Here is a 57,671-nt window from a genome sequence, read left to right as displayed (position 1 = left end):
GATTAAATTAAATACGCTATTTGTTGTTAAAATGCTCACATCATTCTGTAGGGCTTGTGCTGAATTTACCTAGATGTTATTAGTGATTACATTGCAATGAATAGGTGTTTATTCTAGCAATAGTAAAAATGTTAACTTTATGTTTCTTATCGCTGTTTTTAAACATAATTTCTGATGTGAAGTCAAAGACGTTATTATATATAAACAATAAATTCAAAGTGTTATGTCATTTTTTGAATGCTTATACAATGAGTTACCATCGTTAGTACTCGATTGAAAAAGAGAATTGCTTAACATTTCTGTAAAAATTATTGGCTTCAGATTTCGGCTTCTGTTAGCTTTCGGACAACTCCGTAACGAGAGATTTCTTGTTTTTTCAATGAAACTGACGCGCAATTTTTATTTTGGAATAGTTATTGCTAGTCGTTGTTGGCGGCAGATTGACGCAAAACCTTGAGAAAAACATCACAAGTCTCATAAAAAGGCGGTTAGAAATGCAAATAAAGTTTAAACAGCGACCACTGGCAATAATTGGCACTATTTTGAGTTTATCTTTTTCAGCTGGATCAATGGCAGTAGCGGTTCCTCCGGGCGTAGAATTAGCGCAAGATCAGAGTATTACTATTAATAATGGCTCCGAAGTTGCGTCTTTAGATCCACATAAGGTCGAGGGAAATCCTGAAACCAATATTATTATGAATCTACTGGAAGGGCTGGTGAGTAATGATGCGAATGGTCATATCATTCCGGCCGTCGCAAGTCGTTGGGATAATGAAGGCTATAAAGTCTGGACTTTCTATTTACGTGATGACGCGGTGTGGAATGATGGCACACCAGTCACAGCACGGGACTTTGTTTATAGTTGGCAGCGTTTGGCAAATCCTAAAATAGGCTCTCCGTACGCCAGTTATTTACAGTATGCCCAAATTGAGAATGTTGATGCGGTGCTAAAAGGTGTCAAAAAGCCAGATGAATTAGGGGTAAAAGCATTAGATAGCAAAACGTTGCAAGTTACGTTATCCGAACCTGTTCCTTACTTTATTAGCATGTTGTCACACACATCAATGAAGCCGGTTAAGCGTGATGTTGTTGAGAAATATGGCGATAAATGGACGCTGCCACAAAATTTTGTCGGTAATGGAGCCTATAAATTAAAAGACTGGGTGGTGAATGAGCGTATTGTGCTCGAACGCAGTCCGAATTATTGGAATAATAAAGAAACTGTCATCAATAAAGCGACTTTCTTACCGATCAGTTCTGAAGTGAGTGATATCAATCGCTACCGTAGCGGTGAAATTGATATTACCAATAGCGCCATTCCTCCCAATCTGTTTGCCAAAATGAAAAAAGACCTGCCAGCACAGGTTCATGTGAGCCCGTATCTTTGTACTTTTTATTACGAAATTAATAACGAAAAAGCGCCGTTCACTGATGCGAGGGTCAGAACAGCAATTAAGTTGACGCTGGATCGCGATATTATTGCCACCAAAATTATGGGGCAAGGGCAGATTCCTGCTTATGGCTTTACCCCAACTTTTACAGAGGGCGCAAATTTTGTTTTACCTGAATGGGCTAGTTGGCCGCAGGAAAAACGTAATACCGAGGCGAAGAAGTTACTTGCTGAAGCCGGTTTTAATGCTGAAAACCCATTAAGATTTAATTTGCTCTACAACACCTCAGATCAAAATAAACAACAGGCTATTGCTGCAGCATCCATGTGGCAAAAAAATCTCGGTGCTACTGTTACCTTACAGAATCAGGAATGGAAAACATCGTTAGAAAGTCGCCATCAAGGCCAGTTTGATGTCGCCAGAGCAACCTGGTGTGGCGATTACAACGAACCAACAGCATTCCTCAATATGCTGTTATCAGACAGCAGTAATAATACCTTCTTCTATAAAAACCCAGAGTTTGATGCGTTATTAGCCAAAACGTTGGCGGCGCCTGATGTTAAAGCCCGTACCGCTTTGTACCAGCAAGCAGAGAATTTGTTAGATAAAGATTCGGCGATGGTACCGGTATATTACCGTGTCAGTGTGCGGCTTATTAGGCCAACCGTGGGTGGATATAGTGGTAAAGATCCACAAGATTTAATTGATTTAAAAAATCTTTATATCCGTAAGATACAGTAGTCAGAAATAGAGTTTCTAGTAAGAAGTCGTGTCATAAAGTATTTAGGAAAACAAATAGGGTATTAGGGATGTATAACACAGTACGAATTTTGGTCTGGTGTTAATACATATAGGGTATTACATGGCCGGATTCGTTCCCCGCGCGATGTAATTGATAAATGCCTTTTAAAGGTGAAGCTCGCCTGACTATAGGGCGATGCAATAATAAAAACTGGAGTGAATATAAGCATGACCAACATCACGAAAAAAAATCTCCTGGCCGCAGGCATTGTAGCTGCCTTGGGTATGACGGTTGTAGGAAATACATTTGCAGCCAATGTACCTGCAGGTGTGCAACTGGCGGAGAAGCAAGTTTTAGTTCGCAATAACGGTTCCGAGCCTCAATCATTAGACCCACATAAAATCGAAGGTGTACCTGAATCAAACATCTCTCGTGATCTGTTAGAAGGGTTGGTTATTAATGATCCTAACGGCAAGATCCTGCCTGGTGTAGCTGAAAGCTGGGACAATAAAGACTTTAAAGTGTGGACATTCCATCTGCGTAAAGATGCTAAATGGTCAAATGGTGACCCTGTAACGGCACAAGACTTTGTTTATAGCTGGCAGCGCTTGTCTGATCCTAAAACTGTTTCTCCTTATGCAAGCTATGTGCAATATGCGCATATCGCTAATATCGACGATATTATCACCGGTAAAAAATCACCTGACACCTTGGGCGTGAAAGCGCTGGATGGCCATACTTTAGAAGTGACGCTGAGTGAGCCAGTTCCTTATTTGGAAAAATTGTTAGCTCATCCTTCTATGTCTCCGGTGAACAAAACAGTTATTGAGAAGTTTGGCGAGAAGTGGACGCAGCCACAAAACTTTGTCGGTAACGGTGCCTATAAACTTAAGGATTGGATTGTTAACGAGCGTATCGTGTTAGAGCGCAGCCCAACATATTGGGATAATGCGAAGACCGTTATTAACCAGGTTACTTACCTGCCAATCTCCTCTGAAGTGACTGACGTTAACCGCTATCGTAGCGGCGAAATCGACATGACTTACAACAACATGCCGATTGAATTATTCCAGAAACTGAAAAAAGAGATCCCGCAAGAAGTGCATGTCGACCCATACCTGTGCACCTATTACTACGAAATTAACAACCAAAAAGCACCATTCACCGATGCCCGTGTCCGTGAAGCCCTGAAGCTGGGTATGGATCGCGATATCATTGTCAACAAAGTGAAAAACCAAGGTGATTTACCGGCTTATGGTTTCACCCCACCATATACCAGTGGTGCCGAGTTGACACCGCCAGAATGGTTTAGTTGGACACAAGAAAAACGTAATGAAGTGGCTAAAAAGTTGCTGGCTGAAGCTGGTTACACTAAAGATAAACCACTGACATTCAACCTGTTATACAACACTTCTGATCTGCATAAGAAACTGGCCATCGCGGCGGCATCTATCTGGAAGAAAAACTTGGGTGTCGACGTGAAGTTAGAGAATCAAGAGTGGAAAACCTTCCTTGATAGCCGCCATCAAGGGACTTTCGATGTCGCTCGTGCCGGCTGGTGCGCTGACTATAACGAACCTTCTTCATTCCTGAACATGATGTTATCTGACAGCAGCAACAACACTGTCCATTATAAGAGCCCGGCGTTTGATAAGCTGATTGGTGATACGCTGAAAGTTCAAACCGAGAAAGAACGTGCCGGTTTGTACCAACAAGCTGAAGTCCTGCTGGATAAAGACTCTGCAATTGTACCGTTGTTCTATTACGTGAATGCCCGTTTAGTGAAACCTTATGTCGGCGGTTATACCGGCAAAGATCCACTGGATAATATGCACGTTAAAGATCTTTATATTATCAAGCACTAATATTATAAGGGCAGCCGGTAGGTAATAGGCTGCCCTTTTTGCTTTGAAATATAAAGTCGCAGTAAGAGGCTAAAGGTACAGGCAATGTTAAAATTTATTCTACGCCGCTGTCTGGAAGCGATTCCGACACTTTTTATTTTGATTACCATCTCATTCTTCATGATGCGTCTCGCTCCCGGCAGCCCATTCACTGGCGAACGTAATCTTCCACCCGAAGTGATGGCGAATATTGAGGCGAAATATCACCTCAATGACCCAATTTATAAACAGTATTTCAATTATTTGGGTCAACTGGCGCAAGGTGATCTTGGGCCTTCATTCAAATACAAAGACTACACAGTCAATGAGTTGGTCTCGGCTTCGTTTCCAGTTTCAGCAAAACTTGGGCTTGCGGCATTCCTACTGGCGGTAATATTAGGTGTCAGTGCCGGAGTTATTGCTGCGCTGAACCAAAATACCAAGTGGGATTATACCGTCATGGGGTTTGCCATGACCGGAGTGGTTATCCCGAGTTTCGTTGTTGCCCCTCTGTTAGTACTGGTCTTTGCCATTATATTAAAATGGTTACCCGGTGGTGGTTGGAACGGCGGTGCACCGAAATTTATTATTTTGCCGATGGTGGCGCTGTCATTGGCTTATATCGCCAGTATCGCGCGTATTACCCGTGGCTCAATGATTGAAGTTCTGCATTCTAACTTTATTCGTACTGCACGGGCTAAGGGTTTGCCACTGCGAACGATTGTATTACGTCATGCATTAAAGCCTGCATTGTTACCTGTCTTATCCTATATGGGGCCGGCATTTGTTGGCATTATCACCGGCTCAATGGTTATTGAAACCATTTTTGGTTTGCCGGGTATTGGTCAGTTGTTTGTCAACGGAGCGTTAAACCGCGATTACTCACTGGTCCTTAGTCTGACCATCTTGGTAGGCGCATTAACCATTTTATTCAATGCGATTGTTGACGTGTTATATGCCGTTATCGATCCGAAAATCCGTTACTAACACTGGAGCACGCCAATTATGTTGAGCAAGAAAAATAGCGAAGCTCTGGAAGTTTTCAGTGAAAAACTGGAAGTTGAGGGGCGTAGCCTTTGGCAGGATGCCCGCCGTCGCTTTGTTCATAACCGCGCGGCGATCACCAGTTTGGTGATCCTGATGTTAATTACTTTATTTGTGATTTTTGCCCCGATGTTAGCTCAGTTTTCCTATGCCGATACTGACTGGGGCATGATGTCAGCGGCACCCGATATTGAATCCGGACACTACTTTGGTACGGATTCATCTGGTCGCGACTTATTGGTGCGCGTGGCGATTGGTGGACGTATCTCATTGATGGTGGGGGTTGCTGCGGCCTTGGTTGCCGTGGTGGTTGGCACGTTGTATGGTTCGTTATCAGGCTATCTGGGTGGAAAAGTCGACTCACTGATGATGCGTTTCCTGGAAATTCTTAACTCATTTCCCTTCATGTTCTTCGTCATTTTGCTGGTGACTTTTTTTGGTCAGAATATTTTACTGATATTTGTCGCGATCGGTATGGTGTCCTGGCTAGATATGGCACGTATTGTGCGCGGGCAGACATTAAGTCTGAAACGTAAAGAGTTCATCGAAGCTGCGTTGGTGGGCGGTGTTTCCACGCGTAATATTGTGTTGCGCCATATCGTACCAAACGTGTTGGGCGTGGTTGTGGTATACGCCTCGTTACTGGTTCCTAGCATGATTTTGTTTGAATCATTCCTGAGCTTCTTAGGGTTAGGGACGCAAGAGCCGTTGAGCAGTTGGGGCGCATTACTCAGTGATGGTGCCAACTCGATGGAAGTTTCTCCTTGGTTATTGATGTTTCCTGCCGGTTTCTTGGTAGTCACACTGTTTTGTTTCAACTTTATCGGCGATGGCTTACGTGATGCCCTCGACCCGAAAGATCGCTGAGGAGTAGCACTATGACGACTATTGATAATCAGTCTGCTGTTCAGCAAAACCTGCTGTTGGATGTCAAAGACTTGACCGTTACATTTGGCACACCCGACGGTGATGTTACCGCGGTAAACGCGCTTAATTTTGACCTACGTGCTGGTGAAACGCTTGGTATTGTGGGCGAGTCAGGGTCCGGTAAATCCCAAACAGCATTTGCATTGATGGGTCTGCTGGCCAGTAATGGCCGGATAGGGGGATCGGCGAAGTTTAATGGCCGTGAGATCCTGAATTTACCCGAAAAGCAGTTGAACCGTTTACGGACAGAAGAGATCTCGATGATCTTCCAAGACCCAATGACCTCACTGAATCCTTATATGCGCGTGGGTGAGCAGCTCATGGAAGTGCTGCAATTGCATAAAAAGATGAGTAAGAGTGAGGCCTTTGAAGAGTCAATTCGTATGCTTGATGCGGTAAAAATGCCCGAAGCGCGTAAGCGTATGCGTATGTATCCACATGAATTTTCAGGAGGAATGCGTCAGCGCGTGATGATAGCTATGGCGTTACTGTGCCGTCCTAGACTCTTGATTGCGGATGAACCGACAACAGCACTGGATGTGACTGTTCAGGCTCAAATCATGACGTTGTTGAATGAACTTAAGAATGAGTTTAATACGGCGATTATTATGATTACCCATGACCTTGGGGTGGTTGCCGGTATTTGTAATAAAGTCCTGGTGATGTATGCGGGTCGAACTATGGAATATGGGCAGGCTCGGGATGTGTTTTATCACCCAAGTCACCCTTATTCTATTGGTCTACTGAATGCAGTACCTCGCCTTGATGCTGAAGGCGAATCTCTCATGACTATTCCGGGTAATCCACCCAACTTACTGCGTTTGCCGAAAGGGTGCCCATTCCAGCCTCGTTGCCAGTATGCAATGGAACGCTGTAGCACCGCTCCAGCATTAGAGCATTTTGGTGATGGCCGTTTACGTGCCTGCTACAAGCCAGTAGGGGAATTAGTATGAATGCCATGACAGAGAAAAAAGTATTGCTAGAAGTGGCTGACCTGAAAGTCCATTTTGATATTCAGGATGGTAAACAGTGGTTCTGGCAGCCGTCAAAAACCCTCAAAGCTGTTGATGGTGTCACCTTGCGTTTGTACGAAGGTGAAACCTTAGGTGTGGTGGGCGAGTCTGGTTGCGGTAAATCAACTTTTGCCCGCGCTATTATTGGTTTGGTGAAAGCGACTAGCGGCAGTGTGGCATGGTTAGGTAAAGATTTACTTAACATGAGTGATGCGCAGTGGCGTGAGACGCGTAGCGATATTCAGATGATATTCCAGGACCCACTGGCATCATTAAATCCGCGAATGACTATCGGTGAAATCATTGCTGAACCACTGCGGACTTATCATCCCAAAATGCCGCGTCAGGAAGTTAAAGATAAAGTCAAAGCCATGATGCTGAAGGTGGGTTTACTGCCTAACTTAATTAACCGTTATCCTCATGAATTCTCGGGTGGTCAGTGCCAACGTATTGGTATTGCTCGCGCATTGATTCTAGAACCGAAACTGGTTATTTGCGATGAGCCAGTATCAGCACTTGATGTGTCAATTCAGGCGCAAGTGGTCAACCTGTTGCAGCAATTACAACGTGAAATGGGGCTGTCACTGATTTTTATTGCACATGATCTGGCGGTGGTAAAACATATTTCTGATCGAGTATTAGTGATGTATCTGGGGCATGCGGTAGAGCTTGGTACTTATGATGAGGTTTACCATAATCCTCAGCATCCCTATACCAAAGCATTGATGTCGGCCGTGCCTATCCCAGACCCAGATAAAGAAAGGGCGAAAGTGATTCAGTTACTGGAGGGGGAATTACCGTCACCAATTAATCCGCCATCTGGCTGTGTTTTTCGTACTCGCTGCCCAATAGCTGGGCCAGAGTGTGCAAAAACCCGCCCATTATTGGAAGGGAGCTTTCGCCATGCGGTTTCTTGTCTGAAGGTCGACCCGCTTTGATGCCCTTATTCAGATATTAATAGTCTGATAGCAAAAATCCCCGCCAGATAAATCAGCGGGGATTTTTTATTGGATATAATACATAAGCGACAAATATCAGTTTGATCAAGCTGCTGTCTAAGCTAAGCAGGTGATGGGGCGCTTGTTACTCTTTCCACAAGATATGGCAAAGTTTATGATCTTTTTCACGGCACAGTAGAACACGAGCAAACACATCGTTTATCTCTTCACCATCGCTATCAGCCAGGCCAATGACAACTTCGGCGAAAAAGTCCGGATTTAAATCAAAATCGACATGTTCTTGCCAATCTTCGGCTGGATCAAATAACTCAGCACCACCGCGCTCTTCAAACTGAAGGTTAAACAGTAAAATATCTGCTGGATCGAGGTTATCACCTGCCAGTTCCAGAAAAATATCGTAAGCCTGTTCCAGTGTTTCATCTTCAGTCAGGCGATTATTAAGGTCCATTTGCAGATTCCCATTTGTCATTTACAGATTGCGCTCATTAAAACACTCTCTATGCTGCTTTTACAATTATTATGCTATTGAAAGCGAATAACTCAGAGAATCTACAATTAGACACTTGTTAGCTTTCCCACTGATCACAGGAATGGGCTGAAAAAGTAGAATAATCTTTCAGTTACGCGATGCCAGAGTGGACGCTTATTCCACTGTTCGCCGTCTAATAATACGGAGCGAGCAATATAATCATCCTGAACTTGCGCCAAATCTGCGCCAAAACCGTCATCATCAATCACCAGCGTGATTTCAAAATTCAACCATAAGCTGCGCATATCCAGGTTGACTGTTCCCACCAAACTTAATTGGCCATCGACCAGAACACTCTTGCTGTGCAGCAAACCGCCTTCAAACTGATAAATTTTAACTCCGGCATCAAGTAGCTCAGAGAAGAAGGCTCGGCTGGCCCAACGCACCATCATTGAGTCATTATCGCGTGGAACGATAATGCTGACGTCAACACCTCGTTGCGCTGCTGTACAAATAGCATGCAGCAAATCATCACTTGGCACGAGGTATGGCGTAGTCATGACCAACTGCTTACGAGCGGCATATACGGCAGTTAATAACGCCTGGTGGATCATCTCTTCAGGGAAACCCGGGCCAGATGCAATCACCTGAATAGTATGGCCGCTCTCTTCCTCGAACGGCATGATATGGGTATCTGGCGGCGGCGGCAGAATACGTTTGCCGGTCTCAATCTCCCAGTCACAGGCATAGACGATACCGATAGTTGTCGCCACCGGGCCTTCCATTCGCGCCATCATATCAATCCATTGACCGACTCCGGCGTCTTGTTTGAAGAAGCGCGGATCGACCATATTCATGCTGCCGGTGTAGGCAACATAATTATCAATCAATACGACCTTACGATGTTGGCGCAAATCCATACGGCGCAAAAACACGCGGAAGACATTCACTTTGAGTGCTTCGACAACTTCAATTCCTGCATTGCGCATCATGGCAGGATAGGGGGTTCGGAAGAATTGTTGGCTACCGGCAGAGTCCAGCATCAGTCGGCAATGAACACCGCGCCGCGCCGCAGCCATAAGAGATTCAGCGACCTGATCGACCAAGCCACCCGGTTGCCAGATATAAAATACCATTTCTATATTATGGCGAGCCAACTCGATATCACGGACTAAGGCTTTTAGTGTGTCATCGGTGGTGGTTAATAACTGTAATTGATTGCCTTTAACGCCGCTGATGCCCTGGCGACGTTCGCACAGTTGGAATAATGGAGTTGCCACCTCGCTGTTTGAGCTGGCGAAAATATGTTGGCAATCTTTCAGTTCACTGAGCCAGCGCGCGGTAGACGGCCACATGGCTTTGGCTCGCTCAGCTCGACGCTTACCAAGATGAAGCTCGCCAAATGAAAGATAAGCGATTATTCCCACCAACGGTAGAATATAGATAACAAGCAGCCATGCCATAGCCGAAGTAACGGCTCTGCGCTTCATAAGAATACGCAACGTGACCCCGGCAATAAGCAACCAATAGCCAAAAACTGAGAGCCAACTGATTACGGTATAAAATGTTGTCATAAGGTCGGAAATCCTGTTCACAAACGGTCACTAAAGAGTGTACGCACAGTATGGCAAAGGCGAAACCTTTAATCGGATATATTGCTGGATAAAGTCTTTTAAGCTAAAGGACTTGCATAGCGAATACCTCAGTCAATATCTATATATAGTCGGCGTTTTTTGTTTTTACCACACTGAAGGTTAGATGATTTAAGGCCAAACATGTGTTTTTTCCCGGTGACGACTTGGCGCAACAGATGAAAAGTTTATAATAGCCCGGTTCTCAGCTTTGGAAGAATAGCTTCATGAGACGGAGTAAGAATGAGGTAGGCCGTTGGCGTATGTTGCGGCAAAATCAGCGTCGAAAAAATCGCTGGCTTGAAGGTCAATCACGGCGCTATCGCCATATCTATTGTGTCCGGCAACTTCACGAGCATCAGCATCGTAGGTCGCTATTGTTCACTGTAGCTTATGAGTGGTGATTCGTTGTGAGGGTTGTAAAAACAGTCTCTGTAAGAGGCTGTTTTTGTTTTTTCCCCAGCAAGAAGATACCCATTATTAAGTTTTCACCTGTAACCATCTTCCTCAATACATTCTCTCTCCTGGATCGTTGACCTAACATTGTTAGAAAAGTGATATTGATTGGGAATCTGGGAATAATATTTTCCACTTTAAATTTCACATTTCCTCGTAGAAAAATCACGCCTATCCTAAATTAACAAAATGCGATGATTCTGATGTTCAGATTAATAATAAACTGGGCAGAATAGACCTTTGACGGTTTATTTCACATCAGAATGAGATCACGCTACCCTATATATTAGGTCGCTTCGTTCTAATCGTTCAGTTTCAGGGGTGTTACCGTGGGATTGTTCGGAGTGACCATTCCCTAGCGAAATAAATGATTATTGAATAATAAACATAATAATCATCATGCTTATCTGATACTTTCTTATCTATCAATGAGTTGTTCCAATTTCCATTTTTTTATGTCAATATCATTTATCGTTTTTAGTGATCAATAATAAAAAATTGATCAATTTTATCAATTGATCAATGCTGCTGTTCTAATCAAATAAAAGGATTTTACTGTGGATAGCAGACTAAACATTGCGGTTGATTGCGCTTTTATCTGTGAACCTGTTTACCAGCATAACGGTAAGTTACTTGCAGTAGAGTTATTGAGTCGGTTTACGACAACCTCTTTTAAATCTCCTATTTATACTGAACGCTTCTTACATCAACTTAATGCTCAGACGAAGGCTAAGTTGCTACGCGCACAATTATGTGAAGTCAGAAATCAGCAGAAATGGTTTATCGAACACCAAATAATACTCTCAATAAATATAGATTTTGATATGACAAATGCAGTATTGAATGATGATGATGTCATATCACTATTGGATTCAATGCCTTTTATCCGATTGGAAATAATGGAGAGCTTTCCTAACCTCGGTGATGGTGCTGAGAACGCATTATTAAGTAAGCTGGCTAAACGATATTCGCTATGGTTGGACGACTTCGGTAGTGGTAATGCTCATCTTGCAGCGGCTGCCAGTGGCTTCTTTGAGTGTGTGAAAATTGATAAACATTTTTACTGGCAGTGGGCTGGCAGTGTCACCTTCGATAACCTTGTGACGCGTTTACGTGAACATTGTCAGAATGTGGTTGTTGAGGGGGTCGAAACTCATTTGCAGTATTGCCAATTGGCTGACATCGGCGTTGATGCCATGCAAGGTTACTTATTCAGTTCTTGCCCATTGGAAGAAGTGAGCTATCTTCCACTCCAATACGACCATTTTAATATTAGGTGATGATATTCAGCGTGCGCAGTTGTGGCGCGTGAGGAAGTTCAAATTTTGTCGCCAGGACATCAACTTAGAAAGGCTTTTGCAGTGAGTATCACAGTTATATGATGCTGTTGAGCGGATGATATAATCCCTATTCCAGCAAAGGCTATAGTTAATGTCTCAATATAAATTAGCTAAAACAGTATTCTTCGGGGATTTGAAAACCAGCCCAGCGTTGTATAAATATGAGATTTATTGTGAAGAATCTGAGCTGATATATCACGCTGCTATTTATGCTGAACAAGTCATTGCTGCCGGCAAACATACTTACCCTGTTTGGGTAAGAAAAGACCATATGATCTTGAAATCACCTGCGCATATGTTGGATAAAGCCGTGGAAGCCTGCGAAGAGCATTGGCTGAAACACTACAAAGTCTAGTGGGTCGGGTGAGGGTACACTAAAGCAAATACGCCTGGTGCCAGGCGTATAATTTCCAACGTAATCCGTGTGTTTATCCAGTATCCACTCAACTGATTTTTCAATGATTTTATTAATCTCCCCGGGATCAAACCCAATACCTTGACGGTTCGGGCAATAATCAATCTCAATATTTTTATGTTCACATAATCGCTTTGACTCAGAATACGCGTTTATAGGGTTTTACAATGACGGAGTGATATACCCCAGCAGCGACATAAGGGTCTTGTTCGGCCCAAGCCTCGGCCTCTTGCTGCGAAGTAAACTCAGCTATCACAGTTGAGCCGGTGAATCCGGTAGCACCGGGATCCGCACTGTCGATGGCGGGATTAGGGCCTGCGGTCAATAAACGGCCTTGATCTTGCAATGCTTGTAAGCGAGCCAGATGGGCAGGGCGTACAGACAAACGCTTCTCAAGTGAATCAGGAACATCCGTCGAAAAGATTACATACAGCATATTTCACCTATTCGTCATACAGTGATATGACGATTTGATTTGTGTTCGGTGTTTCATAACATCATGTTCCTCCCATAAATTCAATAATCAGTGAGAAGAGGGATATCTGCAATGCGCCAGCGAATACACCGCTAATTCATAATGAAATAAAATGATAACCAGGCGTAAATAGAAAGTGTTATTTGGTTGATATTGCCGTTTAAAGCATCATTTAAGACCTATACCTAAGATAGTTTGCAACTGCGTATTGAATATGATTGCTATTTGCATTTAAACTTAGCTGCATTAGAGGACACTGAATTATTATGCAGCTAAATAAATTTTTCTTGGGTCGACGGCTTACGTGGCCACTCGCATTTTCTGTAGGTATACATGGCAGCGTAATTGCGGCATTGCTGTATGTATCTGTAGAGCAAATGAGAATACAGCCAGAAATAGAAGATGCGCCGCTCGCGGTCACGATGGTTAATATAGATACCTTCGCAGCACCACAGCCAGCAGCGGCCGAGCCGCAGGCAGAACCAGAGCCTGATCCTATCGAAGAAGCACCACCCGAACCTGAAGTGCTGCCAGAACCGGTGCCTGTACCTATCCCTGAACCGGTGAAACCTAAACCAAAGTCGAAACCGGTGAAAAAAGAAGTTAAAAAACCGGAAGTGAAAAAGCCGGATGTTAAAAAGACAGTTGCACCGCCGGATGACAAACCGTTCAAGTCGGATGAGCCTGCCCTGGTTTCTACTAATGCACCGGTAAAATCAGCACCAAAAGCAGCGGTGCCGGGCGTGTCAACATCTACCGGGCCAAAAGCCCTGAGTAAGGCGAAACCGACTTACCCCGCCAGAGCCTTGGCGTTAGGGGTTGAAGGGCAGGTTAAAGTGCAATATGACATTGACGAAAACGGTCGAGTCACTAATGTGCGAATTCTGGAGGCAACCCCGCGTAATACCTTTGAGCGTGAAGTGAAACAGGTGATGCGTAAGTGGCGTTTTGAAGCGGTTGCAGCCAAGGATTATGTCACCACCGTGGTGTTCAAAATTGGCGGCACGACGGAAATGGACTAAGGCAGTGATATTGCTGTTCGGTAATATCCACGTTGCAATAAAAAGGGTCGCTGTTGAGGCGACCCTTTTGACATCTGACATCAACCAAATGGCAACTATTGCGTTGCGCCCACTTCAAAGTTTCGGCTACCTTCAGGTAAGGCGCGAGCTTTGCCGATATCATCAACGGCCACATAGGTGAATACCGCTTCAGTCGCTTTGTAACGCTGGCCAATAGGTTCGGAAGAGACCTTTTTCACCCATACTTCAATATTGATGGTAATAGAACTGCGGCCGGTCTTAATGCAGCGGGCATAACAGCAAACCACGTCACCTACCGCAACAGGTTTGAGGAAGGTCATGCCATCAACACGCACAGTGACCACTCGCCCGTGGGCTATCTCTTTAGCTTGAATAGCACCGCCAATATCCATTTGGGACATCAACCAGCCACCGAAAATATCCCCGTTGGCATTGGTATCCGCGGGCATCGCAAGGGTACGAAGTACCAGCTCACCGTTGGGTAATACTTGTTCACCGCTAGGTAATAACCGTTCACCGCGAGGTGATATTTGTTCCTGGGTCATCTCTGCCTACTATTTAAAATTATGACTTTTTCTGTTCTTCCGGCATATGTCGGTAAATATAAACGCCACTAATAAGTGTGAATATCAGCGTCAGAGCGGTTAAGCCAAAGACTTTGAAATTGACCCAAATGTCTTGCGGTAACCAGAAAGCCACATAGATGTTCAGCAAACCGCAGACCAGGAAAAATACCGCCCAGGACATATTCAGCGTTGACCACACGGTATCGGGTAATGTCAGTTCCTTACCCAGCATGCGCTGAATTAATGGCTTTTTCATAAACCACTGACTGATCAATAACGCGAGGGCGAACAGCACATACAAGACCGTCACTTTCCACTTAATAAACAAGTCACTGTGGAATGCCAGCGTTAAGGTACCGAATACCAACACCATAATGGCAGTGACCAAGGTCATTTTTTCTACCTTGCGGTATTTGAACCAGGTAAAGGCCAGCGCCAGCAAGGTTGCGACAATCAACGCCCCGGATGCGACAAAAATGTCATACATCTTGTAGAAAACGAAAAATACGACCAATGGGAGAAAATCTAAAAGTTGCTTCATGAATCAATCCATCATTTATACACCGCCCGACTATACCGGATTCAGTGCGGTGAGGGTACCTACGGTAAAAGGCTATTATCCTTAATTATCTGCGGGAATGCGCGCTCCGTCAGCGGAATTTGCAGAAACTTACGATAAACAAGTAACAGATTTTGTCTGTATATTGCCAGTTCGAGATTAACCCAGCATGATAAGCAACAGATATTGGGTAAAGCTTGGTGGAGTTAGTATGCAGAGAAAATCACTCCGGTATTGGATGCCGGGTTTGACCCAATTAATGGCTTATGAACGTGACTGGCTCAAGCCAGATGTGAGAGCTGGGTTATCGGTGGCCGCAGTGGCATTGCCCATTGCTATCGCTTATGCGGAATTGACCGGCGTCAGCGCTGCGGTCGGATTGTATTCGTGTATTTTGCCGATGATTGCCTACGCATTTTTTGGCTCATCACGGCAATTGATTGTCGGGCCTGATGCTGCGACCTGCGCGGTTATCGCTGCGGTGGTTGCGCCATTGGCAGCGGGGAACAGCGAGGTTCACTGGCAACTGACTATCATGATGACACTGATGATGGGGACATGGTGTCTGGTGGCCAGCCGCTTTAAGCTCGGGGCATTAGCTGATTTATTGTCGCGGCCTATACTCACCGGCTTACTTAATGGGGTGGCGATCACCATTATTGTTGATCAGTTAGGTAAAGTATTTGGATTTATGACCCGACCACCTCAATTGATTGAGCGGGTGCTGGCTCTACCACATAATTTAATTAATAGTCATTTACCCACGGTTGCCATTTCATTACTGACGTTTGTCGTGCTGTACGGTGTTAAGTGGTTACGGCCCAACTGGCCTGCGCCGTTGTTAGCTATTGTCATCGCGACCTTTGTTTCTTGGTCTGCCAATATGCAACAGTTTGGTGTTGCGGTGGTCGGCGGATTTGATGGTGGTTTGCCGATGGTGCATTGGCCAGATTTCCAACCGGGCCTATTGCGTGACATGGTGATCCCAGCACTCAACCTGGCAGTGGTCAGTTTTGTCAGTATGATGCTTACTGCCCGCAGTTTTGCCGCCAAGAATGGCTACGAAGTGGATGCCGATGTCGAGCTGCGCGCGCTTGGTATCACCAATATCGTCTCCGCACTCTCGCAGGGGTTTGCTATCAGTGGAGCGAGTACGCGAACCGCAGTGAATGATGCCAATAATGGTAAGAGCCAACTGGTATCAATTATTGCCGCGTTGGTTATTGCTATGGTGTTGCTATTTCTCACTCGCCCGCTGCAATTTATCCCCATTGCAGCTCTGGGAGTCGTGCTGATTTATGCCGCCTGGTCTTTGCTCGGATTCAGAAGTTTATGGCAGTTACGTAAACGTAATACGCAGGCTTTCTATCTGGCGATTTTTACTTTCGTCAGTGTTGTTTTAGTTGGCGTGATTAGCGGTATTGGTTTGGCGGTGCTGTTGGGATTATTGCAGTTCTTACGCACGGTATTTCGCCCAACAGAGCAGTTATTGGGGGTTAATGCTGATGGCATGATTCATTCTATGCGCAGTGGTAACGGCATTAAACCTGTGCCCGGCGTTATGATTTACCGTTTTAACTCACCGTTAACCTATTTCAACGTTGCTTACTTCAAACGACGCATTCTGAATCTGGTTGATAGCACGCCACATCCCGCTGACTGGGTGGTGATTGATGCCGTCGCCAGCTTTACTTATGCCGATATCAGTGTATTGGCTGCGATAGATGAGCTTAAGCGCGATCTTAAACAGCGCAGAATTAAGCTGATATTAGCGGGGCGACGCACTGAATTGACACGCTGGTTCCGGATTAATAAGTTGAAAAGCCATGATGATGATCTGGTTTTGGTGCCCGATTTGTATCTGGCTCTCAAGCTGATTCAAAGTAAACAGCGGGTAGCAGAGAAACAAGAACCTGAAGCCGAACCCGAAATCAGTTGATGGAGGGTAGAATTTAAATCTGTTGAATGCCAAATAACAACAAAGGGCCGTAATGGCCCTTTGTTGTTTTATCCGTACCGACGTTTACGCGGTAACATCGGTCGGGCGCAATAACATATATAAGCGGAACAGGTACACCAGCAACAATGCAGAAACCAGATTACTCAGTGCGCTTAAAACTACACTGGCAATGGGTGTCGGCAACGCGGTCAGGTGACTGACTAAATATAACAAAATCAATTTAGCTGCTATCCACAACATCATCGCCGGAATAATCAACCGAACATTGGCAAAAGCCAACTTGATACTGGTTTTCATTGCGGAGAAAACCCCCATCTTTTCCGTGCTCACGATAATCGGTGACAGCGAAAGTGCCACAGCAATAATGATGCCCGGCACGATAAACAGGGTTATTCCCAACTGAATTAACAGCGTACCAATGAACATCAGCAGCAGTAAGCGGGGTAAAATAGGCAGTGAAATACCAATTGCCTGCAATGCGCTAACACGACGGCCTTGAGAAACCATAGAAATCAGTGTCAGCATGCCACCGACCAATAAAACATTACCCACGAGTGCGGAGAAGGTGGCCGCCGCAGACACTTTGAGCAGAATAATCTGTTGCTCTGGTGTGAGTTGTGCCACCAACTCTGTAATGCTGAGATTCCCTGACGACGCAAAATCACTTTCTGTGGAACTTAAAATACTCAGTTGTTCAGTATCAGGGATAAAGGCCTGATTCAGCATGACGGTAATGAACGCAGTCAGTAGCGCCAGTAACAGAATGGCGGCCAGTTGATTACGTAAAAAGTTAAAACTGTCACGGTATAAAGTGTTAGCCGTGATAGGCATGAAAGCTCCTTGGGATCGAAAAAATAGCGCTTAGCCGATGATTATACCTTGTTATGGTGCGCTGTGGGATCCTGTCATTGGCCAACGGCTGATTTCTTCTAATCTAATTACCTCGATGTTATCAACAGGTAACGGTGGCAAGCCGTAATGGGCGCGGGCGCGGTCACAAGAGGGATTGTGAATACCTGCGTCTCCTGACTGCTCAAATTCATGACAGGGAGGTGGGCGGTCGTCGTAGATTGAACAAGAAACAGACTGGCCGACCTCGCCCTGGAGGGCAATGCAGCGCGAAGATTTACCATTAGTGCCGGACATGCAGCGAATAAACGGGGTGACCTGCTCGGTCATGGCAGAGGGAACTGTGCCGCCGCCATCTTTGGCCTCCGACCAATAAAACGAGACTCTAAAATAGGCACAGCAGGCACCACAACTGACACACGGATTAATTTCAGCGCTCATCTTGAATCTACCGCTCCTTACAAAGTAAACAGCTAACCGATCACGATTTCACACATACAACATCCAAGCATAGCAGCATGACGACTGTTGTCTTTTTCAGCAATAGCTGTAAGCCCAATTTGGTGTAAACGGCCATTTATGATCCAGATCAATTTCAATATTATTAAGGAATTAAATAACCTTACTTAAATTAGGATTTATTTAAATTGTTACTAAAGATGTGATCTCGATTGGATCATGAATAATCATTTGTAGGTATATTCTGTTCGCGAATATACCTACAAATGGAATGGATAATGAAAAAAGTCACTTTGGCAATATTAGCCGTAGCAACTCTGGCATCGACTGCGGTAAGCGCGCACCAAGCAGGCGATTATATTTTCCGGGCAGGGACGGCAACGGTCAGGCCAAATGCCGGGTCTGATGATGTATTAGGTTATGGTTCCTTCAAAGCAGATAACAATACTCAGTTAGGTCTGACTTTCAGTTATCTGGTTACCGATAATATCGGGGTGGAATTGCTGGCTGCTACACCTTTCCGCCATAAAATTGGCCTTGGGCCGACCGGCAACATCGCTGAAGTTAAGCAACTGCCTCCGACATTGATGGCGCAATATTATTTCCGCGATAAACAAGACAAACTGCGCCCGTATTTAGGTATTGGTTTGAACTACACCACTTTCTTTGATGAAAAATTTAACAATACCGGTGCTTCTGCCGGATTGACGGATTTAAGTGTAAAAGACTCTTGGGGTGTGGCGGGTCAGGCGGGCTTGGATTACATGGTTAGCGAAAACTGGATGGTGAATATGTCTGTCTGGTGGATGAATATCGAAACTGACGTGAAATTCAAAGCCAATGGCCAGGAGCAAAGTATTCATACACGCCTTGATCCTTGGGTGTTTATGTTTGGTGCCGGTTATCGTTTCTGATCACAATAATGCGAATCTAAATAGAGAGGCGCAGAAATGCGCCTCCGAGCATAAAATTACCGAATTAGCATCTGATCACTCACAGATTTTACCCCAGGGACGCTACGGGTAATCTGTACAGCACGGTTGGCATCCTGACGTGAGCTAACAAAACCACTCAACTGAACCCGCCCTTTGAAGGTCTCAACACTGATTTCAGTCGATTTTAGATTCTTCTCACCTAACAGCGCTGATTTCACTTTAGTGGTGACCACAGTGTCATCCAGATAACCCCCGGTTCCTTCCGATTTTGCTGTAGGGGCGCAGGCGGATATTGCCATCGCCATAATCACTGCAACGCATAAAGCTGAAATCGTTTTGAAAATCTTCATAAATGACTCTCCATGTTTATCAATGCCATAGGACTTATTGGATCAACCAATAGTCCAAAGTACTATTAACGCATATTTCACTCAGGTGCGTTGACACCCACCGCATCCTAAATGTAAAGAAATGCTTAGTGTGTTACACATTATTAGTATTGGTTATTAATGACTTTAATTCAAATTTTTAGCAGATAGACCGGTGAAAAGGTATTTAATATAAGGAAGATAGCGCCTGAATCTGATGCGTCATCAGGCGCTCTGGGAAAACTAGCTGCGGGTGGCTGCTTTCATATTGGTCACGAATTTGGTCAATTGCGCGAGCATTTCTGCGGGCTGTGAGACATTGTTTTCAATGATTTTTACAATAGCCGAACCTGAAATGGCACCTGCTGCTCCAGCCGCCAGACTGATTTTCACCTGCTCAGGTTCTGAGATACCAAAACCTTGTAGCGCCGGAGCCGCATTGTATTCACGTAGTTTATCTATCAAACGGTTCAATGGCAGATGTCCGTGATTCTCAGCCCCCGTCACACCTGCGCGGGAGAGCAGGTAGGTATAGCCGCGGCCATGAGAGGATATTTCTCGCAATAAATCATCATCTGCATTAGGCGGGCAAATAAAGATAGGCGCAATCCCGTGGCGCAAGGCCGCAGTGCGGAAAGACAGTGACTCTTCAAATGGCACATCAGCAATCAGCACCGAGTCAACGCCGACATCAGCGCAACGCTTGTAGAAGGTATCAATCCCGTTATGAAATACCAGATTTGCATACATCAGCAACCCAATGGGAATGGTAGGGTGCTTTTTACGGATTTCTGCCAGCATCTCAAAACAGATACCGGGAGTCACACCGGAAGCGAAAGCACGTAGCGCGGCGTTTTGAATTGTCGGGCCATCAGCCAATGGATCAGAGAAGGGGATGCCCAACTCCAATGCATCTGCACCTGCTGCAATCAAGGTGTCGATAATTTCTAAGGAGAGAGCCGGTGTTGGGTCGCCGAGTTGCACGAAAGGAACAAATGCGCCTTCATTTTTGGCAGCCAACTGTTGGAAAACTTGTTGATAACGCTCCATTAAATTTCTCCCCGCGCTTTCAGGATATCGTGAACGGTGAAAATATCTTTATCACCCCGCCCGGACAAATTGACCACCAATATCTGTTCTTTTTGCGGCTCTGCTTTAATCATTTTCAGGGCATGGGCCAATGCATGAGAAGACTCCAACGCCGGGATAATCCCTTCTTTGCATGACAGCGCTTTAAACGCATCCAGGGCTTCGTCATCAGTCACTGACACATAATCAGCGCGCCCGATGCTATTTAAATAAGCATGTTGTGGCCCGACAGATGGGAAGTCTAAACCGGCAGAAATTGAGTAAGATTCTTCAATTTGACCATCACTGGTTTGCATCATCGGTGATTTCATACCGAAGTAGATACCCACTTTACCGTGTTTCAGTGGCGCACCATGTTGACCGGTTTCGATACCCAGCCCTGCAGGTTCCACGCCAATCAGCCCAACACCTGGCTCATCGATAAAGTCAGCAAACATGCCGATGGCGTTAGAACCGCCACCGATGCATGCCAGCACCGCATCGGGTAGACGGCCTTCTCGGGCCAACAGTTGCGCTTTGGTTTCTTCGCCAATCATACGTTGGAATTCACGCACAATAGTGGGGTAAGGGTGCGGGCCAGCGGCGGTTCCGAGCATATAGTGGGCGGTTTCGTAGCTTCCAGACCAGTCACGCAGGGCCTCATTACACGCATCTTTCAGCGTTGATGAACCGCTGTGAACCGGGATAACTTCAGCCCCCATCAGGCGCATACGGAAAACGTTTGGCGACTGACGTTCAATGTCTTTGGCACCCATATAGATGCGACATTTTAAGCCCAATAAGGCACAGGCTAATGCTGACGCTACACCATGCTGGCCAGCACCCGTTTCAGCAATGATTTCTGTTTTACCCATGCGTTTGGCTAATAATGCCTGACCTAAAACCTGATTGGTCTTATGTGCGCCACCGTGCAACAGATCTTCACGTTTCAGATATAACTTGGTTTTGGTTCCCTCGGTCAGGTTTTGACACAAGGTTAGGGCGGTTGGACGCCCGGCATAGTTCTTTAACAAATCTTGAAATTCGGCCTGAAACTCAGGATCCAGCTGAGCACTGACAAATGCTTCTTCCAGTTGCTTCAATGCTGGCATCAGGATCTGGGGGACATACATCCCCCCGAACTCGCCAAAATAAGGATTCAATGTGGTCATTTTTCTGTCCTTTATCTACCCGTCATCTTTCAAACTGCAGGTGTGTTGGCTGTACTCGCTAACCCGAATCACTTACTGGTTGCTGACCTTAAAATAAATAGAATCATCGGGATTATCTTGTTTGCCGCCTTTCTGCCTCTTGAAATCTATTGGGTATAGGGTTAACCCAAATGTGTTTATGATTTAATAGGTGCGTAATGTTTGGAACACGGCGGCGATCTTTTGCGGATCTTTCACTCCGGGGGCGCTTTCGACACCGGAGTTGAGATCCAGACCCGCAGCACCTAGTTGGGCCGCCGCACCGCAGTTATCTGGCCCCAATCCACCCGCCAGCAGGACATTATCCAATGGCTGACCGGCTAATAATGACCAGTCAAAACTCTGGCCAGTGCCGCCATTGCCATTATCCAAAACATAGCGTTCAATATGCTGTAAGTGGCGAGCTGGCACCGTGTCAGTGACACTCAATGCCTTCCAAATCTGGCAACTGGCAGGCAATACTTCGCGCAGTTGGTTGATATAGGTTTGGTCTTCATGCCCATGTAACTGCACGGCGCTTAGTGACAACTGTTCAGCAGTTTGTTGTATGGTTTCGATTTTGGAATCACGGAAGACGCCTACATATTTTAGCGGTGCACCACTGATAACGGTGCGGGCCTGCGCAATATCCACATAACGTGGCGAGTTGCCGACAAAAATCAAACCACCGTAGACTGCCCCGGCCTGGTAAGCAGCAGCAGCATCTTGGGCCCGGGTCAGACCGCAGACCTTATTTTCACCCAATAGCACGCGGCGTACCGCAGCATTTAGGTCCGCCTCAGACATCAATGCGCTGCCAATGAGGAACCCGTTGGCAAAGTGGCTGAGTTCGCGCACCTGTCGGTAGTTATTGATACCTGATTCGCTGATGACCGTCACGCCTTTAGGCAGGCGGGGTGCCAGTTCACGGGTGCGATTAAGGTCGATAGACAAATCACGTAAGTCACGGTTATTGATACCAACGACTTTTGCCTCTAATGCAATTGCGCGATCCAGTTCCTCGGCGTTGCTTGCCTCCGTCAATACCCCCATGTTCAGGCTATGAGCCACGGCGGCCAATTGGCGGTAAGTCTCATCATCAAGAACAGATAGCATCAGCAAAATAGCGTCAGCCTGATAAAGACGGGCGAGCTGAATTTGGTAAGCATCAATAATAAAATCTTTGCACAGTACTGGTTGAGTTACCGCAGCGCTCACTTGAGGTAAGAAATCAAAATTACCCTGGAAGTATTTTTCGTCCGTCAGTACCGAGATAGCCGAGGCATAGTTCTTATAAACAGCAGCAATCTCTGCTGGATTAAAATTATCGCGAATAACACCTTTGGACGGGGATGCTTTCTTACACTCCAGAATAAACACCGTTTTGTTGCCCTGTAGCGCCTGATAAAAGTCGCGCTGACTCAAGGTAATGTCATTTTGGAAACTGGCCAGAGGCTGTTGTAATTTCCGCGCGGCAACCCAGATTTCCTTATCGCGCACTATTTGGTGAAGTACGGTTTCCTGCATGATTTATCCTCTTGCTGCCAGAGCGGTAACTCGTTCAAAAGGCTGACCGCTGTGAATCATTTCCAATGCTTGTTGTGCGTTATGGCGCAGGTTTTCCTGCCCATGCAATTTCAGCAATAATGCGACATTAGCCGCGACTGCTGAGGCATGCGCTGCCTCACCCTTACCTTGTAACAACCGTGCTAAAATGTCACGATTTTCTTCAGGTGCGCCGCCCTGTAGCGAGCCAAGCTCAAAGCGGTTTAAGCCAAAATCTTCCGGCGCTAATTCGTAGCTTTCAATACTGCCGTTATTCAGCTCTGCGATCTGAGTTGGCGCATGGATCGCCACTTCGTCCATTCCGCCGCCATGCACCACTGCCGCGCGCTGATAACCCAGCACTTTAAGCGTTTCAGCAATTGGCAACACCAATTCAGGGCTATAAACCCCAATCAGCGCCAATGGTGGGTGGGCAGGGTTAATCAATGGCCCTAACACATTAAATAAAGTACGGGTTTTGAGTTGTTGGCGAACAGGCATCGCATGGCGGAAACCGGTGTGATACTGCGGCGCAAACAAAAAACAAACGCCTAACTCATCCAGTGCCAGACGTGACTGCTCGGCGCTCATGTCCAGGCGAATGCCAAAGGCGGCCAACAAGTCTGACGAACCGGAACGGCTGGACACACTGCGGTTACCGTGTTTGGCCACTTTCACGCCACAACTGGCGGCAACAAACGCACTGGCCGTGGAGATGTTAATGCTGTTGGTACCGTCGCCTCCAGTGCCGACAATATCGGCAAACAAGTAATCGGGGCGCGGGAACGGTTGAGCATCAGCTAATAAGGCTTGTGCTGCGCCGGCAATCTCGGCGGGGGTTTCGCCGCGCACCTTCATGCTGATTAATGCCGCAGCCAATTGGCTGGCTTCCAGTTCACCCCGGACAATCGCGGCAAATAGTCGTTGGCTTTCTGCCTGAGTCATCGACTCGGCCCGAAACAGTTTTTCTAATAACAATTCTTTCGATAATGTTTGCATCTTTAAACCCTTGATTACGTCATACCCAAAGAACATGGAGTGCAGGTAGGCAGCAAGTGAGTAACAAATCGGTCGGGAACCGATTTGAACAGCATTTATGCTAGCCCGAAGGATGAGCCTCAAGGATGAGGCTCATTAATCCCGATGAGCTTACTCCGGTAAGTGATTCGGGTGAGTGAACGTAGCTAACACCCCTGCTGCTTCATGTACGAAGGGCATTAACGCCCAGTCTAAGGTTTGCTCCAGCAAGCGAGCACCCTGGGTGGTTAAAATCGATTCTGGGTGGAATTGGTAGCCACAAACGCGATGGGTATCATGACGAACCGCCATGACCATCTCGCCAAAACGGGCGTTAACAGTGAGTTCCGTTGGAATATTACTGCCGACTAATGAGTGGTAGCGGGCAACCGGTAAAGGATTAGGCATTCCTGCAAACATGCCTTGTCCATCGTGTTCAATGGCAGAAGCCTTACCATGTAATATTTCGCCAGCCTGACCAACATGACCGCCATAGGCTTCGACAATCGCTTGATGGCCGAGGCAAATTCCGATAATCGGTAGCTGGCCGCGTAAACGCTGTAACAATTCAGGCATACAGCCCGCTTGTGCCGGGGTGCCGGGGCCGGGTGATAGCATCAACACCGGTTGTTCAAGTTGTTGCAAACGCTCAATAATGGTGTCAGCCGCAATTTGGTTGCGGTATATCACTACGCGATGACCGCTGGAGCGCAGTTGATCAACCAGGTTATAGGTAAAGGAATCGATATTATCGAGCAGCAAGATGTCGGCCATTAGATTATTTTCCATTAGAACACCTCACTGGCGTGGTGTGCAGTGGCGATGGCGCGTAACACCGCGCGGGCTTTATTGCGGGTTTCATCGGCTTCCGCCTGTGGGATTGAATCCAGCACTACACCCGCACCGGCTTGCACTGTGGCGATACCGTCCTCGACATAAGCCGAGCGAATAACTATGCAGGTATCTAAATCACCATGAGCGGTAAAATAGCCGACAGCACCGCCGTAACTGCCACGACGCGCCCCTTCATTGGCGGCGATTAATTGCATCGCCCGAACTTTTGGCGCACCGCTTAATGTCCCCATGTTCATGCAGGCCTGATAGGCATGCAGCACATCCAAATCGTGGCGTAGGGTGCCCACTACGCGAGAAACCAGATGCATAACAAAGGAATAGCGGTCGACTTTGGTTAAATCAGCCACATAACGGCTACCCGGCTCACAGATGCGCGCCAGGTCATTACGGGCTAAATCCACTAGCATCAAGTGTTCTGCCAATTCTTTATGGTCGGTACGCATTTCCAGTTCAATACGACTGTCCAAATCGCGATCCAATTCTCCATTAGCACGGCGGCCTCGTGGGCGAGTCCCGGCAATCGGGTAAATTTCAATTTGGCGATTAGTCGCATCATATTTCAGTGCGCTTTCAGGTGAGGCACCGAACAGAGCGAATTCGTTATCCTGCATGAAGAACATATATGGGCTTGGATTGCTGTCTTTCAGTGTTTGATACGCCGCCAGTGGTGACGGGCAAGGCAGCGAGAAACGGCGAGAGGGGACGACCTGGAAAATTTCACCTTCGCGGATGGCCTGCTGTAATTCGCTGACAACGGCACCGTATTCTTCATCTGATTGGTTACACTGTAACGCCATCTCCGGCACTGATTTGGCGGGAATGGCCTGCGGTGCTTGTTGTAATTGATGGGCTAGCTGCTCTAAGCGAGCCGTCAAGCGCTGGTGCTCGCTATTATCCGGAGTGAACAGGCTGGCTTGTAATGTTGTTGAGCGATGTTGATGATCTAACACCAACAAGGTTTCAGCTAAATAGAAGCAGAAGTCTGGGCAACGTTGGTCTTGACGCAATTGCGGCAAGTTTTCAAAACCGGCGACCAAATCGTAGGCAAACAACCCCCCCAAAAATAGGGCTTCTCGCTCAGCCTGCGGAGTATCGACCAGTTTCAGCAACAGACGCAAAGCATCGAAAACGGATAACGCCTGTAAGCGGGAGTCTTCATCCTGTACATCATTAATCACGGGAAATGTCAGCTCGCGGCCATTAGGGCGGACTTGTATTTCAACTTGCACGGGCATTGCGGCGTCCAGCAGCGGTAATAAAGCTGCACCATTGCGTGTCAATGCTTCAATTGTCACCTTCTGCCCCAGAGCGGTGATACGCAGCGCACTGTCGATAATGAGCAGACTTTTCAAGTTCTGCTTGCTGGTCACTTCCGCTGATTCAAGCAGTAATGTTGCTGGCCGCGCGCCGCATAGCTGATGGAATAGCGCGGTTGGGTCATCACGGTAACACGCCGCGGTGGTCAGTAACTGTAAAGTGGGGCGCGAGGTTTGCATCGTTTGTGTTTCCTGAAAAGGTATATGCCGAAATCTGTCCATAAAAAAGCCCGCTATGAGCGGGCTTAAGCAATCTGCATTGTCTGATGACTGATATGCGTGATTACACCGCCCGAGAGAGGGAGATGTGCCACCAACGCAGTAAGGAAATTAGGGAAATTTTCATTATCAGTCACTCTCTATGATTGCTTTCATTGTGTTACTTCACAAACGCTGTTGCCCGACGTTCCTGAGCAGCATCTTGGTATCTCGTGAACTTGTGTACTAGTTAACTGGTTCGTGAGATGAATGTCAACCCCTGAATGATTGTTTTTAACTAACGCCTTTGGCCGTGACATTTATCTGAATGAACCACGGGCTAAACAAGATTGATTAACGTTAATGTCACATTAGCGAGTATGATAGTTAGCCACGCTTTTTCCGGACTTTTATTTTGTCGAATAAATCAGTTTTGTCTAATAAACCCGTGTTGCCTGATAACACCACATCACCTAACTCGGCTGATTTAACTGATGTTGTAACATCAACGGCCTTTACTCTCTATGACCTACATAGTCATACCACCGCGTCGGACGGCTCGCTGAGCCCTGCGGCGTTGGTAATAAGGGCGGCGCAAATGCGCGTAGGGGTGTTGGCGATTACCGATCACGACACCACTGCAGGGTTAGCTGAAGCCGCCGCGACTCTTGAGCAGCAGCAACTGCCAATCCGACTTATTCCCGGTGTGGAGATTTCCACATTATGGGAAAACCATGAAATCCATATTGTCGGATTAGGCATGGATATCCAACATCCCAGCATCTGCCAGTTATTAAGCCAACAGTCAGAGCATCGCTATATTCGGGCGCAAGAAATCAGTGCCCGGTTGGCGAAAGCGCGTATTCCTGATGCCTGGGAAGGGGCTAATCGGTTAGCAGAAGGCGGCCAGGTGACGCGAGGCCATTTTGCTCGTTATCTGGTGGAGTTAGGGCTAGCCAGTAATGTTGGTCAGGTTTTCAAAAAGTATTTGGCTAAAGGCAAGACCGGTTATGTTCCCGCGCAATGGTGTACAATAGAACAAGCTATTGATGCTATTAAGCAATCAGGTGGGCAAGCAGTACTGGCGCACCCTGGGCGCTATGATTTAACGGCGAAATGGCTAAAGCGGTTACTAGCTCATTTCGCTGAGCATGGTGGTGATGCCATGGAAGTTGCCCAGTGCCAGCAGGCCCCCCATGAACGCGCACAACTTGCTCAGTATGCGCGAGACTATAATTTACTTGCATCCCAGGGGTCTGATTTCCATCAACCCTGCTCCTGGATTGAGTTGGGCCGCAAATTGTGGCTGCCCGCTGGGGTGGAACCGGTATGGCGTGATTGGCCGATAGAGAGTCAGTCCAGCTAATTCATACATTTAATGATTAGGTAGAGTCATGAGTCAATTTTTCTATATTCACCCAGAAAACCCTCAGCCACGGTTAATCAACCAAAGTGTGGATGTTTTACGCAAGGGAGGGGTGATTGTATATCCGACAGATTCGGGTTATGCCCTTGGTTGCCGCTTAGAAGATAAAACGGCAATGGAACGTATTTGTCGTATTCGCCAGTTGGATGGTAATCATAACTTCACCTTGGTCTGCCGTGATTTATCAGAACTATCAACTTACGCCTATGTTGATAATCCGGCGTTTCGGCTTATCAAGAACAACACCCCCGGCAACTACACCTTTATATTGAAAGCGACAAAAGAAGTGCCGCGGCGTTTGATGAATGACAAACGTAAAACGATTGGTTTGCGTGTGCCGTATAATCCTATTGCGCTGGCGTTGTTGGATGTATTAGGCGAGCCGCTGATGTCGACTACACTGATGCTGCCAGGTAATGATTTTGCTGAGTCGGACCCAGAAGAGATCAAAGAGCACTTGGGCAAACAAGTGGATTTAATTATTCACGGCGGCTCACTGGGTCAACAGCCGACTACGGTTATTGACCTCACGGACTCTTCCCCTGAAGTTATCCGTGAAGGCGCAGGGGATGCAACACCGTTCCGCTAAATGGATCGGCGATAGTCATTGTTAGTGATGTCCGAGTCTTTTTGAATCCCTGACTGTGAAAATAGTGTAATATGTCCGGTCACGAACCAGCATGTTGAGGCGTCTGTGTCACTTCCTGCGCGCCATGCTGGGTTCTAAAATGTATTACAATCAGTGAGTTCCGCTTGATTGTGAGCTTAACTTATTGATTACAATATATAACGCGACGCCTGTGAAGGCGACATTAGAGGTTGCTCAATGAGCGAGAAGTTAGAAGACCAACAGTTACCAAACTCAAAGCCACAAAGCCCTAAACCACAGGGCGATAAAGTTGTGGGTGAAAAATTACAGAAAATCTTGGCACGAGCGGGTCATGGCTCTCGTCGGGAAATCGAAACCATCATTCAACAGGGCCGCGTCAGCGTTGATGGTAAAATATCAAAGCTGGGTGATCGTGTTGAAGTGACCCAGGCGACTAAAATTCGTCTGGATGGCCATCTTCTTTCGATTAAAGAATCTGAAGAAGCCGTGTGCCGTGTTCTGGCGTATTACAAGCCGGAAGGCGAGCTCTGCACCCGTAATGATCCTGAAGGCCGCCCAACGGTATTTGATCGTCTGCCAAAATTGCGCGGTTCGCGTTGGGTTGCTGTAGGCCGTCTGGACGTTAATACCTCAGGTTTATTGTTATTCACCACTGACGGTGAATTGGCTAACCGCCTGATGCATCCTAGCCGTGAAGTTGAACGCGAATATGCAGTGCGTGTGTTTGGTCAAATCGACGACGAAAAAATCAAACAACTGAGTCGCGGTGTCCAATTAGAAGATGGCCCAGCGGCATTCCGCACCATTAGTTTCCAAGGCGGGGAAGGGATTAACCAGTGGTATAACGTCACGTTGACCGAAGGGCGGAACCGCGAAGTTCGCCGCTTGTGGGAAGCTGTTGGTGTGCAGGTTAGCCGTCTGATTCGTGTTCGATATGGTGATATCAATCTGCCAAAAGGTTTGCCTCGTGGCGGTTGGACTGAATTAGATCTGAAAGCGACCAACTACTTGCGTGAGCTCGTGGAGTTGGATTCCGAAACTGTCAGTAAATTGCCCGTTGAGAAAGATCGGCGTCGTGTCAAGGCTAATCAAATTCGTCGTGCGGTTAAGCGCCATACTGAAGTTGCTGGCCGACAAGTTGCTGGTCGTCAGGGCTCAGCCCGTAAAGGTTCTACCCGCCAAAACGTAGGTAACGCAGCTCCGGCAGCCGCTACCGGGCGTCGTGGGTCGAATAAGCGCGGATAAGTCAGTTAGTTATGGGAAGAAATCATTTTCTTCCCACTATTCACTCTAAGAATTCCCAATCCCATTTTCTCTTCTTCAGATATACCTTTATACAGAAGACGCTAATGCCGCAGGCTTTGTCTCTGCGGCATCTTATTGGTCAAAAAAATAGCTAAAAATTACCAGTCGATACCTTGCTGTGCCTTAATGCCAGCATCAAATGCATGCTTAACCGGGCGTAATTCACTGACGGTATCCGCCATCTCCAAGAGATCCCGATGGCAACCACGGCCAGTAATTATCACAGTTTGATGGACTGGACGCTGTTTTAGCGCGTCAACAACCTCATCCAGTGATAAATAGTCATAAGCGACCATGTAAGTCAGTTCATCTAGCACCACTAAATCTAAGGACGGATCAGCTAACATACGCCGTGCATGTTGCCAAACCCCCTGACAGGCAGCAGTATCTGTTTCTCTATTTTGTGTATTCCAGGTGAAGCCGGTTGCCATGACCTGAAACTCAACACCATGTTGTTGCAACAGATTTTTCTCGCCGTTCGGCCATTCACCTTTAATGAACTGTATCACTCCCGCTTTTAGGCCGTGGCCAACAGCACGGGTTACGGTACCAAATGCAGCGGTAGTTTTGCCTTTACCATTGCCGGTAAAGACAATCAAGATACCGCGAGTTTCTTGTGCTGCTGCAACCCGTGATTCAACCTTTTCTTTTATTTTTTGTTGGCGCTGCTGGTGGCGTTCTTCAGACATGAAACATTCCTTTATTCTGCGGGGCCGGGTTTACGGCCGGGTTGTGCATCGAAGCTGATACCGGTCTTTCTGCGGCTATCGTCGCCCATCAGATAGAGATAAAGTGGCATAATATCGGCCGGTGTTTTTAACTTGTTGGTATCTTCATCTGGGAAGGCACTTGCGCGCATCTGAGTCCGCGTGCCCCCGGGGTTGATACAATTAACCCTAAGATTACTCTGCTTATATTCTTCAGCAAGTACCTGCATCATGCCTTCGGTGGCAAATTTTGACACCGCATAAGCACCCCATCCTGACCGCCCCTGACGGCCAACACTGGAGCTGGTGAATACCAAAGAGGCACTTGGTGACTTCAACAATAATGGCAATAATGCTTGAGTTAGCATAAAAGTCGCATTGACATTCACTTGCATAACGTCCTGCCAGACGGTGATATCTTGTTCCGCCATCGGCACAATCTCACCCAATAAACCGGCATTATGCAATACACCATCCAGATGTGAAATCTGATGACTGAGTGCATCTGCGAGTTGCTGGCAATCTTGCGCAGTTGCATGTAGCAAATCCAGTTCCCAAACGATAGCCGCTTGGCCACTGGTCTTGGCAATTTGTTGCTGCACCGCAACAAGCTTGTGTAGGGTTCTGCCGACGAGAATCAAGCGCGCACCAAAACGAGCATAGGTCAAAGCCGCTTCGCGGCCAATGCCATCACCTGCACCTGTGACTAAAATAGTGCGATTATTGAGCAAGTCGTGTTTAGGTTGGTAATGCATAATTATTCCTCTTACAGGCGGCGTAAAATTGTTTTTTGTTCGCCGCGATATCTCATACATTCTTATATTTAAGCGAAACCAATGCAATTTTTCATTTGCGCAAGACGGCGGCCTGCGGGTTCGCTAGAATGCAGGTATCTCTTTAATAGCAGATGAATAAAGGCGGTATTTGTGGAGTTATTTTCTCTGTACGGACTGTTTCTCGCTAAAGTGGTGACCATCGTGGTCGCAATTGGCGCGATTGTATTATTGGTTGTCAGCCAAGGAATGAGAAAACAAGGGCTACGGGGAGAACTCAATTTGGTCCCCCTCGGTGAGCAATATAAGGAAATGCAGCGTGAAATGCGCCTGGCGCGCATGAGTCATGCGGAGCAAAAAACCTGGAGTAAAGAATTCAAAAAGCAGCAAAAAGCAGACGAAAAACTGAAGAAACAGCGCGCCAAATCTGGTGCGGTGGCAGCGGTAAAGCCCTGTTTATATGTCATCGACTTCAAAGGCAGCATTGATGCTCATGAAGTGGCTTCATTACGTGAAGAGATTTCTGCGGTGCTGGCAGTGGCAACGGCACAAGATGAAGTGCTACTTCGCCTGGAAAGTCCTGGTGGCGTGGTTCACGGTTATGGTCTGGCGGCCTCGCAATTGGAACGTTTGCGCCATAAAGGTATACGTCTGACTGTTGCTGTGGATAAAGTCGCAGCCAGTGGCGGGTACATGATGGCTTGTGTGGCTGATCGTATCATTAGTGCACCTTTTGCTATTATTGGTTCTATTGGTGTTGTGGCCCAAATACCCAACTTCCATCGTTTACTTAAAAAGAACGATATTGATGTAGAACTGCATACCGCAGGTGAATTTAAGCGAACCCTTACTTTATTTGGTGAAAATACCGAGCAAGGCCGTGAAAAATTCCGCGAAGATCTCAATGAAACACACCTGCTATTCAAGCAGTTCGTCCATCAACAGCGGCCGTCTTTGGATATCGATGCTGTTGCCACTGGCGAACATTGGTTTGGCACACAAGCCAAAGAGAAAGGGTTGGTGGATGCCATTGGCACTAGCGATGACTTACTGATAGCTGAGATGGATAATCACGAAGTTATTGGTGTGCGTTATTCCCGTCGTAAACGTCTGATGGATCGCTTTACAGGCAGTGCGGCAGAAAGTGTTGATCGCCTATTATTACGTTGGTGGCAGCGTGGTGAAAAACCCCTGTTATAACCTGACGTGAAGTGGATGCGGTGAGATAAAAGCAGGGGGCTTGGCCCCCTGTTATTTTTGGTTCAGCAGCTAAAGGCGGAAACAGCAAAAGGCGTCATCTGCAATTAATCGATTAAATGATATTTAGCCGATAAAACATGCGCGAGATGTTTAAACATATTAAAAACGGCAGTGGTTTTTGCTGTGGGTAAGCCTTCTTCATCAAGGAAAAATTCTCCGCGAAATACCAAAACGGCCCCTTTTTGCTCAACTTCAGTCGCTTCCATTCCGTGCAGATAATCTTCATGTTGACGAATAATCTCATTGGCCTCTGCCAATAATTTATTACGCTCGATAGGTGCTGTGTTTCCAAACATTATATCTCCTCACAACAATCATATTTCCTCAGAACAAGGCAATTTCTCTTACCTATTCTACTGCGGGTTAGCATTTGTTCGCAAACCGACTAAGGTTTATTCGAGCTACTGATGGGTTTGTCATCACAATTGGATAAATTCAGATTCCGAGCTAATTAGGTTGCGCGTCGCTTTTTATCAGGTACAGTGTGGGATTTTATACTATTAGGTGGAAGGTTTTGTTGACGCCATGAGGCAGAATTCGCTGCTACTACACTGGGCGCAGACAAAGATTTTGACAGATCGTCAACTGAGTTTCGAAACGCGCTTTTATGGCTCCGATCAAAAAAACAGGTCGATCTCCTGAAAAAGTACCGCAATATAAAAAAGAGATTCAGAATGCCGCGGTACGGCAAGATAAAACCCTTCTTTTAGAAGAAATAATTTAGGTAAAGGTAATTATGGGTAAAGCTCTCGTAATAGTTGAGTCCCCGGCAAAAGCCAAAACTATTAATAAATACTTAGGGAATAACTACGTGGTTAAGTCCAGCGTCGGTCACATTCGTGATTTGCCGACCAGTGGCTCAGCCAGTAAGAAGAGCGCTAACTCAACTGAAGATAAAGCCAAGAAAGCCGACAAGCCCAAAACTAAAGTAAAGAAAGACGAAAAGGTTGCATTAGTTAATCGCATGGGCGTCGATCCTTATCATGGCTGGAAAGCGCAGTATGAAATTTTGCCCGGTAAAGAAAAAGTGGTTGCCGAGCTGAAAGCATTAGCCGAAAACGCTGACCACATCTATCTCGCAACCGACCTTGACCGCGAAGGAGAGGCGATTGCCTGGCATTTGCGGGAAGTGATTGGTGGTGACGATAAGCGTTTTAGTCGAGTGGTGTTTAACGAAATCACGAAGAATGCTATCCAACAGGCATTTAATCAACCGGGTGAATTGAATATCAACCGGGTGAATGCCCAGCAAGCCCGTCGCTTTATGGACCGGGTTGTGGGTTATATGGTTTCTCCACTATTGTGGAAAAAGATTGCACGTGGCCTGTCCGCTGGGCGCGTACAATCAGTCGCGGTACGTTTAGTCGTTGAACGTGAGCGGGATATTAAAGCATTCGTTCCTGAAGAGTATTGGGAATTGCATGCCGATTTGCTGGCAAAAGGTGAAGTTCCTATTCAAATGGAAGTCACCCATGCTCACAATAAGCCGTTTAAACCAGTCAATCGTGAGCAAACCCACGCCGCGCTTAAACTGCTGGAAAACGCCCGCTATAAAGTGCTGGAACGTGAAGATAAACCGACCAGCAGTAAGCCCGGCGCACCCTTTATTACTTCCACCTTGCAGCAGGCTGCCAGTACCCGCCTGAGCTTTGGTGTGAAGAAAACCATGATGATGGCACAGCGCTTGTATGAAGCAGGGCATATCACCTATATGCGTACTGACTCCACCAACTTGAGCCAGGATGCTCTGACGATGGTGCGCGGTTATATAGGTGATAACTTTGGCGATAAATACTTGCCATCTGCACCAAATCAATACAGCAGCAAAGAAAATTCACAAGAAGCGCATGAAGCCATTCGTCCGTCTGATGTGAATGTGCTGGCTGAGCAGCTAAAAGATATGGAAGCTGATGCTCAGAAGCTTTATCAACTGATTTGGCGTCAGTTTGTGGCCTGCCAGATGACACCGGCCAAGTATGACTCCACCACACTGACGGTACAGGCTGGCGATTTCCAACTGCGAGCTAAAGGCCGCACTTTACGCTTTGATGGTTGGACGAAGGTGATGCCAGCATTGCGCAAAGGTGATGAAGACCGAACCTTGCCAGTGATCGAAGTGGGCAGTGAGCTGGATTTACAAAAACTGATCCCAAGCCAGCACTTCACCAAACCGCCGGCGCGTTACAGCGAAGCATCATTGGTAAAAGAGCTGGAAAAACGAGGTATTGGCCGCCCATCTACCTATGCGTCTATTATCTCGACCATTCAGGACCGTGGTTATGTCCGGGTAGAGAACCGCCGTTTCTATGCCGAGAAAATGGGTGAGATCGTCACCGACCGTCTGGAAGAAAACTTCCGCGAGTTGATGAATTACGACTTTACCGCGCGCATGGAAAGTGGGCTCGATCAGGTTGCTAATGATCAGGCTGAGTGGAAGGCTGTACTGGACGGCTTCTTTGCTGAGTTCAGTGAGCAGCTTGAAAAGGCTGAAAAAGATCCTGAAGAGGGCGGTATGCGTCCGAATCAAATGGTCATGACCAGCATAGATTGCCCAACCTGTGGTCGTCAGATGGGGATTCGTACCGCCAGTACTGGTGTATTCCTCGGCTGTTCGGGTTATGCATTGCCGCCAAAAGAGCGCTGCAAAACCACTATCAATCTGGTGCCGGAAGCTGAAATTCTGAATATCCTGGAAGGTGATGATGCAGAAACTAACGCATTGCGCGCCCGCCGTCGCTGCCAGAAGTGTGGCACAGCAATGGATAGTTATCTAATTGATAATCAACGCAAATTACATGTTTGTGGTAATAACCCGGCATGCGATGGTTATGAGATTGAAGAAGGCGAGTTCCGCATCAAAGGGTATGAAGGCCCAATTGTTGAGTGCGAGAAATGTGGTTCTGAAATGCATCTAAAAATGGGGCGTTTTGGTAAGTACATGGGTTGTACCAATGATGAGTGCAAGAATACTCGTAAAATTTTGCGCAGTGGTGAAGTTGCACCGCCGAAAGAAGATCCGGTACCGTTGCCAGAATTGCCTTGCGAGAAGTCAGACGCCTATTTCGTGTTACGTGATGGTGCTGCTGGTGTGTTCTTGGCGGCCAATACATTCCCGAAATCACGCGAAACGCGTGCGCCTTTGGTAGAAGAGTTGGTGCGTTTCAAGGATCGCTTACCTGAGAAATTACGTTACCTGGCTGATGCTCCAGTAGTGGATAATGAAGGTAATAAGACTCTGGTTCGCTTTAGCCGTAAAACCAAGCAACAATATGTTTCCTCAGAGAAAGAGGGCAAAGCGACCGGTTGGTCTGCTTTCTATATTGATGGCAAATGGGTTGAAGCTAAAAAATAGTGGGTTTACTGGGATAGATAGTTAAGAAACCAGCCTTTATGGCTGGTTTTTTTATTGGGCTAATCTATCTGAGTGCTTTATAGTCATGATGAAACCGTTGAAGTTATCAATTGTTAATGCAGCTTGTATGGGCTGAAAAATGCGTTTTTTTAAGCTAATGTTCTCTGTCTTAAATCACGAACTGCATTGGTATGCTTATTGGCATCAGCTTTCGATGAGCACGATATAACGCAATAATAGCGAGGGTAGATACAGCCGCAAATGAAATGATATCTACCCGTCATCGTTCAAGCTGCATATGTGTCGGCTGCGTTCAATCCCCGAATGACTTACTACGGTAAGTTCACCAGGGTTAATGAGCTTCTAGGAGGCTCATCCTATGGGGCTACATAAATGTTGTTCAAACCGGTCTTCGATCGATTTGTCTCTCAGTTGCCGCCTTCAGGCAACTCGAATTATTCAGGATATAGTAGTTATATAAAATGTTTTTTTATCACCTAATGTTATTATAAGATCGATATTGACTACTTTGGCATTATGCAGTTTTGGGTTTCAGTTAATAACCTCTCGGCATACCGGGTGATTCCGATATACCAAACTGTGGGTTTCCCACAGTGTTTAACCTAGGATGGTATAGATATGAAATTGCAGCAGCTCCGTTATATTGTTGAGGTGGTTAATCATAACCTTAACGTATCGTCCACCGCTGAAGGCCTGTACACCTCGCAACCTGGGATCAGTAAACAGGTTCGCATGTTGGAAGATGAGCTGGGTATCCAGATTTTTGCTCGCAGTGGTAAACATCTTACGCAAGTGACCCCCGCAGGGCTGGAAATCATCCGTATTGCCCGTGAAGTATTATCAAAAGTTGATGCCATCAAAGCAGTTGCTGGTGAACATACTTATCCCGATAAAGGATCTTTGTATGTAGCAACAACCCATACGCAAGCGCGCTATGCATTACCCAATGTGATTAAAGGCTTTATTGAGCGCTACCCTCGCGTGTCGCTGCATATGCATCAAGGCTCACCTACTCAAATAGCAGAAGCGGTTTCCAAGGGAAGCGCTGACTTTGCAATTGCAACAGAAGCGCTGCATTTGTATGACGACCTGATTATGTTGCCGTGCTATCACTGGAATCGTGCGGTGGTTGTGAAGCCCGATCACCCATTGGCCGGTAAGGCCCATGTCAGCATTGAAGAATTGGCTGCTTATCCTATTGTGACCTACACCTTTGGTTTTACTGGTCGCTCTGAACTGGATACCGCGTTTAACCGTGCGGGATTGACACCGCGTATTGTCTTTACTGCTACCGACGCGGATGTGATTAAAACTTATGTGAGATTAGGGCTGGGTGTCGGGGTTATCGCCAGTATGGCAGTTGATCCTATTCAAGACCCGGATCTGGTGACAGTGGATGCGCGAGATATCTTTACTTACAGCACCACTAAAATTGGTTTCCGCCGTAGTACCTTCCTGCGCAGTTATATGTATGACTTTATTTTACGCTTTGCGCCTCATTTGACGCGCGATGTGGTGGATAAAGCTGTTGCCCTGCGTTCAAATGAAGATATCGAGGCGATGTTTAAAGATATTAAATTGCCGACTAAGTAAAAACCAAATCAACGGCTTACATCTGCCTTTAAAAATTGTGGTTGCTCACGATGAGTAAATTGCGTTTAAGTTATTTATAACTGTCCGTGGTGAATTTGGACTCAATAGAGGAGGGGAGCAACTCTCCTCTGTTGCCTATTTCATTCGAACATATGCAACTTATGGGACTAAATATTTAGAAATTCGGAAAATACAATTAATCAGGATGTTCGGATTACAATAAATAGTTTTGATTACATGAGGCTTTATCTTTATTTCATAAGTATATTATGAAGGGTATCACTAACTAGTCATGGCAATTTTAAAAGTGTCGCTTTAGGTCGCAGCTTTGAAGATATTTTAAAGTTTTGCATTATAAATAATTAAAGGAAATATAATCTACGTAACCGATTGTAAAAATGATATTTTTCATGTTGTTAGTGAGGAAAGTGGTAATGATTATTCAATATAAAGCGGACCATTGTCAGTTGTGCGTTAAGAGATGTTAGCAATAGTGGTAAATAATAAATACTCTAAAAATGACTGTATGGATTACGTAAGCAGTCTGCAATGAAATTGAAAATAAGCAATTGTCCGATAGATAGACTTTATTTTCGCTGATATAAATTTAGCAACTGTTAAATAATATATTCGGAATAATATGAAAAAAGCTGTGCTATTACTGGGTGTCCTGTCATTAATGCCATTGATGGTTCAGGCAGATGTGTCTCTTGACATCAATGTACCCGGTGTCAGTTTGCATTTAGGCGATCAAGATAAGCGTGGCTATTACTGGGATGGCTACGACTGGCGTCCACCGCAATGGTGGCATGAGCACCGTGGTGGTCATATTGGTGATCGCAATGAGCGTGGTTATTATTGGGATGGTGGCCGTTGGCAGCACCCATCAGCACAAGACGGTCATAATCCCTTCCGAGGGCAGGAGCCTGGGAGTCCAGGACATAGTAGTGATGGTTCCCATGGTCATCAGCCACAAAATAATGGGCATGGCCGGCATGGTAATAAAAGTGGGTCAGGTAACAGTGTTCAACCCGGAGGGCAAAATAACCAAGGTGGCCAAAATAATAATAGTGGTCATAGCGGTCAGCAGATCTACCCACCGAAAAATAATGGTTATCGTGGGCAATAAATAATCAGTAGTGCTAGTGTTGTCACTATAGTCCGTGGGCAACGCTAGCGTTAAAAATCATATTTTTCATACAAAACTTCCCCTTATCCTCCTAACACCCTACTATCTGTGCCTCATAATAAATATTAGATATCTTCAGGTGAATCCTGAGGCAATGGCCGAGGATGTCATGCAGACCAGTCACTTATTTATCGCACTGCAACAGCGGCAGCAACAACGTGATAACCGTTATCTCAAAGTGTTGGTGGTCATATTATTATTGGCGTTACTTATCAGTTTATGTGCCGGTGATATTTGGCTTTGGCCCACTCAATGGTTCAGTGAAACGGGGCGACTTTTCGTTTGGCAGTTGCGCTTACCTCGAGCATTGGCGGTGTTGATGGTAGGGGCAAGCCTTGCCGTGTCTGGGGCTGTCATGCAGGCATTGTTTGAAAATCCATTAGCCGAACCTGGTTTGCTCGGCGTGGCAAATGGTGCGGGCGTTGCACTAGTGATGGCTGTGTTGCTCGGACATGGATTGTTCCCCATTTGGTTTTTAAGTGCTTGTGCCATCGCAGGTGCGTTATTGATGACGATGCTTTTGCTGGGATTCGCCCGCCGACGTTTATTAACTAATGCCCGTTTATTACTGGTCGGGGTGGCTTTAGGTATAGTTTGTAGCGCAATTATGACTTGGGCGGTGTATTTCAGCACCAGTCTCGACCTACGCCAATTAATGTATTGGATGATGGGCGGATTTAGTGGCATTGACTGGCGACATCAGGGGCTGGTGCTGACGCTGCTACCTATCGTCCTTTGGCTCTGTTGCCAAGGGCATGTACTTAATTTTATGTCACTGGGTGAGCAACAAGCTCAGCAATTAGGGGTTTCTCTCCACTTATGGCGAAACTTATTGGTACTTGCTATTGGCCTATTAGTGGGAGTTAGTGTTGCCTTGGCCGGGGTGATAAGCTTCATTGGGTTAGTTATCCCGCATATTTTACGACTGACGGGGTTAACCGATCAGCGTCGGTTATTAGCAGGATGCGCATTAGCCGGTGGGGGAATATTGTTATTCGCTGATATTGTCGCGCGTGTTGCCTTATTCTCAGCAGAGTTACCGATTGGTGTAGTAACTGCAACCTTAGGCGCGCCACTATTTATCTGGTTGTTGACACGTGTTAGAAGTGTCAAGTAATTCGCGTTACACTGACTTATGTCCCTGTAGGTTCATCTATTTATTATTGCTGAAATAAGGATATCCCTGATGAGTCATTCAATTTACTCAATCCCATTAAAAACGATTGAAAGCCAATCCATTAACCTGGAAAAGTATAAAGGATCAGTTTTGCTCGTGGTCAATGTGGCTTCCCAATGTGGTTTAACCAAGCAATATGAAGGGTTGGAAAATCTATATAAAACTTATCAGCAACAGGGTTTTGAAGTATTGGGCTTCCCAAGCAATGAGTTTGCAGGGCAAGAACCCGGTAGCAATGAGGACATCCAGGCATTTTGTCGCGGAACTTTTGGTGTCGACTTCCCGATGTTCAGCAAAATAGAAGTCAATGGCCCACAACGGCATCCTTTATACCAACATCTAATCGCTGCTAAACCTGTGGCGATAAAACCTGAAGACAGTGAGTTCTATCAGCGCTTAGCAAGTAAAGGCCGTGAGCCAAAACATGCCAGTGACATTCTGTGGAACTTTGAAAAATTCTTAATTGGTCGAGACGGTACGGTTCTTGAAAGATTTGCACCCGATCTGACGCCAGAAGATCCGATTTTGGTCAATGCCATTACATGCGCATTGGCTGCTCACTAATTTACGGATGAAAGATTTATTTTGATGTTATTGCAACTCAGCAATGTCAGTGTAGATACCCGTCTTGCCCCTTTTTCTACACAGGTAGCAACTGGATTGCAAACACACATAATCGGTCCGAATGGAGCGGGGAAAAGCACCTTATTGGCCTCTCTGGCGGGTCTATTGCCCTTTGGTGGCGGCATTTCACTTGCGGGCAAGGCATTATCCCTCTATTCAGGGCCTGATTTAGCACGTCTGCGGGCCTATTTATGCCAACAACAATCGGCTCTGACCATGATGCCAGTTTTCCAATATCTCTCGCTTTATCAACCAGCAGGGGCTTCCTTAGATGCCATTACGACTACCATTGGCTACCTCTGTGAGAGGTTACGTTTAACAGACAAGTTACCTCGCTTGTTGTCACAACTTTCCGGTGGCGAGTGGCAACGGGTTCGTTTGGCCGCTGTCTTTTTGCAAGTTTGGCCAGATATTAATCCAGACAGTAAATTGCTGTTACTTGATGAGCCATACACGGGTCTTGATGTTGCGCAAAAAGTAGCATTAGACAGCCTGTTGCGTGAGTTTTGCGCTGCTGGTCGCAGTGCAATCATCAGTGCTCATGACCTGAATCATAGCTTGCAACAAGCTGATCAGGTGTGGCTAATGGCGGGTGGAAATGTGCTTGCTCAAGGGAATACCGACAAAGTGATGAAAGCCAGTATACTCTCCGAGGTATTCGAAGTTGATTTTCAAATCCACAATTTTAATCAGCAGAATTGGATTATTACAAAAGGCTTTTAACAGTAACATTGATCATTTACCCTTAAAATCCCTTCCTAACTACATCTATTTATCTATAGTTTCTATACTTATATTTACAGCACTGATAAAAACAATTATTTTAGGGCATAGCTTGGTTTGGTGAGTTTTTATTTGATTGATTATACAGGAAAAACTATGGGTTTGGCTTTAAATGGTTACAACTGATATTATTGCAAAAAAAATCCTATCTTAAGGTTTATTTAAGGTTAGTAAACTAAACTACATATTCAACCAAGAGTAAGTTTATCTGAGTGGCGTTTAGTTTTCGTTAACTTACAGGGGAATATAGTTTCCCAAAGAGCCAAGTATCCTAGGGATTTTTCGATGCAGAATTTTTTGCCTTTTTCTCGTCCAGCTATTGGTTCGGACGAAATTAATGCGGTAGTGAATGTACTAGGCTCCGGTTGGATCACCACAGGCCCTCAGAATCAACAGTTGGAGACTGACTTTTGTGCAGCATTTGGCTGCAAACATGCGGTCGCCGTCTGCTCTGCTACGGCAGGTATGCATATTACTTTAATGGCGTTAGGGATTGGTCCTGGTGATGAAGTGATTACACCGTCTCAGACGTGGGTATCGACCATTAATATGATTGTGTTGCTCGGTGCTGAACCTGTGATGGTGGATATCGATCGCGACACATTAATGGTGAATGCTGCGGATATCGAAGCCGCAATCACACCCAAAACTAAAGCCATTATTCCCGTGCATTATGCTGGGGCACCTTGCGATCTTGATGCCTTGCGTCAGATTGCTCAGCAACACAAAATTCCATTGATTGAAGATGCGGCCCATGCCGTTGGTACACGCTACGGCGATCAATGGGTTGGCGAGAAAGGTACTGCCATTTTCTCTTTCCACGCTATCAAGAACATCACCTGCGCTGAAGGTGGTTTAATTGCCACCGATGATGATGAACTGGCGGCCAGAGTACGTCGACTCAAGTTTCATGGTCTGGGAGTTGATGCTTTCGATCGCCAAATTCAAGGGCGCAGCCCACAGGCTGAAGTTGTCGAGCCGGGATATAAATACAATTTATCGGATATTCACGCCGCTATTGCTGTTGTTCAGCTCCAACGTTTAACTGAAATTAACGCTCGGCGCCAGGCATTGGTCTCTCGTTATCATCAAGCATTAGTCGATTCGCCCTTGCAACCGTTGTCTGTTCCTCATTATGTCCACCAACACGCTTGGCATCTTTTTATGGTGCGGGTTGATAAGGAACGCTGTGGTATTGACCGTGATTCATTGATGGCACGATTGAAAGAAGTCGGTATAGGCAGTGGCCTACATTTCCGCGCCGCGCACACCCAAAAGTATTATCGCGAGCGCTACCCATCTCTACATTTACCCAATACTGAGTGGAATTCCGCCAGATTATGCACATTGCCTCTTTTCCCCGATATGCTGGACAGCGATGTTGATCGGGTCGTGGATGCATTGGCAACTATTATAGGGCAGTACCGTGTCTGAAAGTGAAAAAATCAAAAAAGTCTCAATTGTTATCCCTGTTTATAACGAGCAAGAAAGTTTGCCGATATTAATAGAGAGAACGTCTGCTGCTTGTAAATTACTGACTCAACCCTATGAAATTATTCTTGTTGATGATGGTAGTAGTGATAATTCAGCTGAACTTTTAACGGCGGCGGCGAATGAACCTGAGAGTCATATAATTGCCGTTTTACTTAATCGTAATTATGGCCAGCATTCAGCCATTATGGCCGGATTCAATCAGGTCAGCGGCGATTTGATCATTACACTCGATGCCGACTTGCAAAACCCACCGGAGGAGATCCCTCGGCTGGTGAGTGTCGCTGAAGAGGGCTATGACGTTGTGGGTACTGTGCGTGCGCATCGCCAAGATTCGGTGTTTCGTAAAACGGCTTCCCGCATGATCAACATGATGATTCAACGCGCTACTGGGAAATCAATGGGCGATTACGGCTGTATGTTACGGGCTTATCGCCGACATATTGTTGAAGCAATGTTACATTGCCACGAACGGAGTACCTTTATTCCTATCTTGGCAAATACATTTGCCCGTCGCACGACCGAGATTACCGTTCATCACGCTGAACGCGAATTTGGTGATTCAAAATACAGCCTGATGAAACTCATCAATCTGATGTATGACTTGATTACTTGCCTAACAACAACGCCATTACGTTTATTAAGTCTGGTTGGTAGTGTCATTGCGCTCTCTGGTTTCACTTTTGCCGTGTTGTTAGTGGTTTTACGCTTGGTATTTGGCCCTGAATGGGCAGGTGGCGGCGTCTTTACGCTATTTGCCGTGTTGTTTATGTTCATTGGTGCTCAGTTTGTTGGTATGGGTTTACTCGGTGAATATATTGGTCGTATTTATAACGATGTGCGTGCACGCCCACGCTATTTCATACAGAAAGTGGTCGGCGCTGAGCAGACCGAAAATAATCAGGAAGTAGAAAAATGAAAGCGATTGTATTTGCCTATCACGATATTGGCTGTGTCGGCCTGAAAGCTCTTGTTGAAGCAGGTTACGATATTCAGGCGGTATTTACCCATACTGACTCACCCAATGAGAATCGCTTTTTCTCTTCCGTAGCCAGAGTGGCTGCGGACCTCGAGCTACCCGTATTTGCGCCAGAAGATGTTAACCATCCGTTGTGGATTGAACGTATTCAGCAATTACAGCCAGATATCATTTTCTCTTTCTATTACCGCAATATGCTCTGTGATGAGATTTTGTCGTCGGCTCCGCGTGGAGGATTCAATTTACATGGGTCCTTATTACCGAAGTATCGCGGCCGGGCACCGATCAACTGGGCTTTGGTTAATGGCGAGACAGAGACAGGTGTAACCCTACACCAGATGGTGAAAAAAGCGGATGCGGGTCCGATTGTCGGGCAACATAAAGTCATGATTAGTGAGAGCGACACGGCATTAACTCTGCATGCAAAAATGCGTGATGCTGCCTATGAAATGCTGCGTGATTTGTTGCCGAAAATGAAAAATGCTTCATTACCACTGATGCCACAAAAAGAATCTGAAGCGAGCTATTTTGGTCGTCGTACGGCAGAGGATGGTGCAATTGATTGGCAGAAATCAGCATCAGCAATCAATAATTTAGTGCGTGCTGTAACAGAGCCTTATCCAGGTGCATTCAGCTATCTTGGACAACGTAAGTTGATCATTTGGCGCTCGCGGCCACTCGATGTTGTCCATAGCAAGTTACCCGGCACTGTGTTGTCAATATCACCACTGGTTATCGCATGTGGTGAAGGTGCGCTGGAAATTATGACAGGGCAAGGTGAGGAGGGGCTATATGTTCAAGGGAGCCGCCTGGCACAAGAAATGGGAATTGTAACTGCTATCCGTCTAGGCAATAAACCAAGTAATAAATTGAAGAGGCGCACACGCGTATTAATCTTGGGCGTAAATGGCTTCATTGGGAACCATTTAACTGAGCGTTTGTTACGCGATAATCGCTATGAAGTTTATGGTTTAGATATTGGTTCTGATGCCATCTGCCGTTTTCTGGACAACCCTAATTTCCATTTTGTTGAGGGGGATATCAGTATTCATTCCGAATGGATTGAATATCACATTAAAAAATGTGACGTTATCTTACCTTTAGTCGCTATTGCGACCCCAATTGAATATACCCGAAATCCACTGCGTGTTTTCGAATTAGATTTTGAAGAAAACCTAAAAATCGTTCGTGATTGTGTTAAATACAATAAGCGTATTGTCTTCCCTTCGACGTCTGAAGTGTATGGCATGTGTGATGATAAAGAATTCGATGAGGATAGTTCGCGGCTTATTGTTGGGCCAATCAATAAACAACGCTGGATTTACTCGGTCTCCAAACAATTGTTAGACCGTGTTATTTGGGCTTATGGCGCGAAAGAAAATCTGAAATTCACCTTGTTCCGTCCATTCAATTGGATGGGGCCACGGTTGGATAACCTTGATGCTGCCCGTATTGGGAGCTCCCGTGCCATTACACAGCTCATTTTAAATCTGGTCGAAGGCTCGCCAATTAAGCTTGTCGACGGTGGGGAGCAAAAACGCTGTTTTACAGATATTCATGATGGCATTGAAGCACTGTTCCGTATTATTGAAAACCGTGATGGTGCTTGTGATGGACAGATAATTAATATCGGTAACCCTACGAATGAAGCCAGTATTCGTGAGTTAGCTGAAATGCTATTAAGGTGTTTTGAAAAGCATGAGTTACGTCATAGTTTCCCGCCATTCGCTGGCTTTAAGGATATTGAGAGTAGCGCATATTATGGAAAAGGTTATCAGGATGTAGAATACCGTACGCCTAGTATCCGCAATGCGCGTCGTATTTTACATTGGCAGCCGGAAATTGCTTTAGAGCAAACCGTGATGGAAACTTTGGACTTCTTCCTACGTGGTGTCGTACTTGAGCAAAGTAAAATCTCGAAGGATGAGCATCAGGTATGAAGCAAGTTGGCCTAAGGATTGATGTAGATACCTACCGAGGAACCAAGGAAGGTGTGCCATCATTGCTTGCTGTTCTAGAAAAATATGACATTAGTGCCAGCTTTTTTTTCAGTGTTGGGCCGGACAATATGGGACGCCATTTATGGCGTCTTTTCCGTCCTCGTTTTTTGTGGAAAATGCTGCGTTCTAATGCTGCTTCGCTTTATGGTTGGGATATTTTGCTGGCAGGTACCGCCTGGCCGGGTAAGCAAATTGCTAAAGACTTTGGGCCACTGATGAAAGCGACATTACAAGCGGGGCATGAAGTGGGCTTGCACGCTTGGGATCATCAGGGCTGGCAAGCTAAAGTGGGTACGTGGTCAGAACAGCAATTAACCGAGCAGGTGCAATTGGGTATTGATGCATTACAAAATAGCATTGAGCAGCCGGTGACCTGTTCTGCTGCAGCTGGTTGGCGAGCGGATGAACGCGTTCTGGCGGTTAAAGAGTTGTTCTCATTCAGCTATAACAGTGATTGTCGTGGTACTCATCCTTTTCGTCCATTATTACCTGACGGTAGCTTTGGAAGTGTACAAATCCCCGTCACTTTACCCACTTATGACGAAGTTGTTGGTAGCGAAATTCGGAACGAAGATTTTAATAACTTCATCATAAATGCCATTTCGCACGATAACGGTGTGCCGGTTTACACCATTCATGCCGAGGTTGAGGGGATGTCGCAGGCATTAATGTTCGAGCAATTATTAGTCATGGCGAAAGAGCGCGGTATTCAATTTTGTGCTCTTGGTTCGTTATTGCCCAAAAATCTGGATTCACTGCCCGTAGGGAAGATTGTGCGAGCTGCCTTCCCTGGCCGAGAAGGGTGGTTAGGGTGTCAGTCTGCGTTAGAGGATGCGTAATGAAGCTGTTAAAAGGAAGTGGCGCTGCGCTGTTGGCACTGTTTTTTGCACTGGTTTACCTATTACCCATTAATAGCCGTTTATTATGGCAACCAGATGAAACTCGATACGCTGAGATAAGTCGGGAAATGTTACAGCGTGGCGACTGGATAGTGCCGCATTTGCTGGGAATTCGATATTTTGAAAAGCCCATCGCGGGATATTGGTTCAATAATATTAGTCAGTGGATTTTTGGTGATACTAATTTCGCCATAAGATTCGGCTCAATATTTAGTATAGCACTGAGTGCAGTATTAGTTTATTGGTTGGCAACTTTATTATGGCGTAATCGCTCCACCTCATTTTTAGCAGCATTAATTTATCTCTCCATGTTGTTGGTATTTAGTATCGGTTCTTATGCTGTACTGGATCCGATGATTTCATTGTGGCTAACCGCTTCAATGGTCTGCTTTTATCTCACGCTACGAGCAGAAACGGCGAAACAAAAAGTAGGAGCCTATCTTCTCCTCGGTTTAGCTTGCGGTATGGGTTTTATGACCAAGGGTTTTTTGGCCTTAGCGGTACCGGTTATTTCGGTATTGCCGATTGTTATTCAGCAAAAAAGGGTAAAAGAACTCATTATTTTTGGTCCAATAGCTATTGTAGGGGCCGTGATATTGAGTTTGCCTTGGGCATTAGCGATTGCTCAACGCGAGCCTGACTTTTGGCATTATTTCTTCTGGGTTGAACATATTCAGCGATTTGCCGAGAAGGACGCGCAACACAAAGCACCTATTTGGTATTACTTGCCTATTTTATGCCTTGGTGTCTTACCCTGGTTGGGGTTATTACCAGGAGCTCTGCTTAAAGGATGGCGCGAACGGGTTGCTAGGCCAGAGTTATTCTTTTTGCTCAGTTGGATATTAATGCCACTGATTTTCTTCAGTGTCGCCAAAGGTAAGCTTCCGACATATATTCTACCTTGTATGGCACCGTTATCTTTATTGATGGCGGCCTATGCCACCGACTGTGCCAATAAAATGCATATGCGTGCATTAAAGGTTAATGGTGCGATAAACCTTATTTTTGGATTTATCTGCGCGTTGACTATTTTAGTTATTGGTATGGGGTGGGTAGGGCATCTGGTTGCTTATGGGCCACATGAGCATCAAAAAGTTATTCTTGCGGTAATTGCTTTTACTGGCTGGGGCATAGTCGGTTTTGCAACAATGCATAATAACGCTCGTCATTGGCGCTGGGCTGCGGCCTGTCCATTATTGTTTATATTGCTTGTTGGCTATCTGATCCCACAACAGGTTATTGACTCCAAACAGCCACAAAATTTCATCCAAAATAATTTTAATGAGCTTAGCAGCAGCCGTTATGTGGCGGCAGACAGTGTCGGTGTCGCGGCTGGATTGGCGTGGGAGCTGAAACGTAGTGATATTTTGATGTTCAGCGAGAAAGGTGAGTTATCTTATGGTCTGAATTATGCCGACAGCCGAGATCACTATATAAGTGCACAAGATTTTAGCAACTGGCTAGTTCATGCGAGGCAGCAAGGAGATGTCTCGCTGGTGATTCAATTATCTCGTAATGAAAAAATACCAGATAGCCTGCCGGCAGCAGATAAGGTAAGCCTGATGAATCGCTTGGCACTTTTGTGGTACAAGAAAACGCCATGATAAGCTATTTGTTATTGATAATCGTCAGTTTATTGACTTGTGCTGGGCAGTTGTGTCAGAAGCAAGCTGTGCAATCTTGGGCTTTGCCACAGCACTATCGGCTAGCTCCAACATTGCGCTGGCTTGCTAGCGCAGTGGTTTTACTCGGTTTGGGGATGTTGCTGTGGTTACGTTTACTGCAACATTTCCCCCTCAGTGTCGCTTATCCGATCCTCAGCTTTAATTTTGTGTTGGTCACCTTGGCCGCCCAATTTTTTTACGGCGAGAAAGCTACTTCCCGCCATTGGCTAGGGATTGCTTCCATTATGTTTGGCATTCTTTTAATTAGTTGGCATCTATGAAAGGGTACTGGTGGGGAATTGGAAGTGTATTGCTGGTAACCGTTGCCCAATTAATACTCAAGTGGGGCATGATGAATACGCCATTAATGTCATTGGCTGATATTAATGGGCAATTCGTTATCAATCATCTTCCACAATTTATAGCAGTTATTTGTGGATTAGCGGGATATGCTTTATCAATGTTGTGTTGGTTTTTCGCACTAAGATATTTGCCACTTAATCGCGCTTATCCACTATTGAGTCTCAGTTATGCTTTGGTCTATTTGGGCGCTGTAACTTTGCCGTGGTTCAGTGAATCTGCAACTTTACTGAAAACACTAGGTGCGGGCTTTATTCTGTTGGGAATATGGCTGATTAATACAAAACCCATAGAAAGAGATTAGCCTGGCTGCTGACAAAGCCAAATGAAGAGGATAGTGCCGTTGGGGTTGTCGCGGCATAACACTCCTGAGAGTCACTGGTTACAATAAGCCCTTCACTTGCTGAGCGATTAATAGTTATCATTCGGCTGAATCAAATCTATTATCTCATTCATATAACTTGTCTTTTCAACACTCGATAGCTAAATTAGCCATACTGATATCGTTCATTAGCTAATAGCGATTGTCTGATAAATTGGCTAAGCCTTACCTTTGGTGAATTATCGATGCGGATACGTTTCTGGATCTTTTGGGTCAGCATGATCCTCGCCGGCTGTAGCAGCCATGCCCCGACACCAAGTGGTCACTTGTCTGATTCTATTGTAGTGGTTGCAAAGCTGAATGAACAACTGCGTCAATGGGAAGGCACACCCTATCGTAATGGTGGGCTGGATCAACGTGGCGTTGATTGTTCTGGTTTTGTATATCGCACATTCCGCGATCGTTTTGATATGCAATTACCCCGTACCACTGTCGCTCAAACTACCTTAGGGACAAAAGTGTCCCGTGATGAACTCATGCCGGGTGATCTTGTTTTCTTCAAAACGGGCAGTGGTCAGAATGGGTTACACGTTGGTATTTATGATACCAACGATGAATTCATTCATGCTTCAACGAGTAAAGGTGTCATTCGCTCATCGCTGGAGAATGTTTACTGGAAACGGGTATACTGGCAAGCCCGTCGTATGTAAAATTTTCTCTTCACCCTTGAAGCCGCAGGCTGTTAGCCATTCTCACACTCATTCACCCGAGCTTAAATATATCTAGGTCGGTTATGTTATCTTAGTGGCTGCTTAATTTTGTTCGGAGCCGCGTTTATGTCATCCCTTCGGTTACTCATTTCTGATTCTTACGATCCCTGGTTTAATCTGGCTGTAGAAGAGTGTATTTTCCGCCAAATGTCGCCAGATCAACGGGTTCTCTTTTTGTGGCGCAATGCAGATACCGTGGTGATAGGCCGTGCTCAAAATCCATGGAAAGAGTGTAATACCCGGCGTATGGAGCAAGACGGAGTGAAGCTGGCTCGGCGCAGTAGTGGCGGCGGGGCGGTATTCCATGATCTAGGTAATACCTGTTTCACCTTTATGGCCGGTAAACCTGAATATGATAAAACGATATCGACTCAAATTATTCTGAATGCTTTGGCATCGCTTGGTATTCAGGCGACAGTATCGGGTCGTAATGATTTGGTAGTGGCTAAGGCTGATGGTGAGCGCAAAGTTTCCGGCTCCGCTTATAAAGAAACCAAAGATCGTGGTTTTCATCATGGGACATTATTGCTCAATGCTGACCTCAATCGTCTTGCTGATTACCTCAATCCCGACCCGAAAAAATTGCAAGCCAAAGGTATCACGTCGGTACGGTCGCGTGTGACTAACCTGGTTGAACTGTTACCGGGAATTAACCACGAAAAGATCTGTGCCGCTATCGAGCAAGCGTTCTTCAATTATTACGATGAAAAAGTTTCTGCAGAAATCATCTCGCCACAAGCATTGCCAGATCTGCCTGGTTTCGCCGAACAATTCGCTAAACAGAGTAGCTGGGAGTGGAATTTTGGTCAGGCACCTGCGTTTAGCCATCTTGTCGATACCCGCTTTTTTTGGGGCGGAATTGAACTACATTTTGATGTGTTGCACGGTGCAATTGACCGCTGCCAAATATTTACCGACAGCTTGAACCCAGCCCCGCTGGAGGCGCTGGCCGAACGATTACAAGGCGTGGAGTATCGTCCTGCTGCTATTGATGCAGTTTGTTTGCAATTAAACGATGATTTTCCTGAATCACGAGCTGAATTGTTGCAAGTTCGCCATTGGCTAGCGGAGGTATTACGCTAATGTCCTCCTTGAATATCTCGAATGCTAATGAGGGTTCTGGCGCTGAGCTTGATAGCTCACCTCAATTTAGTCATAGCTATGGTCAGAAATTGAGTGGTTTTTATACTTATTTGCAGCCAACACCATTAAAAGGAGCTCGCCTGCTCTATCATAGTGAGCCGCTTGCCAGAGAACTAGAACTTGATACCAGTTGGTTCAGTGGCTCGAAAACTGCAGTATGGGCAGGTGAAATGCTGTTGCCGGGTATGGAACCTTTGGCGCAAGTGTATAGCGGCCATCAGTTTGGTCAGTGGGCTGGGCAACTTGGCGATGGGCGTGGCATTTTGCTGGGGGAACAAAAACTCAGTGATGGCCGCTATATGGACTGGCATCTGAAAGGTGCTGGTTTAACACCGTATTCTCGTATGGGAGATGGGCGGGCGGTATTGCGCTCCGTTGTTCGCGAGTTTTTGGCTTCCGAAGCACTGCACCATTTAGGGGTTCCCACCAGCCGTGCATTGACCATAGTGACCAGCGACCATCCGGTTTATCGCGAACAAGCGGAGAGAGGAGCTATGCTATTGCGCGTGGCTGAAAGCCATGTACGCTTTGGTCATTTCGAACATTTTTACTACCGGCAGCAACCGGCTCAAGTCAAACAACTCGCTGATTACGTTATCGCTCGGCACTGGCCGCAGTGGGTCGGGCAAGAGGAATGTTACTTGCTGTGGTTTACTGATGTGGTTAAGCGCACGGCGCGGCTAATGGCGCATTGGCAAACCATCGGTTTTGCTCATGGTGTGATGAATACCGACAATATGTCGATACTTGGCATTACCATGGATTATGGCCCATTTGGCTTTCTTGATGATTATGTACCCGGTTATATCTGTAACCACTCCGATCATCAGGGCCGCTATGCTTTCGATAATCAGCCAGCGGTTGCGCTATGGAATCTGCACCGGCTAGGGCAAGCCCTGTCCGGTTTGCTCCCAACGGCGCAATTACAACAGGCGCTGGAAGCCTATGAGCCAGAGTTAATGGCGGCTTACGGTCAGCAAATGCGCGCTAAATTAGGATTTTCAGAGAGTAATAGTCAGGATAATGACTTATTGACCGGGTTATTAAGTCTGATGATCAAAGAAGGGCGCGATTATACCCGAACTTTCCGCTTGTTAAGTGAAGTGGAGATACACTCCGCATTATCGCCGTTGCGAGATGATTTTATCGACCGAGCTGCTTTCGATAGTTGGTATAGCCGTTATCGGGCGCGTTTGCAGCAAGAGCAAATTGATGATGCGCAGCGTCAGCAAGCCATGAGAGCGGTTAATCCTAAATACATATTACGCAATTATTTGGCGCAGCTTGCCATCGATCAGGCAGAAAAAGATGATATTCAGCCCTTACAGCGTTTACATCAAGCTTTGCAACAGCCATTTGCCGAACAACCTGAATTCAATGATTTAGCCGCATTGCCACCGGACTGGGGGAAACATCTGGAAATTTCTTGCTCCAGTTAATCCGTATGAGGGGCGGGATAGTGCCCGCCGCCATCACTCGTCAGAACGTCTTCACATCAGTTTGATTCAGCCGCCGCACGCAGTTGCTTAAGAACATCCGGAGTCTGTAAACCAAACCCCAGCAAGGCAATGTCATCAAGCACCAGCAGCCGTTTTTGTTTCCCAGCAGGAGTGAGAGCAAGCCCCGGCAACTGCCAGATATTCTCTACCCCCTTGAGTGATGCCACACCATGTGTAGTCACGATGAGTAAATCAGGTGCACTGTCGATAATCCCTTCTTGTGATAGCGGGCGATAACCGCTGAATTCCTTAATCGCATTTTTAAGCCCCGATGCCTTGAACATGCTATCGGCTGCGGTATCTAAACCCGCCGCCAATGGGGGAGTTCCTGCATGAATCATAACAAACAGTGCTTTCACCGGTAACGGACTGGATACCACAGTGTCCAATTGTTGTTGATAATGTTGTATCAACTGCTGGCCTGTCTCTTCTTGACTGACCGTGGTGGCAATCAATCGTATCTTATCTATCACGCCTTGCGGCGATTTATCGGCGGGAACATAGATAAGCTGGACTCCATACTCCATCACTTGTTTCAGTATCCTTGATGGCCTGGCACGCTCACTACTCAAGATCAAGGTGGGCTTTAAAGCAAGAATACCTTCAGCATTGAGCTGGCGCATATAGCCCACATCGGGTAGTGCTTTCAATGCATCAGGGTTCAGGCTGGTGCTATCCCGACCCACGATAAGGTCACCGGCACCGAGTGCATAAGTGATTTCAGAGACATCGCCGCCAATGGTCACAATACGTGCAGCAGCAATACAATTGACTGAAATAACAAATGAAAGTGAAATGATAAATCTCAGCGCCACGCCCCACTTATTCATGCGGCGAGCCTATTGGGGGCAATTCAGTCAGTTGTTGATGCCATTGATTTTGCTCTGGCTGACCTTCGCTGCGTTGACCAAAGATTTGCACGATATGCTTCCCACACTCATCGAGCAACTCCAGGCTTGTGACAAAACCATCTTGGGTCGGTTTGCGTGTCACCCAACTTTCTGCAATAGCCTGTTGGTTTAGCTGTAAATCGAATCGAGAATTGCTTACGTTAACCCACTGACCACCCGCCAATTGGTGCTCCGCCAAGGCTGAGCATTGTTCAATAGCACCGGTGAATATCTGCATGCATCCACTGTTACCAACGAACAGCATAATTTCATTCAGACGCGCTTGTGCCGCCTTGAGTATGTGTATTACAGCTTGATTATCGACTTGATACGCCAGATCATCGCCAACCGCGCGAAAGGCTTGTTGTCGGCTAATATTATGGCGTTTCAGTAGCATAAAAAATTGATGAATATCATTCATTTTACGCCATTCAGCATCAATGATAGAGCCGTTGATAGCGGGTTCTACGTTGGGTTGTACATCAACATGTTGTAATTCCAACCGGGGATTATCGGTCATGCGATATTTTGCGATCAATGTCTGCCAGGCAGCTTGATTTGTCTCTTTGGTACAATAGATTTGATGAATGGCATTGCCTTGGAAATCAAAACATTGAATGCTGAGTTGCTCACCTTGCGCCGTGGTTTCGCGCAAACTGAAAATAGTGTTCCAGTGGCGGAAAAATAATCTTAAATCCAGTGCGCGTGGGTTAAGAATCAATCCCAGATGCCCATGCAATCGTAAGTTCTTATATTCACCAACCAACTGATGTACTGCATGTGGGTTGGAGGTCACCGAGCGAGTGACGCCGACAGTTTCTAACTCGCTAAGCAACAAAGTGGCATTGATATTCAGCCGCTCGGCATCTTCCCCCACACGGGCATACATCAATTCTGCCTCACTGATATTCAGTCTCTGTGCTAAATCTCTTGAGGAGAGTTCAGAATGAGTGTGCTTTGTATTGAGGTACTGTTGATACAGTGTCATTTCCATTTATTTATTCCCTTATAATGTAGTGCCATAGCGGATGTGCGATGGCAGGGTTCCATAGAGCTATTTAATTATGATTATTTTTCAACCTCTCACCACGATCGAGCAGATGAAATATCACCACTGATAGCTGATCAGTAATTTGGCATTTCGTCCGTCTTGTGGGATTGCTTGCGGTGAGTAATAGACTTTATTAAAGGCATTACCCAGCACTGCGGTGGTGATGACGCGTTTGAATCTATCTTGCCCACGGTAGCTGAGATAAAAATCATGCACGGTATAGCCGGCTTGCGATTTATTGGGTTGGCGCGACGAGTTTTTGGCGTCATTGTGTTTCATGAATTTAGTATTTTCTGCCATGGTGACTATCCAGCCGGTACTCAACCCACTATTTGCAATCGGCACATTCAACCTGCTGGTGATGGTGTCTGGGTTAATGCTGCTGATAAACTGGCGGGTATCAAGGTTGATGCCACGAGTGCGGTTATAGTTCAGATTCCAGTCAAACCAAGGATGTTGATATTCTAGTGAGGCATCCCAGCCCCAACTTTTGCTGCGAGGGATATTAATGTAAGTTGAGGTGAACGTCTGGACTTCATTGGTAATACGGTCTTTGGCATCAATATGAAAATAACTGGTTTTAAACTTAACTGCGTCGTTATCTGCTAGCAGACTATCAAACAGTAAGCCAAAACCAGCCTCGCGGGTGACGTTACTTTCTGGCTTTAAGTTGGGATTGGGCTTCCAGCGATTAGTAAAGAATGGCCCCATAGAGAAATGGATTGAGTCATTATAAAGTTCTGCCAGTGTCGGGGTGCGGAATGCCTGACTGTAGGTGCCAAATAACATCAGCCAATCTGTGGGATTGATGGTGACTGCGCCACTTGATGACCAATTTTTAACCTCTCTATCGGCAAAATTCTGACGGCTGTTTTTATAGCGATCAAAACGGGTACCCGCCAGCAAGGTCACCGGAAGATCACGTAAGGTCAGCTCATTTTGCAGCCAACCGGAGGAGAAGATGATTTCAGCGGGCGGAAAACTGCGGATAACCCCTTTTGGGATTTGCTGTTGCTGGTAACTTTCAACACCGTAAGCTAATAGATGAGCTGCTGGGCTGTGGGTAAAGAGTTGGCTCCGATTTTCCAGTTTTATCCCACGGGTGATCTGTTTGCGGCTGCCATAACCTTCACGGCGCACATCATCGCTGACATTGATTTCAGAATAATAAAGCTGGCTGGTAGCATCCAGCCAACCAAACTGTCGCGGTTGCAGGTGATAAGTCAGCTCAGCATCACGTTGAATAGTGGCGCGATTTATCATTGGGTTGATATTCATATTGGAATTCGGCGCACTCCGATTAGCCATTCGGGGTTCCAGGGCGCGATTATTATAATAGCGCAGGGCTGTGGTCATCGATTGGCTGTCAGAAAGGTAGGCGGTGGTCTTAAGCATCAGGTTGTTGATAGCCTCATTGTTCGGTGCCTCAGAGCTACTGCCGTGATAAATATTGCCAACCTTTCGTTTACTGAATGCAAAGATACCATCCAGATTTTCTGTACGGCCAAACACCGACATCCCCAAACCTGTGCTGTGATAACCGGTAGCACCGAAGCCATTGGCAAGAAACCCGAAATGTTGATCTTGTGCCAGCAAATCAGCTGCATCAACGGTCTGGTAGGCAATAACACCCCCCAAGGCACTGCTACCAAGTAGTGTGGTCGATGGGCTGCGAATAATACTGACTTTTTTGATTAATGCGGGATCAAGGAAGATGCCATCAAAATGCGGCCCGTTGATTCCCTGACGGATACCATCAATTAATATCAGTACGCCATATTGATCATAACCTCTGATATTGACGTTCTGCCCATTGGTACGTCCCGCCCCGGTAAGCGTGACCCCTGGCACGTTTTGTAGCATTTCACCCGCGGTGGTGGCGGTTTGCTTTTGTGGCATAGAAGCATCAATAACAGTGACCACACCGGGATGTTTAAAACTGTCGATGGCTGAACGTGAATCTACTACTGTCAGCATGTCAGAGTGGTTTTTGGATGTGGGATCAGCTATTGCTGTTGACGACAGCACTAAGGCAATAACTAAACTGCATGCAGATAAACGAAAAAAACGAGGCATAAACAGCTCTCCATATATTGTTCAATATAATCAATGGATTGCTGGCTTCCTGTGTATTGATAATTAGGTGGCTGGCGTCGAGACAATGGTGTTCAGCGATGGCACTGACGGAAGGTTATTTCGTCAGTATCAGTTTTCCTGCTTTGGTCTGGCGTAAGTAATAAAGCTGACCTTGGTGATTGATGGCAATAACTTCGTGTTGTCCAAGCAATTGTTGGCTGTTAATACATGAAAGTGGCAAAGAGGAAACGGTTTGGTCAGTGGCATTGTGCGTTATGGATGTCGCTTTGTGCATAAGATACTTTCTTTGAGTAGATACTATAATTAAGTTGATAATGATTATCATCCCCATGCACTGTGGATTTCAACCCTAGTCTTAATTAGTTGTTATTCCAATGTCTTGCTTTTCATTAGTAATTTGTATCATGAATGATTTAGGAAGGAATAAGGTGAGGGAGTACTAATGGGAGTCGTTTGATGAATTTAGCTCAGTGATGGAATTGAGCCTTAGCTAAATATCACTCCATCACTGATTTTAAATCGAGTTAATGCTAGTTGTTGAACCGGCTACTCACAGCATCGGCCAGTAAACTGAGTAACTGTTCGGTGTCGGCCCAATTTAGGCAAGGGTCAGTAATGGATTGCCCGTAGGTTAGTGGCTGACCAGCAACAATTTTCTGTGTGCCTTCCACCAGGAAACTTTCTGCCATCACACCGACAATAGCGGTGGATCCTGCGCGAATTTGCTGACCGATATCTGCGGCAACTTCTAATTGGCGGCGATGCATCTTCTGGCAATTTCCGTGGCTGAAATCCACCACCAGATGTTCAGGTAAATCAAATTCACGCAAACAGTCACAAGCAGCGGCAATATCAGATGCACCGTAATTTGGCGTCTTTCCACCGCGCATAATGATATGCCCATGTGGATTGCCACTGGTTTGATAAATCGTCATTTGGCCGGTTTTATCCGGTGATAAAAACATATGGCTGGCTTGTGCCGCCCGGATAGCATCAATAGCAATGCGGGTATT

The 57,671-nt window shown here is 46.1% G+C and carries 52 protein-coding genes, 2 pseudogenes and 1 other annotated feature (1 of these 55 only partly in view); of the genes and pseudogenes, 32 read left to right on the top strand and 22 right to left on the bottom strand.

Annotated elements, in window-relative coordinates; translation table 11 throughout:
• Window positions 1–494 precede the first annotated feature (494 nt).
• The 6 genes from ACF3VQ_RS11160 to oppF all read left to right on the top strand — a co-directional run bounded on the left by ACF3VQ_RS11160 (window position 495) and on the right by oppF (window position 7,938).
• Window positions 495–2,132 (top strand): ABC transporter substrate-binding protein, encoded by a 1,638-nt coding sequence (locus tag ACF3VQ_RS11160; RefSeq protein ID WP_392430811.1) that lies wholly within the window; start codon window positions 495–497, stop codon window positions 2,130–2,132.
• A gap of 228 nt (window positions 2,133–2,360) precedes the next feature.
• A complete protein-coding gene (oppA, locus tag ACF3VQ_RS11155) occupies window positions 2,361–3,998 on the top strand; it encodes an oligopeptide ABC transporter substrate-binding protein OppA (RefSeq protein WP_392430809.1) in 1,638 nt (545 codons plus the stop codon).
• An 84-nt stretch (window positions 3,999–4,082) separates the two neighbouring features.
• A complete protein-coding gene (oppB, locus tag ACF3VQ_RS11150; RefSeq protein WP_392430807.1) occupies window positions 4,083–5,003 on the top strand; it encodes an oligopeptide ABC transporter permease OppB in 921 nt (306 codons plus the stop codon).
• 15 nt (window positions 5,004–5,018) lie between these two features.
• On the top strand, window positions 5,019–5,927 hold the full coding sequence (gene oppC, locus ACF3VQ_RS11145) for an oligopeptide ABC transporter permease OppC (protein WP_392435539.1): 909 nt from the start codon (window positions 5,019–5,021) through the stop codon (window positions 5,925–5,927).
• Window positions 5,928–5,938: 11 nt separating this feature from the next.
• Window positions 5,939–6,940, top strand: coding sequence for an ABC transporter ATP-binding protein (locus ACF3VQ_RS11140; RefSeq protein WP_392430804.1), 1,002 nt, complete (start codon window positions 5,939–5,941; stop codon window positions 6,938–6,940).
• Window positions 6,937–7,938, top strand: a complete 1,002-nt coding sequence (oppF, locus tag ACF3VQ_RS11135) for a murein tripeptide/oligopeptide ABC transporter ATP binding protein OppF (protein ID WP_005164170.1) — start codon at window positions 6,937–6,939, stop codon at window positions 7,936–7,938. The genes ACF3VQ_RS11140 and oppF overlap by 4 nt, the downstream gene beginning before the upstream one ends.
• A 145-nt stretch (window positions 7,939–8,083) precedes the next feature.
• On the opposite strand, the gene ACF3VQ_RS11130 is transcribed toward oppF, so the two are convergent.
• Window positions 8,084–8,413, bottom strand: a complete 330-nt coding sequence (locus ACF3VQ_RS11130; protein ID WP_196333107.1) for an HI1450 family dsDNA-mimic protein — start codon at window positions 8,411–8,413, stop codon at window positions 8,084–8,086.
• 128 nt (window positions 8,414–8,541) lie between these two features.
• Window positions 8,542–10,002, bottom strand: a complete 1,461-nt coding sequence (gene cls / locus ACF3VQ_RS11125; protein WP_392430801.1) for a cardiolipin synthase — start codon at window positions 10,000–10,002, stop codon at window positions 8,542–8,544.
• Between the two features lie 284 nt (window positions 10,003–10,286).
• On the opposite strand from cls, the gene ACF3VQ_RS11120 reads away from it, so the two are divergent.
• The 3 genes from ACF3VQ_RS11120 to ACF3VQ_RS11110 all read left to right on the top strand — a co-directional run bounded on the left by ACF3VQ_RS11120 (window position 10,287) and on the right by ACF3VQ_RS11110 (window position 12,210).
• The gene (locus ACF3VQ_RS11120) at window positions 10,287–10,463 is read left to right on the top strand and encodes a YciY family protein (RefSeq protein WP_050110477.1); all 177 of its coding nucleotides are present in this window, start codon (window positions 10,287–10,289) and stop codon (window positions 10,461–10,463) included.
• A 609-nt stretch (window positions 10,464–11,072) separates the two neighbouring features.
• Window positions 11,073–11,795, top strand: coding sequence for an EAL domain-containing protein (locus ACF3VQ_RS11115; protein ID WP_392430797.1), 723 nt, complete (start codon window positions 11,073–11,075; stop codon window positions 11,793–11,795).
• 151 nt (window positions 11,796–11,946) lie between these two features.
• Window positions 11,947–12,210, top strand: coding sequence for a hypothetical protein (locus ACF3VQ_RS11110; RefSeq protein ID WP_392430794.1), 264 nt, complete (start codon window positions 11,947–11,949; stop codon window positions 12,208–12,210).
• Window positions 12,211–12,409: 199 nt separating this feature from the next.
• On the opposite strand, the gene ACF3VQ_RS11105 is transcribed toward ACF3VQ_RS11110, so the two are convergent.
• Window positions 12,410–12,706 carry a YciI family protein gene (locus ACF3VQ_RS11105; RefSeq protein ID WP_392430791.1) on the bottom strand — a complete coding sequence of 99 codons (297 nt, stop codon included), beginning with the start codon at window positions 12,704–12,706 and terminating at the stop codon, window positions 12,410–12,412.
• A gap of 305 nt (window positions 12,707–13,011) precedes the next feature.
• Here ACF3VQ_RS11105 and tonB point away from each other — a divergent pair, with 305 nt between their 5' ends.
• On the top strand, window positions 13,012–13,767 hold the full coding sequence (gene tonB / locus ACF3VQ_RS11100; RefSeq protein ID WP_392430789.1) for a TonB system transport protein TonB: 756 nt from the start codon (window positions 13,012–13,014) through the stop codon (window positions 13,765–13,767).
• Between the two features lie 95 nt (window positions 13,768–13,862).
• Here tonB and yciA read toward each other — a convergent pair whose 3' ends face one another.
• Window positions 13,863–14,333 carry an acyl-CoA thioester hydrolase YciA gene (gene yciA / locus ACF3VQ_RS11095; RefSeq protein WP_077174767.1) on the bottom strand — a complete coding sequence of 157 codons (471 nt, stop codon included), beginning with the start codon at window positions 14,331–14,333 and terminating at the stop codon, window positions 13,863–13,865.
• 19 nt (window positions 14,334–14,352) lie between these two features.
• Window positions 14,353–14,895 carry a septation protein A gene (locus tag ACF3VQ_RS11090; RefSeq protein ID WP_392430786.1) on the bottom strand — a complete coding sequence of 181 codons (543 nt, stop codon included), beginning with the start codon at window positions 14,893–14,895 and terminating at the stop codon, window positions 14,353–14,355.
• A gap of 229 nt (window positions 14,896–15,124) precedes the next feature.
• Between ACF3VQ_RS11090 and ACF3VQ_RS11085 the strand changes: the two genes are divergently transcribed.
• Window positions 15,125–16,852, top strand: coding sequence for a SulP family inorganic anion transporter (locus ACF3VQ_RS11085; protein WP_392430783.1), 1,728 nt, complete (start codon window positions 15,125–15,127; stop codon window positions 16,850–16,852).
• 84 nt (window positions 16,853–16,936) lie between these two features.
• Here ACF3VQ_RS11085 and ACF3VQ_RS11080 read toward each other — a convergent pair whose 3' ends face one another.
• On the bottom strand, window positions 16,937–17,704 hold the full coding sequence (locus tag ACF3VQ_RS11080; protein ID WP_392430780.1) for a YciC family protein: 768 nt from the start codon (window positions 17,702–17,704) through the stop codon (window positions 16,937–16,939).
• A 51-nt stretch (window positions 17,705–17,755) separates the two neighbouring features.
• A complete protein-coding gene (locus ACF3VQ_RS11075; protein ID WP_392430777.1) occupies window positions 17,756–18,163 on the bottom strand; it encodes a YkgJ family cysteine cluster protein in 408 nt (135 codons plus the stop codon).
• A gap of 296 nt (window positions 18,164–18,459) precedes the next feature.
• Between ACF3VQ_RS11075 and ompW the strand changes: the two genes are divergently transcribed.
• Window positions 18,460–19,095, top strand: coding sequence for an outer membrane protein OmpW (ompW, locus tag ACF3VQ_RS11070; RefSeq protein ID WP_392430774.1), 636 nt, complete (start codon window positions 18,460–18,462; stop codon window positions 19,093–19,095).
• A 56-nt stretch (window positions 19,096–19,151) separates the two neighbouring features.
• Here the strand turns inward: ompW and ACF3VQ_RS11065 are convergent, their stop codons facing one another.
• The 7 genes and pseudogenes from ACF3VQ_RS11065 to ACF3VQ_RS11035 form a co-directional block, all read right to left on the bottom strand.
• Window positions 19,152–19,466: a BON domain-containing protein gene (locus tag ACF3VQ_RS11065; RefSeq protein WP_005169331.1), complete on the bottom strand. Its 315-nt coding sequence runs from the start codon at window positions 19,464–19,466 to the stop codon at window positions 19,152–19,154.
• A 261-nt stretch (window positions 19,467–19,727) separates the two neighbouring features.
• Window positions 19,728–20,534, bottom strand: coding sequence for a tryptophan synthase subunit alpha (gene trpA / locus ACF3VQ_RS11060; protein WP_392430769.1), 807 nt, complete (start codon window positions 20,532–20,534; stop codon window positions 19,728–19,730).
• Window positions 20,534–21,724 (bottom strand): tryptophan synthase subunit beta, encoded by a 1,191-nt coding sequence (trpB, locus tag ACF3VQ_RS11055; protein ID WP_392430766.1) that lies wholly within the window; start codon window positions 21,722–21,724, stop codon window positions 20,534–20,536. The genes trpA and trpB overlap by 1 nt, the downstream gene beginning before the upstream one ends.
• A 183-nt stretch (window positions 21,725–21,907) precedes the next feature.
• Complete coding sequence (gene trpCF / locus ACF3VQ_RS11050; RefSeq protein WP_392430763.1) at window positions 21,908–23,269, bottom strand: bifunctional indole-3-glycerol-phosphate synthase TrpC/phosphoribosylanthranilate isomerase TrpF; 1,362 nt, start codon at window positions 23,267–23,269, stop codon at window positions 21,908–21,910.
• Window positions 23,270–23,272: 3 nt separating this feature from the next.
• A pseudogene (gene trpD / locus ACF3VQ_RS11045) lies at window positions 23,273–24,262 on the bottom strand (anthranilate phosphoribosyltransferase); the annotation flags it as partial.
• A 146-nt stretch (window positions 24,263–24,408) separates the two neighbouring features.
• Window positions 24,409–25,078 (bottom strand): annotated as a pseudogene (locus tag ACF3VQ_RS11040) (gamma-glutamyl-gamma-aminobutyrate hydrolase family protein); the annotation flags it as partial.
• Between the two features lie 14 nt (window positions 25,079–25,092).
• Entirely contained in the window at window positions 25,093–26,655 is a 1,563-nt protein-coding gene (locus tag ACF3VQ_RS11035; protein ID WP_392430760.1) for an anthranilate synthase component 1, read from the bottom strand.
• A 40-nt stretch (window positions 26,656–26,695) separates the two neighbouring features.
• Window positions 26,696–26,797: a sequence feature (Trp leader region), on the bottom strand.
• Window positions 26,798–27,088: 291 nt separating this feature from the next.
• Here ACF3VQ_RS11035 and ACF3VQ_RS11030 point away from each other — a divergent pair.
• The 3 genes from ACF3VQ_RS11030 to rluB all read left to right on the top strand — a co-directional run bounded on the left by ACF3VQ_RS11030 (window position 27,089) and on the right by rluB (window position 29,954).
• Window positions 27,089–28,039 carry a PHP domain-containing protein gene (locus tag ACF3VQ_RS11030; RefSeq protein WP_392430757.1) on the top strand — a complete coding sequence of 317 codons (951 nt, stop codon included), beginning with the start codon at window positions 27,089–27,091 and terminating at the stop codon, window positions 28,037–28,039.
• A 28-nt stretch (window positions 28,040–28,067) separates the two neighbouring features.
• Window positions 28,068–28,688 (top strand): L-threonylcarbamoyladenylate synthase, encoded by a 621-nt coding sequence (locus ACF3VQ_RS11025; RefSeq protein WP_392430754.1) that lies wholly within the window; start codon window positions 28,068–28,070, stop codon window positions 28,686–28,688.
• A 237-nt stretch (window positions 28,689–28,925) separates the two neighbouring features.
• Entirely contained in the window at window positions 28,926–29,954 is a 1,029-nt protein-coding gene (gene rluB / locus ACF3VQ_RS11020) for a 23S rRNA pseudouridine(2605) synthase RluB (RefSeq protein ID WP_392430751.1), read from the top strand.
• 158 nt (window positions 29,955–30,112) lie between these two features.
• Here rluB and cobO read toward each other — a convergent pair whose 3' ends face one another.
• Together cobO and ACF3VQ_RS11010 are read right to left on the bottom strand one after the other, a co-directional pair.
• The gene (gene cobO, locus ACF3VQ_RS11015; RefSeq protein ID WP_392430749.1) at window positions 30,113–30,703 is read right to left on the bottom strand and encodes a cob(I)yrinic acid a,c-diamide adenosyltransferase; all 591 of its coding nucleotides are present in this window, start codon (window positions 30,701–30,703) and stop codon (window positions 30,113–30,115) included.
• Between the two features lie 11 nt (window positions 30,704–30,714).
• On the bottom strand, window positions 30,715–31,476 hold the full coding sequence (locus ACF3VQ_RS11010; RefSeq protein WP_392430746.1) for a YciK family oxidoreductase: 762 nt from the start codon (window positions 31,474–31,476) through the stop codon (window positions 30,715–30,717).
• Window positions 31,477–31,647: 171 nt separating this feature from the next.
• Between ACF3VQ_RS11010 and sohB the strand changes: the two genes are divergently transcribed.
• A complete protein-coding gene (gene sohB, locus ACF3VQ_RS11005; RefSeq protein ID WP_392430743.1) occupies window positions 31,648–32,694 on the top strand; it encodes a protease SohB in 1,047 nt (348 codons plus the stop codon).
• A 104-nt stretch (window positions 32,695–32,798) separates the two neighbouring features.
• Here sohB and ACF3VQ_RS11000 read toward each other — a convergent pair whose 3' ends face one another.
• Complete coding sequence (locus tag ACF3VQ_RS11000) at window positions 32,799–33,050, bottom strand: YciN family protein (RefSeq protein WP_005165861.1); 252 nt, start codon at window positions 33,048–33,050, stop codon at window positions 32,799–32,801.
• A gap of 440 nt (window positions 33,051–33,490) precedes the next feature.
• Between ACF3VQ_RS11000 and topA the strand changes: the two genes are divergently transcribed.
• The 16 genes from topA (at window position 33,491) to ACF3VQ_RS10920 (ending at window position 52,560) form a co-directional block, all read left to right on the top strand.
• The gene (gene topA / locus ACF3VQ_RS10995; RefSeq protein ID WP_392430739.1) at window positions 33,491–36,106 is read left to right on the top strand and encodes a type I DNA topoisomerase; all 2,616 of its coding nucleotides are present in this window, start codon (window positions 33,491–33,493) and stop codon (window positions 36,104–36,106) included.
• Window positions 36,107–36,745: 639 nt separating this feature from the next.
• Window positions 36,746–37,720 carry an HTH-type transcriptional regulator CysB gene (gene cysB, locus ACF3VQ_RS10990; RefSeq protein ID WP_005165856.1) on the top strand — a complete coding sequence of 325 codons (975 nt, stop codon included), beginning with the start codon at window positions 36,746–36,748 and terminating at the stop codon, window positions 37,718–37,720.
• Between the two features lie 640 nt (window positions 37,721–38,360).
• Complete coding sequence (locus ACF3VQ_RS10985; RefSeq protein ID WP_392430734.1) at window positions 38,361–38,849, top strand: DUF2502 domain-containing protein; 489 nt, start codon at window positions 38,361–38,363, stop codon at window positions 38,847–38,849.
• A gap of 169 nt (window positions 38,850–39,018) precedes the next feature.
• Window positions 39,019–40,026 (top strand): vitamin B12 ABC transporter permease BtuC, encoded by a 1,008-nt coding sequence (gene btuC / locus ACF3VQ_RS10980; RefSeq protein ID WP_392435537.1) that lies wholly within the window; start codon window positions 39,019–39,021, stop codon window positions 40,024–40,026.
• 69 nt (window positions 40,027–40,095) lie between these two features.
• Window positions 40,096–40,650, top strand: a complete 555-nt coding sequence (locus tag ACF3VQ_RS10975; RefSeq protein ID WP_392430731.1) for a glutathione peroxidase — start codon at window positions 40,096–40,098, stop codon at window positions 40,648–40,650.
• A gap of 24 nt (window positions 40,651–40,674) precedes the next feature.
• On the top strand, window positions 40,675–41,433 hold the full coding sequence (gene btuD / locus ACF3VQ_RS10970) for a vitamin B12 ABC transporter ATP-binding protein BtuD (RefSeq protein WP_392430728.1): 759 nt from the start codon (window positions 40,675–40,677) through the stop codon (window positions 41,431–41,433).
• A gap of 345 nt (window positions 41,434–41,778) precedes the next feature.
• Window positions 41,779–42,927: a UDP-4-amino-4-deoxy-L-arabinose aminotransferase gene (arnB, locus tag ACF3VQ_RS10965; RefSeq protein ID WP_392430725.1), complete on the top strand. Its 1,149-nt coding sequence runs from the start codon at window positions 41,779–41,781 to the stop codon at window positions 42,925–42,927.
• Window positions 42,920–43,903, top strand: coding sequence for an undecaprenyl-phosphate 4-deoxy-4-formamido-L-arabinose transferase (gene arnC / locus ACF3VQ_RS10960; RefSeq protein WP_392430722.1), 984 nt, complete (start codon window positions 42,920–42,922; stop codon window positions 43,901–43,903). Before arnB ends, arnC begins: the two co-directional genes overlap by 8 nt.
• The gene (gene arnA, locus ACF3VQ_RS10955; protein WP_392430719.1) at window positions 43,900–45,903 is read left to right on the top strand and encodes a bifunctional UDP-4-amino-4-deoxy-L-arabinose formyltransferase/UDP-glucuronic acid oxidase ArnA; all 2,004 of its coding nucleotides are present in this window, start codon (window positions 43,900–43,902) and stop codon (window positions 45,901–45,903) included. Before arnC ends, arnA begins: the two co-directional genes overlap by 4 nt.
• On the top strand, window positions 45,900–46,802 hold the full coding sequence (gene arnD, locus ACF3VQ_RS10950) for a 4-deoxy-4-formamido-L-arabinose-phosphoundecaprenol deformylase (protein ID WP_392430716.1): 903 nt from the start codon (window positions 45,900–45,902) through the stop codon (window positions 46,800–46,802). Before arnA ends, arnD begins: the two co-directional genes overlap by 4 nt.
• Window positions 46,802–48,466 (top strand): lipid IV(A) 4-amino-4-deoxy-L-arabinosyltransferase, encoded by a 1,665-nt coding sequence (arnT, locus tag ACF3VQ_RS10945; protein ID WP_392430714.1) that lies wholly within the window; start codon window positions 46,802–46,804, stop codon window positions 48,464–48,466. The genes arnD and arnT overlap by 1 nt, the downstream gene beginning before the upstream one ends.
• Entirely contained in the window at window positions 48,463–48,807 is a 345-nt protein-coding gene (gene arnE / locus ACF3VQ_RS10940; protein WP_392430713.1) for a 4-amino-4-deoxy-L-arabinose-phosphoundecaprenol flippase subunit ArnE, read from the top strand. Before arnT ends, arnE begins: the two co-directional genes overlap by 4 nt.
• Window positions 48,804–49,190 (top strand): 4-amino-4-deoxy-L-arabinose-phosphoundecaprenol flippase subunit ArnF, encoded by a 387-nt coding sequence (arnF, locus tag ACF3VQ_RS10935; RefSeq protein ID WP_392430712.1) that lies wholly within the window; start codon window positions 48,804–48,806, stop codon window positions 49,188–49,190. Before arnE ends, arnF begins: the two co-directional genes overlap by 4 nt.
• A gap of 263 nt (window positions 49,191–49,453) precedes the next feature.
• Window positions 49,454–49,918, top strand: a complete 465-nt coding sequence (locus ACF3VQ_RS10930; protein WP_392430710.1) for an NlpC/P60 family protein — start codon at window positions 49,454–49,456, stop codon at window positions 49,916–49,918.
• A 126-nt stretch (window positions 49,919–50,044) separates the two neighbouring features.
• Window positions 50,045–51,061 (top strand): lipoate--protein ligase A, encoded by a 1,017-nt coding sequence (locus ACF3VQ_RS10925; RefSeq protein ID WP_392430708.1) that lies wholly within the window; start codon window positions 50,045–50,047, stop codon window positions 51,059–51,061.
• Complete coding sequence (locus ACF3VQ_RS10920; protein WP_392430705.1) at window positions 51,061–52,560, top strand: protein adenylyltransferase SelO; 1,500 nt, start codon at window positions 51,061–51,063, stop codon at window positions 52,558–52,560. The genes ACF3VQ_RS10925 and ACF3VQ_RS10920 overlap by 1 nt, the downstream gene beginning before the upstream one ends.
• A 56-nt stretch (window positions 52,561–52,616) precedes the next feature.
• Here ACF3VQ_RS10920 and ACF3VQ_RS10915 read toward each other — a convergent pair whose 3' ends face one another.
• The 5 genes from ACF3VQ_RS10915 to ACF3VQ_RS10895 all read right to left on the bottom strand — a co-directional run.
• Window positions 52,617–53,450, bottom strand: coding sequence for a hemin ABC transporter substrate-binding protein (locus tag ACF3VQ_RS10915; RefSeq protein WP_392430702.1), 834 nt, complete (start codon window positions 53,448–53,450; stop codon window positions 52,617–52,619).
• Window positions 53,443–54,504, bottom strand: coding sequence for a hemin-degrading factor (locus tag ACF3VQ_RS10910; RefSeq protein WP_392430700.1), 1,062 nt, complete (start codon window positions 54,502–54,504; stop codon window positions 53,443–53,445). Before ACF3VQ_RS10910 ends, ACF3VQ_RS10915 begins: the two co-directional genes overlap by 8 nt.
• A gap of 114 nt (window positions 54,505–54,618) precedes the next feature.
• Window positions 54,619–56,637 carry a TonB-dependent hemoglobin/transferrin/lactoferrin family receptor gene (locus ACF3VQ_RS10905; RefSeq protein WP_392430698.1) on the bottom strand — a complete coding sequence of 673 codons (2,019 nt, stop codon included), beginning with the start codon at window positions 56,635–56,637 and terminating at the stop codon, window positions 54,619–54,621.
• Window positions 56,638–56,752: 115 nt separating this feature from the next.
• A complete protein-coding gene (gene hemP, locus ACF3VQ_RS10900) occupies window positions 56,753–56,932 on the bottom strand; it encodes a hemin uptake protein HemP (RefSeq protein WP_392430696.1) in 180 nt (59 codons plus the stop codon).
• A 256-nt stretch (window positions 56,933–57,188) separates the two neighbouring features.
• Window positions 57,189–57,671 carry the 3' portion of a 3-deoxy-7-phosphoheptulonate synthase gene (locus ACF3VQ_RS10895; RefSeq protein WP_392430694.1) on the bottom strand. The gene runs 570 nt beyond the window's last position, so only the last 483 of its 1,053 coding nucleotides appear in the window; its start codon lies beyond the right edge, outside the window; its stop codon occupies window positions 57,189–57,191.

It is taken from the genome of Yersinia fenwicki (assembly GCF_043099325.1).
GTDB lineage: Bacteria > Pseudomonadota > Gammaproteobacteria > Enterobacterales > Enterobacteriaceae > Yersinia.
This window is presented reverse-complemented; position numbering and strand designations above follow the sequence as displayed.

Coding starts and splice junctions, on each gene's coding strand:
- ACF3VQ_RS10915 (WP_392430702.1), bottom strand. CDS start 53,450: ATGAATAAGTGGGGCGTGGCGCTGAGATTTATCATTTCACTTTCATTT.
- topA (WP_392430739.1), top strand. CDS start 33,491: ATGGGTAAAGCTCTCGTAATAGTTGAGTCCCCGGCAAAAGCCAAAACT.
- trpB (WP_392430766.1), bottom strand. CDS start 21,724: ATGACCACATTGAATCCTTATTTTGGCGAGTTCGGGGGGATGTATGTC.
- ACF3VQ_RS10925 (WP_392430708.1), top strand. CDS start 50,045: ATGTCATCCCTTCGGTTACTCATTTCTGATTCTTACGATCCCTGGTTT.
- arnE (WP_392430713.1), top strand. CDS start 48,463: ATGATAAGCTATTTGTTATTGATAATCGTCAGTTTATTGACTTGTGCT.
- yciA (WP_077174767.1), bottom strand. CDS start 14,333: ATGACCCAGGAACAAATATCACCTCGCGGTGAACGGTTATTACCTAGC.
- ACF3VQ_RS11065 (WP_005169331.1), bottom strand. CDS start 19,466: ATGAAGATTTTCAAAACGATTTCAGCTTTATGCGTTGCAGTGATTATG.
- ACF3VQ_RS11120 (WP_050110477.1), top strand. CDS start 10,287: ATGAGACGGAGTAAGAATGAGGTAGGCCGTTGGCGTATGTTGCGGCAA.
- ACF3VQ_RS11075 (WP_392430777.1), bottom strand. CDS start 18,163: ATGAGCGCTGAAATTAATCCGTGTGTCAGTTGTGGTGCCTGCTGTGCC.
- ACF3VQ_RS11025 (WP_392430754.1), top strand. CDS start 28,068: ATGAGTCAATTTTTCTATATTCACCCAGAAAACCCTCAGCCACGGTTA.
- oppF (WP_005164170.1), top strand. CDS start 6,937: ATGAATGCCATGACAGAGAAAAAAGTATTGCTAGAAGTGGCTGACCTG.
- ACF3VQ_RS10905 (WP_392430698.1), bottom strand. CDS start 56,637: ATGCCTCGTTTTTTTCGTTTATCTGCATGCAGTTTAGTTATTGCCTTA.
- ACF3VQ_RS10975 (WP_392430731.1), top strand. CDS start 40,096: ATGAGTCATTCAATTTACTCAATCCCATTAAAAACGATTGAAAGCCAA.
- btuD (WP_392430728.1), top strand. CDS start 40,675: ATGTTATTGCAACTCAGCAATGTCAGTGTAGATACCCGTCTTGCCCCT.
- ACF3VQ_RS11035 (WP_392430760.1), bottom strand. CDS start 26,655: ATGCAAACCTCGCGCCCCACTTTACAGTTACTGACCACCGCGGCGTGT.
- ACF3VQ_RS11010 (WP_392430746.1), bottom strand. CDS start 31,476: ATGCATTACCAACCTAAACACGACTTGCTCAATAATCGCACTATTTTA.
- trpCF (WP_392430763.1), bottom strand. CDS start 23,269: ATGCAGGAAACCGTACTTCACCAAATAGTGCGCGATAAGGAAATCTGG.
- cysB (WP_005165856.1), top strand. CDS start 36,746: ATGAAATTGCAGCAGCTCCGTTATATTGTTGAGGTGGTTAATCATAAC.
- btuC (WP_392435537.1), top strand. CDS start 39,019: ATGCAGACCAGTCACTTATTTATCGCACTGCAACAGCGGCAGCAACAA.
- tonB (WP_392430789.1), top strand. CDS start 13,012: ATGCAGCTAAATAAATTTTTCTTGGGTCGACGGCTTACGTGGCCACTC.
- ACF3VQ_RS11085 (WP_392430783.1), top strand. CDS start 15,125: ATGCAGAGAAAATCACTCCGGTATTGGATGCCGGGTTTGACCCAATTA.
- ACF3VQ_RS11000 (WP_005165861.1), bottom strand. CDS start 33,050: ATGTTTGGAAACACAGCACCTATCGAGCGTAATAAATTATTGGCAGAG.
- arnT (WP_392430714.1), top strand. CDS start 46,802: ATGAAGCTGTTAAAAGGAAGTGGCGCTGCGCTGTTGGCACTGTTTTTT.
- ACF3VQ_RS10910 (WP_392430700.1), bottom strand. CDS start 54,504: ATGGAAATGACACTGTATCAACAGTACCTCAATACAAAGCACACTCAT.
- cobO (WP_392430749.1), bottom strand. CDS start 30,703: ATGTCTGAAGAACGCCACCAGCAGCGCCAACAAAAAATAAAAGAAAAG.
- arnF (WP_392430712.1), top strand. CDS start 48,804: ATGAAAGGGTACTGGTGGGGAATTGGAAGTGTATTGCTGGTAACCGTT.
- ACF3VQ_RS10930 (WP_392430710.1), top strand. CDS start 49,454: ATGCGGATACGTTTCTGGATCTTTTGGGTCAGCATGATCCTCGCCGGC.
- trpA (WP_392430769.1), bottom strand. CDS start 20,534: ATGGAGCGTTATCAACAAGTTTTCCAACAGTTGGCTGCCAAAAATGAA.
- ACF3VQ_RS10985 (WP_392430734.1), top strand. CDS start 38,361: ATGAAAAAAGCTGTGCTATTACTGGGTGTCCTGTCATTAATGCCATTG.
- arnB (WP_392430725.1), top strand. CDS start 41,779: ATGCAGAATTTTTTGCCTTTTTCTCGTCCAGCTATTGGTTCGGACGAA.
- ACF3VQ_RS10920 (WP_392430705.1), top strand. CDS start 51,061: ATGTCCTCCTTGAATATCTCGAATGCTAATGAGGGTTCTGGCGCTGAG.
- arnA (WP_392430719.1), top strand. CDS start 43,900: ATGAAAGCGATTGTATTTGCCTATCACGATATTGGCTGTGTCGGCCTG.
- hemP (WP_392430696.1), bottom strand. CDS start 56,932: ATGCACAAAGCGACATCCATAACGCACAATGCCACTGACCAAACCGTT.
- oppA (WP_392430809.1), top strand. CDS start 2,361: ATGACCAACATCACGAAAAAAAATCTCCTGGCCGCAGGCATTGTAGCT.
- ACF3VQ_RS11140 (WP_392430804.1), top strand. CDS start 5,939: ATGACGACTATTGATAATCAGTCTGCTGTTCAGCAAAACCTGCTGTTG.
- rluB (WP_392430751.1), top strand. CDS start 28,926: ATGAGCGAGAAGTTAGAAGACCAACAGTTACCAAACTCAAAGCCACAA.
- ACF3VQ_RS11080 (WP_392430780.1), bottom strand. CDS start 17,704: ATGCCTATCACGGCTAACACTTTATACCGTGACAGTTTTAACTTTTTA.
- ACF3VQ_RS11110 (WP_392430794.1), top strand. CDS start 11,947: ATGTCTCAATATAAATTAGCTAAAACAGTATTCTTCGGGGATTTGAAA.
- ACF3VQ_RS11090 (WP_392430786.1), bottom strand. CDS start 14,895: ATGAAGCAACTTTTAGATTTTCTCCCATTGGTCGTATTTTTCGTTTTC.
- ompW (WP_392430774.1), top strand. CDS start 18,460: ATGAAAAAAGTCACTTTGGCAATATTAGCCGTAGCAACTCTGGCATCG.
- ACF3VQ_RS11160 (WP_392430811.1), top strand. CDS start 495: ATGCAAATAAAGTTTAAACAGCGACCACTGGCAATAATTGGCACTATT.
- arnD (WP_392430716.1), top strand. CDS start 45,900: ATGAAGCAAGTTGGCCTAAGGATTGATGTAGATACCTACCGAGGAACC.
- cls (WP_392430801.1), bottom strand. CDS start 10,002: ATGACAACATTTTATACCGTAATCAGTTGGCTCTCAGTTTTTGGCTAT.
- ACF3VQ_RS11105 (WP_392430791.1), bottom strand. CDS start 12,706: ATGCTGTATGTAATCTTTTCGACGGATGTTCCTGATTCACTTGAGAAG.
- oppB (WP_392430807.1), top strand. CDS start 4,083: ATGTTAAAATTTATTCTACGCCGCTGTCTGGAAGCGATTCCGACACTT.